The 56,319-nt window shown below is 70.6% G+C and carries 55 protein-coding genes, 2 pseudogenes and 1 riboswitch (2 of these 58 running past the window's edge); of the genes and pseudogenes, 22 read left to right on the top strand and 35 right to left on the bottom strand.

The window, feature by feature from the left end; translation table 11 throughout:
• From DSC45_RS30580 to DSC45_RS30570, 3 genes are all read right to left on the bottom strand, one after another.
• On the bottom strand, nt 1-202 hold the start of the coding sequence (locus DSC45_RS30580; protein ID WP_119295232.1) for an ABC transporter ATP-binding protein. 980 nt of this gene lie to the left of the window's left edge; the window shows 202 of its 1,182 coding nt (coding positions 1-202); it begins with the start codon at nt 200-202; the stop codon falls past the left edge of the window.
• 35 nt (nt 203-237) lie between these two features.
• On the bottom strand, nt 238-1,488 hold the full coding sequence (locus DSC45_RS30575; RefSeq protein WP_119295260.1) for a polyamine ABC transporter substrate-binding protein: 1,251 nt from the start codon (nt 1,486-1,488) through the stop codon (nt 238-240).
• Nucleotides 1,489-1,561: 73 nt separating this feature from the next.
• Nucleotides 1,562-3,121 carry a gamma-aminobutyraldehyde dehydrogenase gene (locus DSC45_RS30570; protein ID WP_119295231.1) on the bottom strand — a complete coding sequence of 520 codons (1,560 nt, stop codon included), beginning with the start codon at nt 3,119-3,121 and terminating at the stop codon, nt 1,562-1,564.
• Nucleotides 3,122-3,408: 287 nt separating this feature from the next.
• Here DSC45_RS30570 and DSC45_RS30565 point away from each other — a divergent pair, with 287 nt between their 5' ends.
• On the top strand, nt 3,409-3,951 hold the full coding sequence (locus DSC45_RS30565) for a riboflavin biosynthesis intermediates N-glycosidase (protein ID WP_119295259.1): 543 nt from the start codon (nt 3,409-3,411) through the stop codon (nt 3,949-3,951).
• Between the two features lie 4 nt (nt 3,952-3,955).
• Here the strand turns inward: DSC45_RS30565 and DSC45_RS36660 are convergent, their stop codons facing one another.
• A complete protein-coding gene (locus tag DSC45_RS36660; protein WP_240434932.1) occupies nt 3,956-5,089 on the bottom strand; it encodes a DUF4190 domain-containing protein in 1,134 nt (377 codons plus the stop codon).
• A 209-nt stretch (nt 5,090-5,298) separates the two neighbouring features.
• Between DSC45_RS36660 and DSC45_RS30555 the strand changes: the two genes are divergently transcribed.
• The 5 genes from DSC45_RS30555 (at nt 5,299) to DSC45_RS30535 (ending at nt 10,381) form a co-directional block, all read left to right on the top strand.
• Nucleotides 5,299-6,318 (top strand): adenosine deaminase, encoded by a 1,020-nt coding sequence (locus DSC45_RS30555; protein ID WP_162929395.1) that lies wholly within the window; start codon nt 5,299-5,301, stop codon nt 6,316-6,318.
• Between the two features lie 55 nt (nt 6,319-6,373).
• Entirely contained in the window at nt 6,374-7,066 is a 693-nt protein-coding gene (locus DSC45_RS30550; protein ID WP_119295229.1) for a glycerophosphodiester phosphodiesterase, read from the top strand.
• Nucleotides 7,067-7,086: 20 nt separating this feature from the next.
• Nucleotides 7,087-8,334: a sensor histidine kinase gene (locus DSC45_RS30545; protein ID WP_240434931.1), complete on the top strand. Its 1,248-nt coding sequence runs from the start codon at nt 7,087-7,089 to the stop codon at nt 8,332-8,334.
• Nucleotides 8,331-8,990: a response regulator gene (locus DSC45_RS30540; protein WP_119295227.1), complete on the top strand. Its 660-nt coding sequence runs from the start codon at nt 8,331-8,333 to the stop codon at nt 8,988-8,990. Before DSC45_RS30545 ends, DSC45_RS30540 begins: the two co-directional genes overlap by 4 nt.
• A gap of 200 nt (nt 8,991-9,190) precedes the next feature.
• Nucleotides 9,191-10,381, top strand: a complete 1,191-nt coding sequence (locus tag DSC45_RS30535) for a serine hydrolase domain-containing protein (protein WP_119295226.1) — start codon at nt 9,191-9,193, stop codon at nt 10,379-10,381.
• A gap of 76 nt (nt 10,382-10,457) precedes the next feature.
• Here DSC45_RS30535 and DSC45_RS30530 read toward each other — a convergent pair whose 3' ends face one another.
• On the bottom strand, nt 10,458-11,171 hold the full coding sequence (locus DSC45_RS30530; protein ID WP_119295225.1) for a TioE family transcriptional regulator: 714 nt from the start codon (nt 11,169-11,171) through the stop codon (nt 10,458-10,460).
• Between the two features lie 68 nt (nt 11,172-11,239).
• Here DSC45_RS30530 and DSC45_RS30525 point away from each other — a divergent pair, with 68 nt between their 5' ends.
• Nucleotides 11,240-12,478 (top strand): erythromycin esterase family protein, encoded by a 1,239-nt coding sequence (locus DSC45_RS30525; RefSeq protein WP_119295224.1) that lies wholly within the window; start codon nt 11,240-11,242, stop codon nt 12,476-12,478.
• A gap of 64 nt (nt 12,479-12,542) precedes the next feature.
• On the opposite strand, the gene DSC45_RS30520 is transcribed toward DSC45_RS30525, so the two are convergent.
• Nucleotides 12,543-13,979 (bottom strand): gamma-aminobutyraldehyde dehydrogenase, encoded by a 1,437-nt coding sequence (locus DSC45_RS30520; protein WP_119295223.1) that lies wholly within the window; start codon nt 13,977-13,979, stop codon nt 12,543-12,545.
• 163 nt (nt 13,980-14,142) lie between these two features.
• Here DSC45_RS30520 and DSC45_RS30515 point away from each other — a divergent pair, with 163 nt between their 5' ends.
• The 5 genes from DSC45_RS30515 to DSC45_RS30495 all read left to right on the top strand — a co-directional run bounded on the left by DSC45_RS30515 (nt 14,143) and on the right by DSC45_RS30495 (nt 18,929).
• Entirely contained in the window at nt 14,143-14,697 is a 555-nt protein-coding gene (locus tag DSC45_RS30515; protein ID WP_119295222.1) for an Lrp/AsnC family transcriptional regulator, read from the top strand.
• Nucleotides 14,682-16,067, top strand: a complete 1,386-nt coding sequence (locus tag DSC45_RS30510; protein ID WP_119295221.1) for an aspartate aminotransferase family protein — start codon at nt 14,682-14,684, stop codon at nt 16,065-16,067. The genes DSC45_RS30515 and DSC45_RS30510 overlap by 16 nt, the downstream gene beginning before the upstream one ends.
• Nucleotides 16,068-16,332: 265 nt before the next feature.
• Complete coding sequence (locus DSC45_RS30505; protein WP_119295257.1) at nt 16,333-17,058, top strand: ABC transporter ATP-binding protein; 726 nt, start codon at nt 16,333-16,335, stop codon at nt 17,056-17,058.
• Nucleotides 17,040-18,416, top strand: a complete 1,377-nt coding sequence (locus DSC45_RS30500; RefSeq protein ID WP_119295220.1) for a hypothetical protein — start codon at nt 17,040-17,042, stop codon at nt 18,414-18,416. Before DSC45_RS30505 ends, DSC45_RS30500 begins: the two co-directional genes overlap by 19 nt.
• An 87-nt stretch (nt 18,417-18,503) precedes the next feature.
• Nucleotides 18,504-18,929 (top strand): VOC family protein, encoded by a 426-nt coding sequence (locus DSC45_RS30495; RefSeq protein WP_119295219.1) that lies wholly within the window; start codon nt 18,504-18,506, stop codon nt 18,927-18,929.
• A gap of 40 nt (nt 18,930-18,969) precedes the next feature.
• On the opposite strand, the gene DSC45_RS30490 is transcribed toward DSC45_RS30495, so the two are convergent.
• From DSC45_RS30490 to rpsB, 10 genes are all read right to left on the bottom strand, one after another.
• Complete coding sequence (locus DSC45_RS30490) at nt 18,970-19,749, bottom strand: siderophore-interacting protein (RefSeq protein ID WP_119295218.1); 780 nt, start codon at nt 19,747-19,749, stop codon at nt 18,970-18,972.
• A 203-nt stretch (nt 19,750-19,952) separates the two neighbouring features.
• Nucleotides 19,953-21,056, bottom strand: coding sequence for an ABC transporter ATP-binding protein (locus DSC45_RS30485; protein WP_119295217.1), 1,104 nt, complete (start codon nt 21,054-21,056; stop codon nt 19,953-19,955).
• On the bottom strand, nt 21,056-22,678 hold the full coding sequence (locus DSC45_RS30480; protein WP_119295256.1) for an ABC transporter permease: 1,623 nt from the start codon (nt 22,676-22,678) through the stop codon (nt 21,056-21,058). Before DSC45_RS30480 ends, DSC45_RS30485 begins: the two co-directional genes overlap by 1 nt.
• An 80-nt stretch (nt 22,679-22,758) precedes the next feature.
• Nucleotides 22,759-23,847 (bottom strand): thiamine ABC transporter substrate-binding protein, encoded by a 1,089-nt coding sequence (locus tag DSC45_RS30475; RefSeq protein WP_240434930.1) that lies wholly within the window; start codon nt 23,845-23,847, stop codon nt 22,759-22,761.
• A 77-nt stretch (nt 23,848-23,924) separates the two neighbouring features.
• Nucleotides 23,925-24,051, bottom strand: a riboswitch (TPP riboswitch).
• Nucleotides 24,052-24,072: 21 nt separating this feature from the next.
• Nucleotides 24,073-25,179: a dual-specificity RNA methyltransferase RlmN gene (rlmN, locus tag DSC45_RS30470; RefSeq protein WP_119295216.1), complete on the bottom strand. Its 1,107-nt coding sequence runs from the start codon at nt 25,177-25,179 to the stop codon at nt 24,073-24,075.
• An 80-nt stretch (nt 25,180-25,259) separates the two neighbouring features.
• Nucleotides 25,260-26,354 (bottom strand): phosphatidate cytidylyltransferase, encoded by a 1,095-nt coding sequence (locus DSC45_RS30465; protein WP_119295215.1) that lies wholly within the window; start codon nt 26,352-26,354, stop codon nt 25,260-25,262.
• Nucleotides 26,354-26,911 (bottom strand): ribosome recycling factor, encoded by a 558-nt coding sequence (gene frr, locus DSC45_RS30460; RefSeq protein WP_119295214.1) that lies wholly within the window; start codon nt 26,909-26,911, stop codon nt 26,354-26,356. Before frr ends, DSC45_RS30465 begins: the two co-directional genes overlap by 1 nt.
• Nucleotides 26,912-27,046: 135 nt before the next feature.
• Nucleotides 27,047-27,802 carry a UMP kinase gene (pyrH, locus tag DSC45_RS30455; RefSeq protein ID WP_119295213.1) on the bottom strand — a complete coding sequence of 252 codons (756 nt, stop codon included), beginning with the start codon at nt 27,800-27,802 and terminating at the stop codon, nt 27,047-27,049.
• A gap of 183 nt (nt 27,803-27,985) precedes the next feature.
• The gene (tsf, locus tag DSC45_RS30450) at nt 27,986-28,822 is read right to left on the bottom strand and encodes a translation elongation factor Ts (RefSeq protein WP_119295212.1); all 837 of its coding nucleotides are present in this window, start codon (nt 28,820-28,822) and stop codon (nt 27,986-27,988) included.
• Nucleotides 28,823-28,969: 147 nt separating this feature from the next.
• Entirely contained in the window at nt 28,970-29,923 is a 954-nt protein-coding gene (gene rpsB, locus DSC45_RS30445) for a 30S ribosomal protein S2 (protein ID WP_119295211.1), read from the bottom strand.
• A 512-nt stretch (nt 29,924-30,435) separates the two neighbouring features.
• On the opposite strand from rpsB, the pseudogene DSC45_RS35920 reads away from it, so the two are divergent.
• Nucleotides 30,436-31,017 (top strand): annotated as a pseudogene (locus tag DSC45_RS35920) (M23 family metallopeptidase); the annotation flags it as partial.
• Nucleotides 31,018-31,083: 66 nt separating this feature from the next.
• Here DSC45_RS35920 and DSC45_RS30435 read toward each other — a convergent pair.
• From DSC45_RS30435 to proS, 18 genes are all read right to left on the bottom strand, one after another.
• Nucleotides 31,084-31,641, bottom strand: a complete 558-nt coding sequence (locus DSC45_RS30435; RefSeq protein WP_119295210.1) for a TetR/AcrR family transcriptional regulator — start codon at nt 31,639-31,641, stop codon at nt 31,084-31,086.
• Between the two features lie 248 nt (nt 31,642-31,889).
• Nucleotides 31,890-32,726: an RNA polymerase sigma factor WhiG gene (gene whiG / locus DSC45_RS30430; RefSeq protein ID WP_119295209.1), complete on the bottom strand. Its 837-nt coding sequence runs from the start codon at nt 32,724-32,726 to the stop codon at nt 31,890-31,892.
• Between the two features lie 208 nt (nt 32,727-32,934).
• Nucleotides 32,935-34,143 (bottom strand): DNA-processing protein DprA, encoded by a 1,209-nt coding sequence (dprA, locus tag DSC45_RS30425; protein WP_240434939.1) that lies wholly within the window; start codon nt 34,141-34,143, stop codon nt 32,935-32,937.
• A gap of 208 nt (nt 34,144-34,351) precedes the next feature.
• Nucleotides 34,352-35,974: a YifB family Mg chelatase-like AAA ATPase gene (locus DSC45_RS30420; protein ID WP_119295207.1), complete on the bottom strand. Its 1,623-nt coding sequence runs from the start codon at nt 35,972-35,974 to the stop codon at nt 34,352-34,354.
• A complete protein-coding gene (locus DSC45_RS30415) occupies nt 35,974-36,369 on the bottom strand; it encodes a YraN family protein (RefSeq protein WP_119295206.1) in 396 nt (131 codons plus the stop codon). Before DSC45_RS30415 ends, DSC45_RS30420 begins: the two co-directional genes overlap by 1 nt.
• 168 nt (nt 36,370-36,537) lie before the next feature.
• Entirely contained in the window at nt 36,538-36,846 is a 309-nt protein-coding gene (locus tag DSC45_RS30410) for a DUF2469 domain-containing protein (protein ID WP_003993268.1), read from the bottom strand.
• Nucleotides 36,847-36,901: 55 nt separating this feature from the next.
• Nucleotides 36,902-37,396, bottom strand: a complete 495-nt coding sequence (locus tag DSC45_RS30405; protein WP_119295205.1) for an NUDIX hydrolase — start codon at nt 37,394-37,396, stop codon at nt 36,902-36,904.
• Nucleotides 37,386-38,135 (bottom strand): signal peptidase I, encoded by a 750-nt coding sequence (gene lepB / locus DSC45_RS30400; protein WP_119295204.1) that lies wholly within the window; start codon nt 38,133-38,135, stop codon nt 37,386-37,388. The genes DSC45_RS30405 and lepB (DSC45_RS30400) overlap by 11 nt, the downstream gene beginning before the upstream one ends.
• 80 nt (nt 38,136-38,215) lie before the next feature.
• Nucleotides 38,216-39,112, bottom strand: a complete 897-nt coding sequence (lepB, locus tag DSC45_RS30395) for a signal peptidase I (protein ID WP_119295254.1) — start codon at nt 39,110-39,112, stop codon at nt 38,216-38,218.
• Nucleotides 39,042-40,163 carry a signal peptidase I gene (gene lepB / locus DSC45_RS30390; RefSeq protein ID WP_119295253.1) on the bottom strand — a complete coding sequence of 374 codons (1,122 nt, stop codon included), beginning with the start codon at nt 40,161-40,163 and terminating at the stop codon, nt 39,042-39,044. The genes lepB (DSC45_RS30395) and lepB (DSC45_RS30390) overlap by 71 nt, the downstream gene beginning before the upstream one ends.
• Nucleotides 40,156-40,842 carry a signal peptidase I gene (lepB, locus tag DSC45_RS30385; RefSeq protein ID WP_119295203.1) on the bottom strand — a complete coding sequence of 229 codons (687 nt, stop codon included), beginning with the start codon at nt 40,840-40,842 and terminating at the stop codon, nt 40,156-40,158. The genes lepB (DSC45_RS30390) and lepB (DSC45_RS30385) overlap by 8 nt, the downstream gene beginning before the upstream one ends.
• Nucleotides 40,843-40,887: 45 nt before the next feature.
• The gene (gene rplS, locus DSC45_RS30380) at nt 40,888-41,238 is read right to left on the bottom strand and encodes a 50S ribosomal protein L19 (RefSeq protein ID WP_119295202.1); all 351 of its coding nucleotides are present in this window, start codon (nt 41,236-41,238) and stop codon (nt 40,888-40,890) included.
• A gap of 129 nt (nt 41,239-41,367) precedes the next feature.
• On the bottom strand, nt 41,368-42,189 hold the full coding sequence (gene trmD / locus DSC45_RS30375) for a tRNA (guanosine(37)-N1)-methyltransferase TrmD (protein ID WP_119295201.1): 822 nt from the start codon (nt 42,187-42,189) through the stop codon (nt 41,368-41,370).
• The gene (gene rimM, locus DSC45_RS30370) at nt 42,189-42,770 is read right to left on the bottom strand and encodes a ribosome maturation factor RimM (protein WP_119295200.1); all 582 of its coding nucleotides are present in this window, start codon (nt 42,768-42,770) and stop codon (nt 42,189-42,191) included. Before rimM ends, trmD begins: the two co-directional genes overlap by 1 nt.
• Before the next feature lie 103 nt (nt 42,771-42,873).
• Nucleotides 42,874-43,113 carry an RNA-binding protein gene (locus DSC45_RS30365; RefSeq protein WP_119295199.1) on the bottom strand — a complete coding sequence of 80 codons (240 nt, stop codon included), beginning with the start codon at nt 43,111-43,113 and terminating at the stop codon, nt 42,874-42,876.
• Nucleotides 43,114-43,115: 2 nt separating this feature from the next.
• Nucleotides 43,116-43,553: a 30S ribosomal protein S16 gene (gene rpsP / locus DSC45_RS30360; protein ID WP_119295198.1), complete on the bottom strand. Its 438-nt coding sequence runs from the start codon at nt 43,551-43,553 to the stop codon at nt 43,116-43,118.
• Nucleotides 43,554-43,836: 283 nt separating this feature from the next.
• Entirely contained in the window at nt 43,837-44,430 is a 594-nt protein-coding gene (locus DSC45_RS30355) for a hypothetical protein (protein WP_119295197.1), read from the bottom strand.
• Between the two features lie 372 nt (nt 44,431-44,802).
• Nucleotides 44,803-46,218, bottom strand: coding sequence for a proline--tRNA ligase (gene proS, locus DSC45_RS30350; RefSeq protein WP_119295196.1), 1,416 nt, complete (start codon nt 46,216-46,218; stop codon nt 44,803-44,805).
• 211 nt (nt 46,219-46,429) lie between these two features.
• On the opposite strand from proS, the gene DSC45_RS30345 reads away from it, so the two are divergent.
• Nucleotides 46,430-47,302 (top strand): methyltransferase domain-containing protein, encoded by an 873-nt coding sequence (locus DSC45_RS30345; protein ID WP_119295195.1) that lies wholly within the window; start codon nt 46,430-46,432, stop codon nt 47,300-47,302.
• A gap of 19 nt (nt 47,303-47,321) precedes the next feature.
• Here DSC45_RS30345 and ftsH read toward each other — a convergent pair.
• A pseudogene (ftsH, locus tag DSC45_RS30340) lies at nt 47,322-49,250 on the bottom strand (ATP-dependent zinc metalloprotease FtsH).
• Nucleotides 49,251-49,384: 134 nt separating this feature from the next.
• On the opposite strand from ftsH, the gene yhfZ reads away from it, so the two are divergent.
• From yhfZ to DSC45_RS30300, 8 genes are all read left to right on the top strand, one after another.
• A complete protein-coding gene (gene yhfZ / locus DSC45_RS30335) occupies nt 49,385-50,326 on the top strand; it encodes a GntR family transcriptional regulator YhfZ (RefSeq protein ID WP_119295194.1) in 942 nt (313 codons plus the stop codon).
• Nucleotides 50,327-50,401: 75 nt separating this feature from the next.
• The gene (locus DSC45_RS30330; protein ID WP_119295193.1) at nt 50,402-50,779 is read left to right on the top strand and encodes a PRD domain-containing protein; all 378 of its coding nucleotides are present in this window, start codon (nt 50,402-50,404) and stop codon (nt 50,777-50,779) included.
• A 49-nt stretch (nt 50,780-50,828) separates the two neighbouring features.
• A complete protein-coding gene (locus DSC45_RS30325; RefSeq protein ID WP_119295192.1) occupies nt 50,829-51,185 on the top strand; it encodes a DUF2620 domain-containing protein in 357 nt (118 codons plus the stop codon).
• A 140-nt stretch (nt 51,186-51,325) separates the two neighbouring features.
• Entirely contained in the window at nt 51,326-52,723 is a 1,398-nt protein-coding gene (locus DSC45_RS30320; protein WP_119295191.1) for a YhfT family protein, read from the top strand.
• Nucleotides 52,724-52,810: 87 nt separating this feature from the next.
• Nucleotides 52,811-53,752, top strand: a complete 942-nt coding sequence (locus tag DSC45_RS30315) for a phosphotriesterase family protein (protein ID WP_119295190.1) — start codon at nt 52,811-52,813, stop codon at nt 53,750-53,752.
• Complete coding sequence (locus DSC45_RS30310; protein ID WP_119295189.1) at nt 53,752-54,888, top strand: aminotransferase class V-fold PLP-dependent enzyme; 1,137 nt, start codon at nt 53,752-53,754, stop codon at nt 54,886-54,888. Before DSC45_RS30315 ends, DSC45_RS30310 begins: the two co-directional genes overlap by 1 nt.
• 8 nt (nt 54,889-54,896) lie before the next feature.
• Nucleotides 54,897-56,069 carry an alanine racemase gene (locus DSC45_RS30305; protein WP_119295188.1) on the top strand — a complete coding sequence of 391 codons (1,173 nt, stop codon included), beginning with the start codon at nt 54,897-54,899 and terminating at the stop codon, nt 56,067-56,069.
• Nucleotides 56,066-56,319 carry the start of a phosphopentomutase gene (locus DSC45_RS30300; RefSeq protein WP_119295187.1) on the top strand. It continues 1,024 nt past the right edge of the window, so 254 of the gene's 1,278 nt are visible here — the first part of the coding sequence; it begins with the start codon at nt 56,066-56,068; its stop codon lies off the right edge, out of view. Before DSC45_RS30305 ends, DSC45_RS30300 begins: the two co-directional genes overlap by 4 nt.

The following is a 56,319-nucleotide window of genomic DNA, read 5'->3' as shown; positions in this document are numbered from 1 at the left end:
TGGTGGGCTCCTCCAGGCCCGCGATCATCCGCAGGGTGGTGGTCTTGCCGCAGCCGGATGCGCCGAGCAGGGCGAAGAACGAGCCCTGGGGGACGGTGAGTTCGAGCGGTTTGACCGCGGTGAACGATCCGTAGGTCTTGCTGATCCCGCTGAGGCGGACGGCGCCGCTCGCCACGGTGTCGTTGATCGACTGGTCTGTCATCGATTCTGGTCCCGACTTCTCGAAGGGAGGGCGACTCAGGCGCCGGTGAGCTGGGCGAACTTGGACTCGTACGCCGTTTCCTGCTTCTCGTCGAGGGAGCGGAAGGCGTGCGACTTGGCGGCCATGGCCTTGTCGGGAACGATCAGCGGGTCGTCCGCGATCTCCTTGTCGATCTTCGCCAGTTCCGGCCGCACGCCCTCGGCGGGGCAGACGAAGTTGATCCAGGCGGCGAGCTCGGCGGCGACCGGGAGCTCGTAGTAGTAGTCGATCAGCTTCTCGGCGTTGAGCTTGTGCCGGGCGTTGTTGGGGACCATCAGGTTGTCCGAGGACGTGATGTAACCGCTGTCCGGGACGTGGAACTTGATGTCCGGGTTGTCCGCCTGCAGTTGCACGATGTCGCCCGCCCAGGCCACGCAGGCGGCGATGTCGCCCTTGGTGAGGTCGGCCGTGTAGTCGTTGCCGGTGAAGCGGCGGATCTGCTTGCTGTCGACGCCCTTCTGCAGTCGGGCGACGGCCGCCGCGTAATCGTCGTCCGTGAAGTCGGCCGGGTCCTTGCCCATGTCGAGCAGCACCATGCCGATCGAGTCGCGCATCTCGGAGAGGAACGACACCCGGCCCTTGAGCTTCGGGTCCTCGAGCAGCTGCTTCACGGAGGTGACCTCGCGGCCGCCGGTGGCCTTGGCGTTGTACGCGATGACCGTGGAGATGCCGGCCCAGGGGTAGGAGTAGGCGCGGCCCGGGTCCCAGTCGGGACTGCGGAACTGGGCGGAGAGGTTCGCGTACGCGTGCGGCAGGTTGGCCGGGTCGAGCTTCTGCACCCAGCCGAAGCGGATGAGGCGGGCGGCGAGCCAGTCGGTGACGCAGATCAGGTCACGCCCGGTGTCCTGGCCGGCCGCGAGCTGCGGCTTGATCTTGCCGAAGAACTCGCTGTTGTCGTTGATGTCCTCGGTGTACTTGACCTTGATGCCGGTGCGCTCGGCGAAGGCCTCGAGGGTGGGACGGCGGTTCTTGTCGTCCTCAGCGACGTCCATGTACTCGGTCCAGTTGGAGAAGTGGAGGCGCTTCTCCTTCTTCGAGTGGTCGTCGGCCGCGGTGCCACCGGAGTCCTTGGTCGCGGCCGGGATGCCGCAGGCGCTCAGTCCCGCGAGGCCGCCTGCTGCCAGCACTCCGCCCGACGAGGCACGGAGCAGGGTGCGGCGGGTCGGGGCCGCACGGCCGTTCTTCATGCTGCGCCGCATGGCCGCGAGTTGAGGCGGGGAGAGGCGGTCGGGCTCGTACAGCTCCATGCGCATGCTGCCCTTTCGGGGACGGGCGGTCGGGGCCCCAGGGGTGGACGTCCGACCGCCCGGTATCGGTCGCTTATCGGGCTCCAAATACCGTCCGGTGCCAGTCCTTCCTGGCCACCGCGGTGTTGTCGTACATCACGTGCTTGATCTGGGTGTACTCCTCGAAGGAGTACGCGGACATGTCCTTGCCGTAGCCGGAGGCCTTGTGGCCGCCGTGCGGCATCTCGCTCAGGATCGGGATGTGGTCGTTGATCCACACACAGCCCGCCTGGATGTCGCGGGTGGCGCGGTTCGCGCGGAAGACGTCCCGGGTCCAGGCGGAGGCGGCCAGTCCGTACGGGGTGTCGTTGGCGAGGCGGATGCCCTCGTCGTCGGAGTCGAAGGGCAGCACCACGAGGACCGGGCCGAAGATCTCGGACTGCACGATCTCGCTGTCCTGCGCCGCGTCCGCGATGAGCGTCGGCAGGTAGTACGCACCGGGGCTCTTCGGTGCCACGCCACCGGTGACCACGCGCGCGTGGCCGCGGGCACGGTCGACGAAACCTGCCACCCGGTCCCGGTGTGGGTGGCTGATCAGCGGTCCGAGGTCGGTGTCGGGGTCGAAGGGGTCACCGACCCGGACCGTGGCCATCAGGTCCGCGACGCCGGCCACGAAGGCGTCGTACAGCGGGCGTTGGACGTACGCGCGCGTGGCGGCCGTGCAGTCCTGGCCGGTGTTGATCAGGGCGCCGGCGACGGCGCCGTGCACGGCCGCCTCCAGGTCCGCGTCGTCGAAGACCACGAACGGGGCCTTGCCGCCGAGCTCCAGATGCAGCCGCTTGACGGTGGCGGTGGCGATCTCGGCGACCCGCTTGCCGACGGCGGTGGAGCCGGTGAAGGAGGTCATGGCCACGTCCGGGTGGCCCACCAGGTGCTCACCGGCGTCGCGGCCCGTTCCGGTGACGATGTTGAGCACACCGTCGGGGATGCCCGCCTCGGTGGCGGCCTCGGCGAACAACAGCGAGGTGAAGGGCGTGAGTTCGGCGGGCTTCAGGACGATGGTGCTGCCCGCGGCGACCGCCGGAAGGACCTTCCAGGCGGCCATCTGGAGCGGGTAGTTCCAGGGCGCGATCGAGCCGACCACACCGATCGGCTCGCGGCGTACGTACGAGGTGTGGTCTCCGCTGTACTCGCCCGCGCTCTGGCCCGCGAGGTGGCGGGCCGCGCCGGCGAAGAAGGCGGCGTTGTCGATCGAGCCGGGGACGTCGAACTCCCGGCTCAGCTTGAGCGGTTTGCCGCACTGCAGCGATTCGGCCTGCGCGAACTCCTCGGCGCGGTCGCCCAGTACGGCGGCGAAGCGGTGCATCGCGTCGGAGCGTTCTCCCGGTGTGGCGCCCGCCCAGCCGGGGAACGCGGCGCGCGCCGAGGCGACCGCGGCGTCGACGTCGGCGGTGGAGGCGAGGCGGTAGGTGTGGATCTCGTCGCCGGTGGCGGGGTCCACCATCGCGTGGTCGCGGTCCGAGGTGCCGGCGCGCAGCGCGCCGTCGATGTACTGGGCGCCTGCCGCGAAACGCGCGCGGGGTGCGAAGCCGGTCCGCTCGGTGGCGGAACTCGCGCGCTCGGCGTCCCGGTCGTTCGTACCGGTGTCACTCATCGGCTCTCCGTAGTTCCAGCTCGATTTGAGTGCCGATCCTGACAGAGGGTCCGGCCCTCAACAAGTGATTCCGTTGTTGCCATTTGGTTACGCGACGGAATCTGTCGACTACGTGTCGAGTGGACACCGGAAACCAGGGACGCGATGTCAGTGGTGGCTGCGAGGGTGCCATGCATCGGGTCGAACGGCAGTGGTGACCATCGGGGGTTGTGGTGACTGAGGGTTCGGGTGTGGCGCGTCGTGACGGGGCGGCGCAGCGGGTGCCGGTCCTGTCGGAGGCGGAGCGTATGCGGCTCCTGTCGCAGCGGGTCGCGGGCGGGGAGCGGGTGCGGTATCTGCATTTCTGGGGGCATGCGCCGCGCCCTGACGGGCGGATCGGGGCGAGCTGCCTGAGCCAGTGGTGGGCGTCGCCGTTCACCGTGGACGACGTCCGTTACGCGACGGCGGAGCACTGGATGATGGCGGCCAAGGCGCGGCTGTTCGGTGACGCGGAGGCAGAGCGTGCGGCGCTCGATGCGCGTTCTCCCGCCGCCGCCAAGAAGGCGGGACGCCTGGTCAGAGGCTTCGACGGGACCGTCTGGGAGCGGGAGCGGTACGGAGTCGTGGTGGCGGGCAGCGTGCACAAGTTCACGGCCGACGACGAGCTGCGGGCGTTTCTGCTCGGCACGGGTGAGCGGGTCTTGGTCGAGGCGAGTCCGCACGACCGGATATGGGGCATCGGCCTGGCGAAGGACGACGACCGGGCCGAGGACCCGTCGCGCTGGCGGGGCCTCAACCTGCTGGGGTTCGCGCTCATGGAGGCGCGGGAGCGGCTGCGCCGGACCGGGTAGCCGGTCAGACCCGGTTGCCGATGACGAGGAACATCAACAGCACGGCGAGAGCCAGTCCCGCCGAGCCGCAGATGATGCCGGCCAGCGCCTGACCGCCGTTGTTCGCCTCTCCTCGGGCTGCCTTCTGGCGGCCGATCGAGCCGAAGATCAGCGACAGGACGCCGAGCACGATCGCCAGTGGCCACAGGACGAAGCCGACGGCGGCGATGATCCCGAGCACCAGCGAGGTCGTCCCGAGACCGTTTCCGGGCGGGGGCGGGATGCTCGGCCAGCCGGGGCCGGGGCGGCCCGGGTGGGCGTAGCCGTACCCGGGCGGTCCTTGATACGGATACCCCGGCTGTCCGTACGGCTGCGGATGTCCTCGGCCGTACGGGTGCGGATGGCCGTACGGCGGAGGGTGTCCTTGCCCGTACGGCGGTGGGCCGGCGGCGTGCGGCGCGTACCCGAACTGCACCGCGCCCGGCCCGTCCGGCGAGACGGGCGGGGGCGGTACGGGAGAGGCCGGGCCCGGGGCACCCGGCGGCGGGGCGGCACCGGGCGCTGGGGCGGACCACCGGGCCGCGGCGGCCGGATCGGGGGCGCTCCACGGGTTCGCCGGAGCCGGGCCCGTACGCGACGCCCGGCCGGAGTCGTCGGCCGGGCCCCGCGAGCCGCCCGCCCCGCGTCCGCCGCCGGCCGGCGGCGCCCACGGGTCCCGCTCGCCGAGGTCCACGTCGCGGGGCGGAGCCGTGCCCGCCGGAGGGGGGTCGGTGGAATCGCCGGCGCCCGGCGCGGCGTCCCGCGGCCCGGGCACGCCACCGTCACCGGGTGTGCCGGAACGGCCCGCACCTGCATCGGCGCGCAGGTCCTCGACGTCGCCGGGTCCGCCCACCAGGGTGTCGTCGAGGGGCGGGACACCGTGCACCAGCGTCCGAGCCAGCGGGTCCCCGAAGTCAGGATCCGTGTCCCGGTCGGGGAGGTCGCCGGTCACCGTGTCGGGCAGCGGCACTTCGCGCTCTCCGGCGGCCGGACCCGACTCGGGCGGCGCCCACACATCGCCGCCGAAGCCGTCGCGCCCCCGCTGCTCCCCGCCCGAATGCGGCGTCCGTCCGCCCCGTACCGGCGTGTCATCGCCCGGTATCGGCGTCTCCTCGGACATGGGCGAAACCCCCCTCTGCTGCACGTCGGGTCATGCTACGGCCCGCAGTCCCGCCCCCAGCGAGTGCCGCCTACGATGAATCCCCGCGCCCGCCTCGCCGCGATCCGACGGAGGAAGCCTTGCCCGAGCAGACCGGCCCCGACGGGACCGAACAGACCGGCCTCACCGACCCGACCGACCCCGCGCTCTCCGCCGAGCACGAGGCCAGGATCGCGTTCATCGCCGGCCTCCCCAAGGCCGAGCTGCACGTCCACCACGTCGGCTCCGCCTCCCCGCGCATCGTCGCCGAACTGGCCGCCCGCCACCCGGACTCCAAGGTCCCCACCGACCCCGAGGCGCTGGCCGACTACTTCACGTTCACCGACTTCGGGCATTTCATCGAGGTCTACCTGTCCGTCGTGGACCTGATCCGCACCCCGTCCGACGTACGCCTGCTGACGTTCGAGATCGCCCGCGACATGGCGCGGCAGAACATCCGCTACGCCGAGCTCACCGTCACCCCGTGGAGCTCCACCCGCCGCGGCATCGACGAACAGGCCTTCATGGAGGCCATCGAGGACGCCCGCCACGCGGCGGAGCAGGAACTCGGTGTCGTATTGCGCTGGAGCTTCGACATCCCCGGCGAAGCAGGCCTGGAGGCGGCCGAGCAGACGCTGCGCCTCGCCGTCACAGACGGTCTGGCGCCCGCGGGCCTGGTGTCGTTCGGCCTCGGCGGTCCCGAAGTCGGCGTCCCGCGGCCGCAGTTCAAGCCGTACTTCGACCGGGCGGTGGCCGAGGGCCTGCACAGCGTCCCGCACGCCGGCGAGACGACCGGCCCCGACACCGTCTGGGACGCGATCCGCGAGCTGCACGCCGAGCGGATCGGCCACGGCACCAGCTCCGCGCAGGACCCCGAACTGCTCAAGTACCTGGCGGAGAACCGCATTCCGCTCGAGGTCTGCCCGACCTCCAACATCGCGACCCGGGCCGTACCGACCCTCGCCGACCACCCCCTCAAGCAGATGGTGGACGCCGGCGTCCTGGTCACCATCAACTCGGACGACCCGCCGATGTTCGGGACCGACCTCAACACCGAGTACGCGGTGGCCGCCCGGCTGCTCGACCTGGACGAGCCGGGCATCGCGGCGCTCGCCAAGAACGCCGTCGAGGCGTCGTTCCTCGACGAGGCCGGCAAGGCGCGGATCGCCGCCGAGATCGACGCGTACACCGCACAGTGGCAGGCCCGTTGAACCGCGGTGCGCGGGCCGCCGGGCACCGGCCGTCGGCCGACGACACAATGGCCGCATGCATGCCGTGACCGCTGTGGGCCACCGGGGCGACCCGTACCAGGCCCGCGAGAACACCCTGGCCTCTCTCCGCTCCGCACTCGCCGCGGGGGCGGACGCCGTCGAGACCGACGTGCGTGCGACCCGCGACGGGGTGCCCGTCCTGCTGCACGACGCGACCCTCGAACGGCTGTGGGGCCACGACCGGCAGCTCGCCCGGCTGACGGCCGACGAAGTACGGGACCTCACGGGCGGCGGCGTACCGACCCTGGCAGAGTCTCTCGCCACCACCGGCACCGCCCGCATGATGATCGACCTCCCCGGCGCGACCGAACGCACCGTGCGCACGATCGTCGGCACCGTGTCCGACTGCGGAGCGACCGACCGGGTCTACTACTGCGGTGCCGCGACGGCGATGCTGGCGGTCCGCGCGGCGGACCCCGACGCCGAGATCGCCCTCACCCGCACCACCCTCGCCCCCGCGCGCCCGGTGCTCCTGGAAGCAGTCCGTCCGCGATGGCTCAACTACCGCTTCGGCCTGGTCGACAAGGATCTCGCCGACCGTGTGCACCGGGACGGACTGCTGGTGTCCTGCTGGACCCCGGACACCGGCCGCTCCATGCGCCGCCTCCTGCGCGCCGGCGTCGACTCCATCACCACGAACCGCGTCGGCCTGCTGCATCACCTACGGATCCGGGCGGCAGGCCGTTGACCGGGACCGGTTCCGGCCCGGTGGACCGAATACGCCGGGCCGGCCCCTGGGCGGTGGACATCTCGGTGGCGCTGCTCGTCCAGGTCGCGGTGACCATCCCGTACGTGGTGCCGCGGCCGGCCGGCAGTTCCCCCGCGGACTGGCTGGACTATCTCGTGACGACCGTGACGGTGCTGCCGCTGGTCGGGCGCCGACGGGCACCGGTCCTCGTGCTCGTCGCGGTGGTGGCGGCCCATCCGCTGCTGCTCCTCACGGACGCCCCGGGCCAGCCGCTGCCGTACACGACACTGCTCGCGCTCTACACCGTGGCTGCCCAGGCCCCGGCCTGCACCCGGCGCATCGCCGGCGCGGGCGTGCTCGCGATCATCTTCCCCTCGGTGTCCCTGAACACGGGCGAGGCGAGGGAGTTGCTGTTCACCCTGTTCGTGCACGCCGCGGCCTATGTGCTCGGCAGACTGACCGACGTACGGCAGGCGTACGCCCGCGCCCTGACCGAACGCGCGGCGCAGCTCGAACGCACCAACCGCATCGAGGCCGAGCAGGCAAGGGACCAGGAACGGGCCCGTATCGCCCGCGAGATGCACGACATCCTGTCGCACGCCGTGACACTGATGCTGGTGCAGGCCGAGTCGGGGCCTGTGGCGGTGCGGGCCGCTCCGGAGCGTGCGGAGGCGGCGTTCGAGGCGATCTCCGCGACCGGCCGGGACGCCATGACCCAGCTGCGGCGGATGCTCGGCGTACTGCGGGACGCCCCGGACGACACCGAGCGGGACCGGTCGCCCCAACCCACGCTCGCCGAACTCCCGGAGCTGGTCGAGAGGTTGGCCGCCGGCGGCCGGAGAGTGTCGTACGAGGTGAGCGGCGCCGCACGCCGGCAGACGCCCGACATCGAGGCGGCGGTCCACCGCATCGTGCAGGAGGCGCTGACCAACACCGTGAAGCACGCGGGAGACTGTGCGGTGTCGATCCGGCTCGTCCACGGGTCGGACTCACTGGAGGTCACCGTGCTCGATGACGGCCCGGGGCCCGGCGGCGAGCCCGGCCAGGGACACGGACTGATCGGTATGCGCGAGCGGGCGGCGGCGCACGGCGGGACGCTGCGCACCGGCCCGGGACCGGACGGCACCGGCTTCGAGGTGACGGCGCATTTCCTGCTGCCTCGCACGGGCGCGTCCGGTACATCCGGCGCACCTGGCGCAGGCGGCCCGTCCGCGGCCTCCGGCGCATCTGGTGAGCCGGGTAATCTCCCTGCGGAGGTGACCAGTTGACGATCCGAGTGGTGGTCGCGGACGACCAGGAACTGGTACGCAGCGGTTTCGCCCTGATCCTGGACCTCGAGGAGGGGACCGAGGTCGTCGCCGAGGTCGCGGACGGCGCGGCGGCAGTGGCCGCGGTCCGCGAGCACCGGGCGGACGTGGCGCTGCTCGACATCCGGATGCCGGGTATGGACGGCATCGAGGCCTGCCGGGCCATCACCGAGGCGGGCGGCTGCCGTTGCGTCATGCTCACCACCTTCGACTCCGACGCCTATGTGTACGACGCGCTGCACGCCGGGGCCAGCGGGTTTCTGCTCAAGGACGTGCGCAGGGACGATCTGGTGCACGCGGTGCGGGTCGTCGCCGCCGGGGATTCGCTGCTCGCACCGTCCGTGGCACGGCGTCTGGTCGCCGAGTACGTGTCCCGCCCCGCCCCTGGACCACCCGCAGCGCGGCTCGACGTACTGACAGCGCGTGAGCGCGAGACGCTCTTCCATCTGGCACACGGCCGGTCCAACGCGGAGATCGCCGCCGAACTCACCGTCAGCGAGCACACGGTGAAGACACACGTGGGGCATGTGCTTGCCAAGCTCGGCCTGCGGGACCGCATCCAGGCGGTGATCTGCGCGTACGAGACCGGGCTGGTCAGCCCTCCGGGGACGCGGTGACCCCTCGCCGGTGCGACCGCCGCGACAGCGGCCGGTCACCAGGCCTCCGCACTCCCCCGCCGGGGCCAGGCACGCGCTCCGCCTCGCCCGCGCGGGGGATGCGTGCCGTCGGCCGAAACCGCTCTCGACGGCGATCCGCCGCCGGCCCGCTCGGCGCAGGATCAAGGGTGTCCACCCACCACTGCCCAGGGACAGACCCCATGCGCACACACACCACCACCCTGATCGCCACTGCTCTGGTACTGGGCGTGGCAGCCGCCTCCCCGGCAGGGCCCGCATCCGCAGGACCGCCCGCCGCCTCCGCGACCCGGACACCCACGGTGTCCGGGTCGGCGACCGACGACGGCCCGGACACCGGACAACTCGCCGCGGCCCTGCAGGGTTTGCCTGATGACGACGCCACCGCTGCACTCGTCCGCACGAGTTGGGCACAAGGCAGGGAGAACTGGCGTGGCAGCGCCGGCGTCCGGGACACCACGACCGGCCGCCAGGCCGTTCCGGACGCCCGGTTCCGCGCCGGCTCCACGACCAAGGCAGTCACTGCGGCGCTCGTCCTGCAGCTCGCCTCAGAAGGGCGTATCGACCTCGACGGGCACGTACAGACGTACCTGCCCGGGCTGCTCGACGAGCGGTTCGAGCCCATCACGGTCCGGCATCTGCTCACGTACACCAGCGGTCTGCAGCCCGGCAGTTCACTCGGCCCGGAGGACGGCGAGGGCTACGCGAACCGGTTCTGCACCATGACACCGGCCGAGGTGGTCGCGGGTTCCGTGCGCAAAGGCCCCTACCGGGGCGACGGCGAGGGGCCGGGACGCAAGCAGCGTTACGGGAACATCGACTACACCGTCCTCGGCCTGCTGGTCGAGAAGGTCACCGGCGACAGCTACGCACACCAGGCGCAGCAGCGAATCCTGCGGCCTGCGGGCATGCGGCACAGCTCGTTCCCGACCGGCCCCGACCCGCGTGTCCACGGGCCGCATCACCGCGGCTACCAGAAGTTGTCGGACGGCAGGGTCGTGGACGCGACCGAGTGGAACATGACGGACCGCAGGGCGGCGGGCGATCTCATCTCGACCACCGAGGATCTGGAGAAGTTCCTCTTCGCCTTGTTCCGGGGCGAGTTGGTACCGAAGGCGCTGCTGAAGAAGGAGATGTTCACGCTGCCGAAGGCCGAGAACGCCACGATGAGCGCCGGACTGCAGCGGGTCGACGTCGGCGGCGGGCTGGTCGTGTGGTGCAAGACCGGGGCTCGGCCCGGGTACAGCACGATGGTCGCGGCGACCGAGGACCTGTCCCGCACCCTGGTCTACTCGGTCAACTCCGTGGAGGCGAAGGCCGAGGAACCGAACCCCGTCGTGGAACGCATCCAGCGGGCGGCGCTCAGCGGCTGAAGGGTTCCACCGCTGGGGACGGAGGGTGGCGGAGAGCGGTCGGCCGGGTATGCGTGCCCCGTCGGGCCCCGACGGCTCACCCGCGCTCGCGCAGATACGCCTCCAGCTCCGCCGCCCCGTTCAGCAGCGCTCGCCCGCGGGCGGACAATCGACTGCGCCAGTCGGTCAGGGCGGCCTCGAGTGGCTCCAGACCGCCGGCCTCCCTCACCTGGGTGATCAGCGGGGCGATCTGCTCCAACAGATATCCGCCGCGCCTGAGTTGGTGGGCGAGCTGGACGTCCCGCACGTCGGCCTCGCCGTACACCCGGTACCCGGTCAGCGGATCGCGGCGCGGTTGCACCAGCCCGGCCCGCTCCCACTTGCGCAGGGTGGCCGGCCGGATGCAGAGCTGCTCCGCCAGCGGCCCGATGAACGTGTCGGCGTGCACGGTGGGCGCGACGGGCTCCAGGTCCCGCAGCGTGCTCTCCACGGCCCGCAAAGTGCGCCTGTCGTCCAGGAGTTGGGCGTGGCTCTCGTCGATGAGCCCGAACGCGTCGTCCGCCGCCCCCGCGTTCACCGCCCGCATGATCGCGGTCGCCGTCCGGTGGCCGTGCCCGGGCAGCAGGGCGAGAAAGGTGCGCAGAGCGCTCGCGTGCAGCGGGGTGTAGGTGCGGTACCCGGTGGCCGTGCGCTCGGCGGCCGGAAGGATGCCGGCCTCCTCGTAGTTGCGGACCGCCTGGGTGGACAGACCCTGCCCGCGCGCCAGATCGACCGGCCTCAGCCGAACCCGCGATTGAAGCTTTTCCACCATGAAGGCGACCCTACCTCTGGCTTGCGGGAAAAAGTTTCCACCGAAAGTTCAGCGATACCGTTGAAGGCATGGCTACCGACATCAAGGACACCACCCACCCGGTCGAGGCCTCCACCGTCCTCGGCCTGCTCCGGACCCGACCCCGGCTGCTCGCCCTGGGCGAGCCGACCCACGGCGAGGACACACTCCTGGAAATGCGCAATCACCTGTTCCGGCAGCTGGTCGAGGAGGAGGGCTACCGGACGATCGCGATCGAGAGCGACTGCCTGCTGGGCCTGACCGTCGACGACTACGTCACCACGGGGACCGGCACACTCGACGAGGTCATGGCACACGGATTCAGCCACGGCTTCGGCGCACACGCGGGCAACCGCGAGCTGGTGCGCTGGATGCGCGCCCACAACGCGTCCCGTCCCGAGTCCGAGCAGGTCGGCTTCGCCGGCTTCGACGGGCCGCTGGAGATCTCCGGCGCCGAGAGCCCCCGCCGGGCCCTCCTCGCGCTGCACGACTACCTCGCCGCCGCCGTTCCCACGGAGCTGCTCCCCTGCACCCGGGACACCCTCGACACCCTGCTCGGCGCCGACGACCGCTGGACGAACCCGGACGCGATGATGAAGCCCGAGCGGTCCGTGGGCCAGTCCTCCGAAGCCCGTCGACTACGCCTGCTCGCCGACGATCTGACGACTCTCCTCGACACCCGGACCCCGCACCTGCTCCGGTCCGCCTCGCGAGAGGCCTGGGACCGGGCCCGCCTGTACGCGCGCACCGCGTCCGGCCTGCTGCGCTACCACCGCTGGATGACCGACACCTCTCCGGAGCGCATGAACCGGCTGTTCGCCCAGCGGGACTCGATGATGGCCGAGAATCTCCTGGCCCTCACCGACCGGAACCCGACTCTGGTGTTCGCCCACAACTCCCATCTGCAGCGGGTGCAGAGCACGATGAGCATGTGGGACCACCCGCTCGTCGAGTGGTGGAGCGCCGGCGCGCTCGTGAGCGCCCGCCTGGAGCAGGAGTACGCCTTCGTGGCCACCGCCCTCGGCACCATCCGCCACCAGGGCGTGGACGCCCCGGATGCGGGCACCCTCGAAGGCCTCCTCCACCGACTCCCCGACGACCGGCGTCTGATCGACCCCGCCCGGCTCACCACCGCTCTCGGCGACCCCTTGCCCGAGCCCCGCGAGTCCCCGTGGTTCGGCTACGCCTCGCTCGCCCCGTCCCACCTGCCGCACATCGACGGCCTGGTGTACGTCAAGGACATGGCGCAGGACGTGTTCGCCCAGAGCCTGTCCCGCGCCCAGGACTGACCCACAACAACACGGCCCCGGACGGAAGTTCCCGTCCGGGGCCGCGCTCGCCTCGTCCGCCGGTTCAGCCCAGCGATGTCATGACGTGCTTGATCCGGGTGTAGTCGTCGAAGCCGTACGACGAGAGGTCCTTGCCGTAGCCGGACTTCTTGAATCCGCCGTGCGGCATCTCGGCGACCAGCGGGATGTGGGTGTTGATCCACACGCAGCCGAAGTCGAGCGCCTTGGAGAGCCGCATCGCACGTGCGTGGTCCTTCGTCCAGACCGAGGAGGCGAGCGCGTACTCGACGTCGTTCGCGTACGAGACCGCCTGGTCCTCGTCCGTGAAGGACTGCACGGTGATGACCGGCCCGAAGACCTCGTTCTGGATGATCTCGTCGTCCTGCTTGAGGCCGGAGACGACGGTCGCGGCATAGAAGTAGCCCTTGTCGCCGACGCGTTGGCCGCCCGCCTCGACCTTGGCGTGGGCGGGAAGGCGGTCGATGAAGCCGGTGACCTGGGCGAGCTGGTTCGCGTTGTTGAGCGGTCCGTAGGCGACGTCCTCGTCGTCCGCCGAGCCGGTCTTCGTGTCGGCGGCGGCCTTGGCGAGCGCGGTGACGAACTCGTCGTGGACGGACTCGTGGACGAGGACGCGGGTGGCGGCCGTACAGTCCTGGCCGGCGTTGAAGAAGCCCGCCTCGGAGATGCCGCCGACGGCCTCGGCGATGTCGGCGTCCTCGAAGACCACGACCGGCGCCTTGCCGCCGAGCTCCAGATGGACCCGCTTGAGATCCTTGGCCGCGGTCTCGGCGACCTGCATTCCGGCCCGGACGGAGCCGGTGATGGATGCCATCGCCGGGGTCTTGTGCTCGACCATCAGGCGGCCGGTGTCGCGGTCGCCGGTGACGACGTTGAAGACGCCCTTCGGGACGATGGAGCCGATGATCTCGGCCATCAGGACGGTGGAGGCGGGGGTGGTGTCCGAGGGCTTGAGCACCACGGTGTTGCCCGCGGCGAGCGCCGGTGCGAACTTCCACACGCCCATCATCATCGGGTAGTTCCAGGGTGCGACCTGGGCACAGACTCCGATCGGCTCGCGCCGCACGAAGGAGGTGAGGCCCTCCATGTACTCGGCGCCCGCGCGCCCTTCGAGCATCCGGGCCGCGCCGGCGAAGAACCGGATCTGGTCGAGCATCATCGGAATCTCTTCGCTGCGGGTCAGGCCGATCGGCTTCCCGCAGTTCTCCGACTCGATCGCGATCAGTTCCTCGGCACGCTCCTCGAAGGCGTCGGCGATCTTGAGCAGTGCCTTCTGGCGTTCGCCGGGCACGAGGTCGCGCCAGGCGGGGAAGGCGGCGGCTGCCGCGGCCATGGCGGCGTCGACGTCGGCCTGTCCGGACAGCGGGGCGGTGGCGTAGGCCTCGCCCGTGGCCGGGTTGACCACCTCGGTGGTCCGCCCGTCCGAGGCGTCCCGGAACTCCCCGTCGATGTAGTTGCGCAGACGACGCAGTTCGGTGGTCACTGGCGGCCCTCCTGGGTGGGTGTCCGATGGGTGAGACATCCACCCTAGACCGTAGACCGACGCTTTCGACACCGCTGGACCACCACATCTGCGGATTCCGTTACATGGAATGCCACGTACAACGAATTTCATCGATCCGGCCTTGCGGAACAGACGAGACCTCGTGCACAGTGGGCGCGTGGTCAGTCGAAGCGCAGATTCCAGCAACGGTCACGGCACATCCCGCGTCCCGGCCCCCGCGGCCGGGAACGACCCGTCCCGGCGCTCCTCAGGCTCGGTCGACGCCGTGTCCCTCGCGATCATCGAGCAGCTCCAGGAGGACGGCCGCCGCCCGTACGCCGCGATCGGCAAGGCCGTCGGACTCTCCGAGGCCGCCGTGCGCCAGCGCGTCCAGAAGCTGCTCGACCAGGGCGTGATGCAGATCGTCGCGGTCACGGACCCGCTCACCGTGGGCTTCCGCCGCCAGGCGATGCTCGGCATCCACGTCGACGGGGACCTCGACCCCGTCGCCGACGCGCTCGAGGCCATGGAGGAAGTCGAGTACATCGTGATCACCGCAGGGTCCTTCGACCTGATGGTGGAAATCGTCTGCGAGGACGACGACCACCTCCTCGAGGTGATCAACAAGCGCGTCCGGACGCTGCCCGGCGTGCGCTCCACCGAGAGCTTCGTTTACCTGAAGCTCAAGAAGCAGACCTACATGTGGGGAACCCGATAGCCGTGAGCAAGGACCTCAGCCGCACCGCGTACGACCACCTGTGGATGCACTTCACCCGCATGTCGGACTACGAGAACTCACCGGTGCCCACCATCGTGCGCGGTGAGGGCACCTACATCTACGACGACAAGGGCAAGCGCTACCTCGACGGCCTCGCCGGCCTGTTCGTCGTGAACGCGGGGCACGGCCGCGTCGAACTCGCCGAGACCGCCTACAAGCAGGCCCAGGAGCTCTCGTTCTTCCCGGTGTGGTCCTACGCCCACCCGAAGGCCGTCGAGCTGGCCGAGCGCCTCGCGCACCACGCCCCCGGCGACCTGAACAAGGTCTTCTTCACCACCGGCGGCGGCGAGGCTGTCGAGACCGCCTGGAAGCTGGCGAAGCAGTACTTCAAGCTCGTCGGCAAGCCCACCAAGCACAAGGTCATCTCGCGCGCCGTCGCCTACCACGGCACCCCGCAGGGCGCCCTGTCCATCACCGGACTGCCCGCCCTGAGGGCCCCGTTCGAGCCGCTGGTCCCCGGCGCCCACAAGGTCCCGAACACCAACATCTACCGCGCCCCGAGCTACGCCCACGCCGACGCCCCGGTGGCCTACGGCCGATGGGCCGCCGACCAGATCGAGCAGCAGATCCTCTTCGAGGGCCCCGACACGGTCGCCGCCGTCTTCCTGGAGCCCGTGCAGAACGCCGGCGGCTGCTTCCCGCCCCCGCCCGGCTACTTCCAGCGGGTCCGCGAGATCTGCGACCAGTACGACGTGCTGCTCGTCTCCGACGAGGTGATCTGCGCCTTCGGCCGGCTCGGCACGACCTTCGCCTGCGACAAGTTCGGCTACGTACCGGACATGATCACCTGCGCCAAGGGCATGACCTCGGGCTACTCGCCGATCGGCGCCTGCGTCATCTCCGACCGCCTGGCCGAGCCGTTCTACCAGGGCGACAACACCTTCCTGCACGGCTACACCTTCGGCGGCCACCCGGTCTCCGCCGCCGTGGCCCTCACCAACCTCGACATCTTCGAGCGCGAAGGCCTCAACCAGCACGTCCTGGACAACGAGGGCACCTTCCGCGCCACCCTGGAGAAGCTGCACGACCTCCCGATCGTCGGCGACGTCCGCGGCAACGGCTTCTTCTACGGCATCGAACTCGTCAAGGACAAGGCCACCAAGGAGACGTTCAACGACGAGGAGACCGAGCGCGTCCTCTACGGCTTCCTCTCCAAGGCGCTGTACGAGAACGGCCTGTACTGCCGGGCCGACGACCGCGGTGACCCCGTGGTGCAGCTCGCGCCGCCGCTGATCGCGGACCGGTCGACGTTCGACGAGATCGAGCAGATCCTGCGCACGGTGCTCACCGAGGCCTGGACGAAGCTCTAGACCGGCCTGCTCCCGTCGCCAGGGAGCCCCACGCGGCCCGACCCTGCCCCGTTCGAGTGAGAACGGGGCAGGGCCGGGCCGCGCGTTGTCCGCTCCCCGCAGCCGTGTCCCTACGGTGCCAGTGACCGAATCGACCCTGTCCTCGTTCCCTCAAACGGGGGAGTCCCCCGCCGGGGCTCGAGGAGACAAGCCCCAACGACAAGCCCCAGGGGCCCACCTGCTCGAGCCGAGTCACCGTCGTCACTGAACCGAGGTGCTGTTCGCCATGGTTGCCCCGCCGGACAACGACGTGCTCTGGGCCCGCGCCCTGCACGTCTCCCGCAATGGATCACCCGCTCTGACCGGGGTGTCGCTCGGTGTCCAGGACGGCGAGATCCTCGCCGTGACCGGCCCCCGCGGCTCCGGAAAGACGACCCTGCTGCAGTGCCTCTCGGGTCAACTCGTCGCCCGCCAGGGCGAGGTGTGGTTCAACTCCACTCCCGTACACACCATGGGCCCGCTGACCCGGGAACGGCTGCGCCGGGACCGCTTCGGCTGGATCGACCCCGAACCGCATCTGGTCCCCGAGCTCAACGCCTGGGAGAACGCGGCCCTGCCGCTCCTGCTGCGCGGCTACGCGAACCGCCCCTCGCGCAAGGTCGCCGTCGAATGGCTGGAACGCCTGGATGTCGGCGCCTGCGCCCGCAAGCGCCCGCACGCGCTGACCCAGGCCGAACGCCAGCGAGTCGCCATCACCCGCGCCCTGGTCACCGAGCCGACCGTGATCTTCGCCGACGAGCCCACCGCACCGCTGCACCGCGCCGACCGCACCCATGTGCTGCGCACGCTCACCACCGCGGCCCGCACCCACGGCATCACGATGGTGCTCGCCACCCACGACGACACCGTCGCGGCCCTCGCCGACCGCGCGGTGTCCCTGCTCGACGGCCGCCGGGTGCACGCCGCCCGTACGCCCGAAGGGGAAGGGGCGGCGTGCTCGCTCTCCGTCTAGCCCGTGGCGCCCACCCGGTCGTCCTGCTGCGCCGCCTTTCGGTCGCGGCCGCATCGGCCGGCACCGGGTTCCTGCTCCTGTGCACACTCGGGCATGCGCTCGGCCACGTGCAGGCCGCGAGCGGCTCACTGCTCCGGCTCGCCTGGTGCGTGGCTCCGGTGGCCGCGACGATCCAGCTGGCTGTGGCCGTGTCACGGACCGACCCGGGGATCCGGCCGCGTGCCGGGCTCTCGGCCGTCGGACTCGGCCCCGCCCGCCTGATGACTCTCGCCGCCGTGTCCACCGCAGTGTCCTGTCTGCTCGGCTCGATGGTCGCGCTGCTGTTCTTCCTGCATCTGCGCGGCGATCTGTCGGGGCTGCCGTTCGACGGCGCGGCACGTGAACTGCTCGCCGCGGACCAGCCGTTGCCGCTCCCCGCGGCCCTGACACTCCTTGCCGTGGTACCGGTGGCCGGCGCCCTGGCGAGTGCCCTCGCGCTCAAGCCGGCGCGGGGCGGAACGGCCGCCACGACCGAGCGGGCATCCACCCCGGAGCCCCTGCCGGCGGCGGACGAGTTGCTGGACGCGGAGCACGACCCGGCCTCACTCGGCGTCGAAGTTCCGGGCGAGCGACGGGAGTTGGCGATGGCGGCCGTCACGGCCGCCGGCGCGGAGGCGGGGCCCGTCCGGGCCGACGACCCCTCCCCCGCCGACGCCCCCTTCCTGTCGGTGCCCGAGCCGCCGGCTCCAGCGCCCGCACCGACCGGGCTGCCGTGGGGCGTTGCTCTGATGGCGGCCGGTGTGGCCCTGGAGATGTACGCGGCGCGCAGCGGACAGAGCGCGCTCCCGCTGCCGGGGCGTCTGGCCGGCGGCACACCCGCCTCCGTGCTCTTCGGACTTGCCGTCACCGCCGTCGGCCTCGCCCTCGCCGGTCCAGGCCTCACCTACCTCTGCGGGAAGGTGCTGGGGGCCCTGCGACCCGGGGCCGCGCGACTGCTCGGCGGCCGGGTACTGCAGGAGGAGGCCCGGCGGATCGGGCGTCCGCTCGGTGTGGTGTGCGCCGTGGCGGCGGTCGCCGTCGCGGTGGCGACGTTGCACGAGAGCAATGCGTCGCTGCGCGAGGGCGCCGCGACGTCCATGGGCCCGCTGACCGTTCTGGGCGCCTGCCTGGTCGCCGGCTGCACCGCGCTGACACTGCTGAGCGCGGCCGTCGAATCGCGCCAGGAGAGGTCGCTCACCACGGCCGCTCTGCTCCGACTCGGCGCTCCCGTATCGCTGTTGAGGGCTGCGGCCGGACTTCGGTTGGCCATTCTGCTTGCCGTGTTCGGGCCGCTGACCTGGGCGATCGGCAGGCTGGCCACTGTCGGCCTGATGTCGTGAAGAATTTTCCCGCGCGGGCGATGAGTTCCGCGCGGCACCCCGGTCTATCTCTGCGAACGCCAGGGCATCGACCGAGGAGCGACAGACATGGCCACCGGCAGCTACCAACAGATGATCTTCATCAATCTGGCCGTCGACGACCTGACGAAATCCCGGAAGTTCTTCGAGGAGATCGGCTACTCCTTCAACCCGTTCTTCAGCGACGAGAACACCGCCTGCCTCGTCATCAGCGACACCATCTACGCCATGCTGATGACGAAGGAACGCCTGGCCGACTTCGCCAAGAAGCCCCTCGCCGACTCCACCCGGTCCACCGCGGTCCTGCTCTGCCTGAGCGCCGAGACCCGCGCTGACGTGGACAGGCTCGCCGACGCAGCACTGGCGGCCGGAGGCACCCCGGCGGCCGAGCCGGTGGACTACGGCTTGATGTACGGCCGTTCGTTCTACGACCCGGACGGCCACCACTGGGAGGTCACGTGGATGGACGCGACCACAGCGGAGGAACCGGTCTGAGGGCACCGCGGACCCGCACCACGAGCACCGGCCCAGGCGCTCAGACGGCAGCCGGTTGTGCGGGAGCCCGGTCGGCGCGCCAGTAACCGCAGAAGTAGATCTGCTCCTTGTCGAGGGACCGCTCATCGACCAGGTAGCGCCGGACCGAGGTGGCCAGCCTCGACTCACCGGCGACCCACACGTACGGCTTGCCCTCCGGGAACGGCGTCTCCCGCAGCGCCTCCAGGACCCGCGAGCCGCGCGGCCCCGACCGGTACAGCCAGGTCGCGGGGGCGGCGAGGCCGAGCGCATCGCGTTCGTCGCCCACTTCGAGCAGTACGCGCGCGGGGGTTCGCAGCCCCTCCAGGATCGAGGCGATCGCCGGCAGCGCCGTCTCGTCCCCGATGATCAGCTGCCAGTCCGCGTCGCCCGGACGGTAGAAGGAACCGTCGCTGAGGATGCCGAGGCGATCGCCCGGCACCGCCGAGCACGCCCACGCCGACGCGGGTCCGCTGTCGCCGTGCAGCACGAAGTCGATGTCCAGCTCTCCGCTAGCCCGGTCGATCCGGCGGACGGTGTAATTGCGCAGAACCGGGCGGCGCTCGTCGGGCATCGCCTGCAGTTCGGGCCACCACCGGTCGGTCTGCGGCAGGCGGAAGTCGGTGCTCACCGGGAAGAAGACGCGTGCCAGCTGATCGGGCCCCGAGTACGCGAAATCGCGCACACTCGGCCCGGCGAGGGTGATCCGCGCCATGCGTGGCGAGAGGCGTCGCACCGCGGTGACGGTCACGAACATCGGCCGCTGGGGCAGTACTTGCACTTCCGCAATCGACTGGGTCATCGAGGGACTTCCACTTCCACCCGGATAGTTAGGTTAGGTTTACCTTAACCTCAGCCGCCACCCTAGCGCGCTGCTCCGCGTACCGGGAAACGGGCCCCTTCAACGGGTGTCGCGCGGACATCCCCCGGCGCACACCAGGAACGCAGCTCGCGCGGCGAGCAGCCCGGTCAGTCCGCTCAATCCACTCAGTCCGCTCAATCGGCTCAGTCCGAGCCGAGCACCACGACTTCCGCCGCGTCGAAGACGACCCCGACCGTCCGCCCCACCTCGGGTGCCTCGCGCAACGCACAGGCCGCCTCGAGCTGCGGCCCCTCCGGCGGCCGCAGCGTCACGGCCACATGCGTACCCCGGAAGGTGCGCGCAACGACCGCACACGGCAGCCCCTCATCCACGGGCACCAGGCGAACTCCCGCCGGGCGCACCAGAATTCGGCACGTCTCACCCGGCACACCGGCCGGCACCGGGACCTTGCCCCAGACGGTGTCGGCCACCTCGCCGGACACGGTCGCCTCCGCGACGTTGTCGAAGCCGAGGAACCGTGCGACGAACGCGTTCGCAGGCTGCTGCCATACCTCGAGCGGCGTGCCCGACTGGGCGATCCTGCCGTCCCGCATCACCACCACACGATCGGCGAGCGCGAAGGCCTCGCCCTGATCGTGCGTCACCGCCAGCACGGTGGTGCCCAACTCGCCGAAGAGCTGGCGCAGTTCGACGACCAGGCGTTCGCGCAGCGAGCGGTCGAGCTGCCCGAGCGGTTCGTCGAGCATCAGGAGCCGCGGATTCGGGGCCAGGGCCCGGGCGAGCGCCACCCGCTGCTGCTCACCTCCGGACAGCGAGGCCACGGCGCGCGCTCCGGCACCGGGAAGGCCGACGAGATCGAGCAACTCGCCGACACGCCGCTCCCGTTCGGGCCGGGACACGTTGTGCATACGCAGGCCGAAGCCGACGTTTCCCGCGACGTCCCGCTGCGGGAAGAGCTGATGGTCCTGGAACATCAGGCCGACGCCCCGGCGATGCGCGGGCACACCCCGCTGGTCACGCCCGTCCAGCAACACCCGTCCGGCATCGGCCTCTTGGAGACCGGCGACGACCCGCAGCAGAGTCGACTTGCCGCTTCCGCTCGGCCCGAGCACACAGACGATCTCCCGCTCGGCGACATCGAGCGAGACACCGGTGAGCGCCCGGTGGCCGCCGAACCGTACGGAGACGTCGTCGAGGCTCAGCGCCTGTCCGACCGCCGGTCCGGCATGCCGTTCGGCCTGTTCGGCCTGTTCGGCCTGTTCGGCCTGTTCGGCCTGTTCGGCCATCAGAATTCCCCTGTCCGGTCGGTACGGGAACGTTCGAGCAGCAGCAGACAGACCGCGCAGGTCACCATCAGCAGCGTGGAAAGGCCCATCGCCTGCCCGTAGTTGAGGTCACCGGGACGGCCGAGCAGGGTCGTGACGGCGACAGGCAGGGTCGGCCGGTCGGGCTGCGCGATGAACACGGTCGCCCCGAACTCGCCGAGCGAGACGGCGAAGGCGAAACCCGCGGCGACGAACAACGCCCGCCGCACCAGGGGGAAGTCGACCTCGCGCCAGACCTGCCAGGGCGACGCCCCGAGCACGGCCGCGGCCTCCCGCAACCGCCCGTCGACCGCCCTCAGTACGGGCAGCATGGTCCGCACCACGAACGGCACTCCGACCAGCGCCTGCGCCAACGGCACCAGAATCCACGACGACCGCAGATCGAGCGGCGGCTTGTCCAGGCTGATCAGGAATCCGAATCCGACGGTGACCGCGGAGACCCCGAGCGGCAGCATCAGCAGCGCGTCGAACCCGCGGACGAGCCGGCCCGGCCGGGAACGCCCCCGGGTGAAGGTGAGCGCAGCGGAGGCGAGCCCTCCGATGACGAGCGCGATGGCGGTGGCAGCGAGGGCGTACTGCAGCGAGTTCCCGATCGCCTCCACCGGCGGTACGAGGAACGCGCCGCCGTCGGTCGAGGTCAACTCACGGTAGTAGCCGAGTCCGTAGCCCTGCGCGGTGTCGAAGGACCGTTCCACGAGCACCGCCAGCGGCACGACCACGAGGAGCAGCACACTGACGAGCACCCCGCCGAGCAGTGCCCACTGGCCCGCCCCGACGGGCCGGCGCGCGGTCGTCGCCGTGTCGACCAGGCGCAGTGCGCTCTCCCTGCGGCGCACGGTCCAGGCGTGCACGGCCAGCACGCCCGCGACCGCGGCGAACTGCACCAGGGTCAGGACCGCCGCAGTGTCCAGGGCGAGTGACTGGGCGGTCTGCCGGTAGATCTCGACCTCGAGCGTGGCGAACGTCGGCCCGCCGAGGATCAGTACGACACCGAAGGAGGTGAAGGTGAACAGGAACACCATCAGCGCGGCCGCCGCCACCGCCGGCCCCAGAGCCGGCAGCGTGACCCGCCGCCAGGCCGTGAACCGGGAAGCGCCGAGCATCCGGGCGGCCTCCTCCTGCCGCGGGTCGAGACCCGCCCAGAGTCCGCCCACGGTGCGGACGACCACCGCGTAGTTGAAGAAGACGTGGGCCAGCAGGATCGACCACACCGTCGAGTCGAGGCGTACGCCCCACAGATCGTCGAGCAGTCCGCCGCGGCCGAGCACGGCGAGGAAGGCGGTGCCGACGACGACCGTGGGCAGCACGAACGGCACGGTGACCACGGCCCGCAGCAGCTGTTTTCCGGGGAACTCGAAGCGCGCGAACACGTACGCGCCGGGGAGCGCGATCAGCAGAGTGAGGGCCGTGGAGGCGAGCGCCTGCCAGCCGGTGAACCACAGGACGTGCAGGATGCCGCTGTCCGTGAGCACCTCGCGGAAGCCCTCGAGGTGCCAGGCGCCGTCGCTCCTCAGCCCGCGCCCGACGATCGCCGCGACCGGGTAGGCGAAGAACACGGCGAAGAAGGCGCAGGGCACCGCCATCAGTGCGAGCCGCACGGCACTCCCCCGTACGTCCCGTACGGGGGAGGACTCCTTGCCCTGGTCCGCGGCCTCGGGGCCGGTTACTTCAGGACCAGTGACTGCCACGACTTGACCCAGTTCTCACGGTTGTCCGCGATCTTGTCGGGGTCGAGGGTGTACGGCTTGTCGACCTTGGTGCCGAACTCGCTGTAGATCTTCGGCAGCCGGGCGTCCTCGAGCACCGGGTCCACGAACATGGTCAGCGGCAGATCCTCCTGGAACTGCTTGGAGATCAGGAAGTCGACGAGCGCCTTGCCTCCCGCCTCGTTCTTCGCGCCCGAGAGCAGCCCGGCGAACTCGGTCTGCCGGAAGCAGGTGCCGGTCGCGACGCCGGTGGGCGCCTCCTTGGGCTTGGGCTTGGCGTACAGCACCTCGACCGGGGGGCTGGAGGCGTAGGAGACGACGAGCGGACGGTCGGCGCCGGCCTTCTTACCGCCCGCGGAGCCGGAGAACTCCTCGTTGTACGCCTGCTCCCAGCCGTCGACGACCTTCAGGCCGTTGGCCTTGAGCTTCTTCCAGTAGTCCGGCCAGCCCTTGTCCCCGTACTCCGCGGCGGTGCCGAGCAGGAAGCCGAGGCCGGGCGAGGAGGTGGCGGCGTTCTCGGCGACGAGCAGGTTCTTGTACGCAGGCTTGGTGAGGTCGTCGAGGGACTTCGGCGGATCGAGCTTCTTGTCGGCGAAGTACTTCTTGTCGTAGTTGACGCAGACGTCGCCGGTGTCGACGGGCGTGACGCGGTGCTTGCCGGCGTCGAGCTGCAGGTCCTTCGGGATCCCGTCGAGACCCTTGGCCTCGTACGGGGTGAACAGGTCGTTGTCGAGGGCGCGGGACAGCAGGGTGTTGTCGACGCCGAAGAAGACGTCACCCTGCGGGGTGTCCTTGGTGAGGATCGCCTTGTTGACGGCCTCGCCGGCGTCGCCGCTCTTGAGGACCTTGACCTTGTACCCGGACTGCTTCTCGAAGTCCTTCAGTACGTCGTCCGATACGGCGAAGGACTGGTGGCTGACCAGCGTCACGGTCTTCGAGTCGGAACCGGAACCCGAATCCGAGTCGCCGCTGCCGCAGGCGGCGAGCGCGACCAGACCGAATCCGGTGGCCAGGGCTATGGCCGTGAACTTCTTGTTGGCGGTCACTGACTTCCTCCTGGGGTTGACCAGGAAGAGACGCGGCCCTGCCCGCAGGCCTGGCGGCGTGCGGGCAGGGCGCAACAGCTTGGAGATGACCGAACTCCCTACCCGGAATGACCCGGGCGAGGTTCAGAGGGTCTGCGGCTGCCGTCCCGGTGACCGGTACCGGTGCCGCACTCTCAGCGCTGTGGCGCTCCCCTGTCGGAATATGCAGATGTGTTTCAGGCCAGGCTACCGCTCGGAGGCCGCCAGCTGTCCGCAGGCCCCGTCGATCTCCTGACCGCGGGTGTCCCGGACGGTGACCGGCACCCCGTGCGCGGCGATGGCCTCGACGAAGCGCTTCTCGTCCTCGGGGCGCGAGGCCGTCCACTTCGAGCCGGGCGTCGGGTTCAGCGGGATGAGGTTGACGTGCACCCGCTTGCCCTTGAGCAGCCGGCCGAGCCGGTCACCGCGCCACGCCTGGTCGTTGATGTCGCGGATGAGCGCGTACTCGATGGAGATACGGCGACCGGACTGGTCCGCGTACGCCCATGCCGCGTCGAGGACCTCGCGGACCTTCCAGCGGGTGTTGACCGGGACCAGGGTGTCGCGCAGCTCGTCGTCCGGAGCATGCAGGGAGACCGCGAGCCGGCACTTGAAGCCCTCGTCGGCGAAGCGGAGCATCGCGGGCACCAGTCCGACGGTGGAGACGGTGATGCCGCGCTGCGAGAGACCGAGGCCGTCCGGCTCGGGGTCGGTGAGCCGGCGGATGGCGCCGACCACGCGGTTGTAGTTCGCCAAGGGCTCGCCCATGCCCATGAAGACGATGTTCGACAGGCGGGCCGGGCCGCCCGGGACCTCGCCGTCCCGCAGGGCCCGCATGCCGTCCACGATCTGGTGCACGATCTCGGCCGTCGACAGGTTCCGGTCGAGGCCGGCCTGGCCGGTGGCGCAGAACGGGCAGTTCATCCCGCAGCCCGCCTGCGAGGAGATGCACATGGTGACCCGCTCCGGGTAACGCATCAGGACGGACTCGACGAGCGTGCCGTCGTGCAGCTTCCACAGGGTCTTACGGGTGGTGTCGTCGTCGCACGAGATGTGCCGCATCACCGACATCAACTCCGGAAGCAGCGCCTCCTGCAGCTTGCCGCGGGCCGCGGCCGGGATGTCCGTCCACTGCTCGGGGTCGTGCGCGTACCGCGCGAAGTAGTGCTGCGAGAGCTGCTTCGCGCGAAACGGCTTCTCGCCGGCCGCAGCGACCGCTTCCTTGCGCTCGGCGGGCGTGAGGTCGGCGAGATGCCGCGGCGGCTTCTTGGCTCCGCGGGGCGCGACGAAAGTGAGTTCTCCGGGCTTGGGCATGATGCTTCAAGTGTCGCAGACAACCGAAGGCGGGCCCGCCGCCCTGTGGACAACGAGCCCGCACCCAGGAAAACGGCAGGTCAGGAGCCTACGAAGAGGACCAGGAGCAGCCAGACCACAGGAGCCGTCGGCAGCAGTGAGTCGAGGCGGTCCATGATCCCGCCGTGCCCGGGCAGCAGCGTCCCCATGTCCTTGATCCCGAGATCGCGCTTGATCATCGACTCGCCCAGGTCACCGAGGGTCGCACTGGCCGCGACCGCGAAACCGAGCAGCAGCCCCTGCCACCAGGTGCCCTCGTCGATCAGGAACTGCATGCACAGCGCGCCGGCCACCATCGCGAAGGACACCGCACCGAGCAGACCTTCGCGGGTCTTGCCGGGGCTGATGCGCGGGGCCAGCTTGTGCTTGCCGAAGCGCCAGCCGATCGCGTACGCCCCGGTGTCGCTGACCACGGTCAGGAGCAGGAAGGTGATGACCCGCTGGGGTCCGTCGTCGGCGGTCAGCATCATGGCGACGAAGGTCGCGAGGAACGGAACGTAGAAGGCCGCGAAGACACCGGCCGTGACGTCCCGCAGGTAGTTCTCGGGGGGCTCGATCATCCGCCAGACGAGCACCGCGAGGGCCGTCAGCGCCATGGTCACCCAGGCCCCCTCGGCCCCGCGCACATAGCCGGCGACGACCATCGCCGCCCCGCCCACGGCCAATGGCACGAGCGGCGCCTTGATGGACTTCTGCTCCTGCAGCCGGGACGTCAGCTCCCACAGCCCGACCACCACGGCGACGACGATGACGCCGACGAAGGCGGCCTTGACGACGAACAACGACGCGATGATCACCGCGCCGAGTCCCACACCGACCCCTATGGCCGCCCGCAGATCGCGGCCCGCGCGCTTCTTCTGAGGCGGCTGCGGGGGCTCGGGCATCGCGGTTGGCATGGGCTCCTGCGGATGTTCGTCGCGGAACAAGGGGCCGCCGGTCACAGCGGCCCCCGCACCACGGTCGTCCTGGTCCGGTCCGGCCTCAGGCGCCTCGGGCACGATCTGCATCGGCCGAGTCTCCTGAACAGCGGGCCCATCGTAGGCAGGACCGGCAGGGGTACGCCCCTGGACGGGCGCCATCTCGGGCGGTCCCCCATAGCCGACCTGCGGCGGAGCCCCCCAGGAAGAGTCGTTCATCAGACCTCGAGGAGCTCGGATTCCTTGTGCTTGAGCAGCTCGTCCACCTGGGCGACGTACTTCGCCGTGGTGTCGTCGAGCTCCTTCTCCGCACGACGGCCCTCGTCCTCGCCGATGTCGCCGTCCTTGATGGCCTTGTCGATCGCTTCCTTGGCCTTGCGGCGGACCGCGCGGATCGAGATCTTGGCGTCCTCGCTCTTGGTCCGCGCGACCTTGATGAACTCCTTGCGGCGCTCCTCGGTGAGGTCGGGGAACACCACCCGGATGAGGTGCCCGTCATTGCTCGGGTTGACGCCGAGGTCCGAGTCCCGGATCGCCTGCTCGATGTTGCGCAGCGCGCTCTTGTCGAACGGGGTGACGACAGCCATCCGCGGCTCGGGCACCGAGAACGACGCCAGCTGGTTGATCGGCGTCAGTGCGCCGTAGTAGTCGGCCACGATCTTGTTGAACATCGCCGGGTGCGCACGACCGGTGCGGATCGCGGCAAAGTCCTCCTTGGCGACCACGACGGCCTTCTCCATCTTCTCCTCGGCCTCGAGGAGGGTCTCTTCGATCACCACTTGCTCCTGCGTGTCTTGAGTGGGCCCGGCGTGCACGGGGCGGCCGGCTGCGTCGCGTCTGGTCTTTCCTGCACGGTGTCCGACCGGCAGGGCTTTGTCCATCCCCCGGGGAGCGGTGCCCGGGTCAGGGGATCAGGCCCGGGTGTGCTGGTCGCTCACGAGCGTGCCGATCTTCTCACCCTTGATCGCGCGCGCGATGTTGCCCTCGGCAAGCAGCTCGAAGACGAGGATCGGCAGCTTGTTGTCGCGGCACAGGGTGATCGCGGTCATGTCGGCGACCTTGAGGTCGCGGGTGATCACCTCGCCGTACTGGAGCGCGTCGAACTTCACCGCGGCGGGGTTCTTCTTGGGGTCCGAGTCGTAGACCCCGTCGACGCCGTTCTTGCCCATCAGCATGACCTCGGCGTCGATCTCGAGAGCACGCTGCGCGGCGGTGGTGTCGGTGGAGAAGTAGGGCATGCCCATGCCCGCGCCGAAGATGACGACGCGGCCCTTCTCCAGGTGCCGTACGGCCCGCAGCGGGATGTACGGCTCGGCGACCTGCCCCATGGTGATCGCGGTCTGTACTCGGGAGTCGATGCCCTCCTTCTCCAGGAAGTCCTGGAGCGCGAGGCAGTTCATGACCGTGCCGAGCATGCCCATGTAGTCGGAGCGTGCCCGGTCCATGCCCCGTTGCTGCAGCTCGGCACCGCGGAAGAAATTGCCACCCCCGATCACGAGGGCGACCTGCGCCCCGTCGCGTACGACTGCCGCGATCTCGCGGGCGACAGCGTGCACCACATCGGGGTCCACGCCCAGTCCGCCGCCCCCGGCGAACGCCTCGCCGGACAGCTTCAGGAGGTAACGGCCGGACGTTTTACCATCGCCGCTCTGGTCGGCCTTGGTCATGGAGTTCTCCTCGTGGTGCACATGCGAAGGAGGCCATTGCCGTGGGTTCGTATGTCCCTGAGCGGCAATGGCCTCCTCGTCAGATCTGCGGTCGTCCGCCGCGTACGAGATGCCGTACGCGATGTCGTACCCGGACGGCTGCTGTCGACCCTAGCGGGGTCTGGAGTCGATCGCGGTACGGACTCAGAGGCCGACCTTGATGCGCGAGAAGCGCTTCAGGGTGACACCGGCCTCCTGCAGGACCTTCTCGACGGACTTCTTGTTGTCGAGCGCGTACGGCTGGCCGAGGAGCGTGGCGTCCTTGAAGAAGCCGTTGACGCGACCCTCGACGATCTTCGGCAGGGCGGCCTCGGGCTTGCCCTCCGCGCGCGTGGTCTCCTCGGCGACGCGGCGCTCGGCCTCGACGACCTCGGCCGGAACGTCCTCACGCGAGAGGTACTTCGGCGCGAAGGCGGCGATGTGCTGGGCGATGCCCTTGGCAACCTCGGCGTCGGCCTTGTCGAGCTCCACCAGGACACCGATCTGCGGCGGCAGGTCGGGCATCGTGCGGTGCATGTACGCGGTGACGTAGCCGTCCGAGAACTGCGCGAAGCGGTCCAGGACGATCTTCTCGCCGAGGTTGGCGTTGGCCTCGTCGACGTACGCCTGCACGGTCTTACCGGCCTCGATCTCGGAGGCCAGCAGCGCCTCGAGGTCGGCCGGGGAGGTGGCGGCGACGTGCGCGGCCAGCGCGTTCGCGACGGACTGGAACTTGTCACCCTTGGCGACGAAGTCCGTCTCGCACTTCAGCTCGACGATGACGCCGGAGGAGTTGTCGTCGGCGATGAGGGAGACCACGGCGCCGTTCTCGGCGGAGCGGCCCTCGCGCTTGGCGACGCCCTTCTGGCCCTTGATGCGGAGCGCCTCGACGGCCTTGTCGACGTTGCCATCGGCCTCGTCGAGCGCCTTCTTGCAGTCCATCATGCCTGCGCCGGTGAGCTCGCGGAGCTTCTTGACGTCGGCGGCGGTGTAGTTCGCCATGATTCTGTGAATCTTTCTCGAAGTCTGAAGATCGAGGATCCGCGCGGACCCTCAAAGGTCTACGGGCGGCGGGTCAGCGGCCACGGGTGAACGGCGGGGGCTTGCGTGCCCCCGCCGTCAACCGTGTACCTCTGGTGCCCGTGCGGGTCAGGCCTGCTCGGCGTCCGTTGCCGGGGCGTCGGCGGGCTTGTCCTCGGCGGGCGCGTCCTCGGCCGGCTTCTCGGCGGCCTCGGCGACGGGCGCCTCCTCGGCCGGCTTCTCGGCCTCGGCCTCGGCGGGCTTCTCGGCCTCGGCGGGCTTCTCGGCGGCAGCCTCGCCCTCGGGCTTCTTCTCACCCTCGAGCAGGTCGCGCTCCCACTCGGCGAGCGGCTCGCCGGCCTGCTTCTCGCCCTTGCCCTCACCGGCGCCACCGGAGCGGGCGATGAGGCCCTCGGCGACGGCGTCGGCGATCACACGGGTGAGCAGCGTGACGGAGCGGATCGCGTCGTCGTTGCCGGGGATCTTGTAGTCGACCTCGTCGGGGTCGCAGTTGGTGTCGAGGATCGCGACGACCGGAATGTTGAGCTTCCGGGCCTCACCAACGGCGATGTGCTCCTTCTTGGTGTCCACGATCCAGACGGCGCTGGGCACCTTCTGCATCTCGCGGATACCGCCGAGGGTCTTCTCCAGCTTGGCCTTCTCGCGCGAGAGGACCAGGAGCTCCTTCTTGGTGAGGCCGGAGGCGGCCACATCCTCGAAGTCGATCTGCTCGAGCTCCTTGAGGCGCTGCAGACGCTTGTAGACGGTCGAGAAGTTGGTGAGCATGCCGCCCAGCCAGCGCTGGTTGACGTAAGGCATGCCGACGCGGGTGGCCTGCTCTGCGATGGCCTCCTGCGCCTGCTTCTTCGTGCCGACGAACATGACCGTGCCGCCGTGGGCGACGGTCTCCTTGACGAACTCGTAGGCGCGGTCGATGTACGACAGCGACTGGAGAAGGTCGATGATGTAGATGCCGTTGCGCTCCGTGAAGATGAAACGCTTCATCTTCGGGTTCCAACGACGGGTCTGGTGACCGAAGTGGACGCCGCTTTCCAGCAGCTCCCGCATCGTGACGACGGCCATGGCCGTACTCCTTGAGTGTTCTCGGTTTGTCCTGACACCCCGGCGCGCGCCATGCCGTGTACGTCTCCGAGGAGGCCGCACAGGGACCGAGGGGCGCTGACACCGGTACTCATGAGACCGGCGTCGGGGCGTGCGAAGTCGATCCGGTGACCCGGATCGCCACATGAAGTGTACGGGACCCGCGGAGCGACGGGTGACGCCGTTGTCCACAACCGGCCAGTACTCCACAGATCCGGCCCGACCCCGTTCTGCCGCCTCGATTCCGGCCACGCTGTTCGGGCGAACCGACAGGTGTGGTGAGGGAGCAGCGGATGCTGATGCGGGTGGGAGTGCCGTCGAGGGCTGCGGGGTGTGTGCGGCCTGCGCCCGGAGCGCGACGGATCCTCGGGGGCCGGTGTGCGGCGAGGGTGCTGGCCTGGATCCTGGCGAGTGTGGTCGCGGGGCTGCTGCTGGGCACAGCGGTGGCGGTTGCCGTGCTGCTCGCCCGGGCGCTGGCTGCCGAGGACGCTGGAATGGAGCGGCCCGCGTCGGTGGCGCGGGTGCGGGGACTGTCGTACGCACCGGTGGCGTTACGGGATGAGGTCGGGCCCGCGCCCGACCGGCCCTCCCCCGCGCCCGGGGTGAGCGAGCAGGCCGCACCGACGCGCGGACGAGCCTGGCCGGTGGGTCGGCGCCCTCCGGTGGTGCGCGCCTTCGAGGCACCCGCCGGTCCTTACGGGCCGGGACACCGCGGCGTCGACCTCGGCGCACCCGCCGGTGCGGTGGTGCGGGCCGCGGCGCCGGGCCGCATCGCCTTCGCCGGCCGGGTCGCGGGCCGCGGGGTCGTGTCGATCGAACTCCCCGGCACCGGCGACCCACCCCTGCGCGTCACCTACGAACCGGTGCGCGCCGTGGCCAAGAAGGGCGCGAAGGTACAGGCCGGGCAGGCGGTGGCTGTACTGGAGCCGGGCGCCTCGCACTGCCGCCCGCGCGACTGCCTGCACTGGGGCCTGCGCCGCGGCCGCCAGTATCTCGATCCCCTGACGCTGCTGCCGCCGTCGATACTGCGCCGAGCGCCGTCGCGCCTGCTGCCGGTCATCGGTGTCCCCGTGCCGGCCTCCGCTAGCAGCCCCGGGAAGGACGGCCCTCCGCCCGTGGTCGCCTCGTCGATCCGAACGGCCTCAGCGGCCGACGCCTCGCAGGGCCATCGACACGGCGGCATCGGTGATCGCTCCCGGATCCTCCGCGGCGCCCAACTCGATCCGTCGCACCGCAGCATCGACCACGCCCTGCAGCAGCATCGCGGCCAGCCGCGGCTGCTCGTGCCCCAGCGCGACCAGCGCCTCCACGATCATCGCCACGAGTCCGCCGTGCGCCGCCCGGATCTTCTCCCGCGCTCCCGCGTCGAGTTCGCTGGACGAGATCGCGACGACGGCGCGGTGCCGCCGGTCCCCCACCAGTGCGAGCTGCGAGCGCACATACGCTGCGACCTTGTCCTCGGGCGTCCCCGCACGCGCCATGGCGCTCTCCACCTCGGCCGCCCAGATCGGGAAGTCGACCTCGCAGAGCTCCTCCACGACCGCGGCGCGCGAACGGAAGTACTCGTAGACGGAGGAACGCGCGAGGCCCGTGCGCTCGGCGAGCGCGGGAAAGGTCAGCGCCTCCGTACCGCCTTCGGACAGCAGGGAACGCGCGGCGTCGAGGAGGGCGCCGCGCTGCATCGACCGGTGCTCGGCCACAGAGGCCGCTCGAATCCTGGGCACGAACTCAGTCTACGGAGCGCGGCCGGATCCCGGGAGACGACCCGACGTACGCAGTTCGCTCCCGGCGGCCGTACGGTCCTCGCCGACCGTTCTCGCCGGCAGCCACCATCGGCCCGGACTAGGCATCGGACCGGCATCCGGCCGCAGGCCGGTAACACGTCCCTACGCAGGCCTGGTTCGGATCCGTGCACGGGACCGGATCGGGTGCGGACGGGAGGACCGATTCAGCGTCCGAAGCTCGCCAGCTTGGCCCGGAGCTGCAGCACCGACTTGGTGTGGATCTGACTGACCCTGCTCTCGGTCACACCCAGCACATTGCCGATCTCGGCGAGCGTGAGCCCTTCGTAGTAGTACAGCGTGACCACGGTCTTCTCGCGGTCGGGCAGGGTGTTGATCGCGCGCGCGAGCAGGCGGCGCAGCTCACGGTCCTCGGCGATCTCCACCGGGTTGTCCGCGGCGGTGTCCTCGAGGGTGTCCATGAGCGACAGCCGGTCCCCGCCCTCGCCGCCGGCGTGCAGCAGTTCCTCGAGCGCCACTACGTTGGCGAGCGACAACTGGCTGAATACAGAGTGCAGATCATCGAGCGCGATGCCCATCTCGGCCGCGACCTCACCCTCGGACGGTGTGCGCCGGTGCTGCGCCTCCAGGGTGGTGTACGCCTGCTCCACGGCTCGTGCCTTCTGGCGCACCGAGCGCGGAATCCAGTCCAGGGCGCGCAGTTCGTCGATCATCGCGCCGCGGATCCGGGTGATCGCATATGTCTCGAACTTGATGGCCCGCTCGATGTCGAACTTCTCGATGGCATCGATCAGCCCGAACACTCCGGAAGAGACGAAGTCCGCCTGCTCCACGTTGGACGGCAGCCCCACACTGACCCGTCCGGCCACGTATTTCACCAACGGTGAGTAGTGCAGGATCAGTTGCTCGCGCAGCCTGTCGTCTCCCGTGGACTTGTACGACCGCCAGAGCTCGTCGAGTGACGACGGTGCGGCTGGCCGCACGCTGCCTCGGGCGGCGGGGGGAACTGCCGCCCGGTCAGACCCGGAGGTGTGCTGGGGCATTCGTTGCCTTGAGCCGTTCTGCTGTGAAGCGCGGTGATTTCGTTGGTCGGAACCGGAAGCTGTGAGCGTAGCGTGACTGAAGCGTCGCAGTGTGCGAAGGGTATGGGATCTCGAGGGCTCGACTCCCCCGCTCCGGAGTGCGCCGGAGGCCGAAACCGGCCACCGTTTCCACCCCCGCCACCCCCTCGGATCCCCGCGTCTGCCAAGGTCACGGCGGATCATCCGGACGGCCGAACATCTCCTGACGCCACCCTGCCCCGGCCTCCGAGATCGACACCATCGCGTGGCGTGTCAACTGCCAGTCGTCGCCGTGTCGTTCGACGAACCCCAGTGACTGCAGTTCGTACAGTCGGGCGACTGCTCCGTCGGACGTGGTCGCGGCCGCGCGTGCGATGTCCTGCACCGAGGCAGCCCGCCCGGCCGGCAGCGTCTCGAGTACATGCGCGGCCGGCCGGGGCAGCAGGTCACGCGGCAGCACCGGTCCGCGCGGCTCGGGAGCCAACTCGCCCATCTCGCCGACGAGTTCGATCACTTCGGCCGCGTCCGTCACCAAGACGGCCTCGCCCCGCAGGAGTTGATGGACGCCCTGCGAGTACCGGCTGGTCGCCGGTCCGGGTACCCCCATCGTGTGACGACCGAGGCGCTGCGCACCGCGCGCGGTGACCAGGGCGCCGCTGCGGTGCGCGGCCTCGACCACCACGGTCCCGCGGGTGAGTGCCGCGATGACACGGTTGCGCTGGATGAACCGGTACGCCGTCGGGTGCTCGCCGGGCGGCAACTCGCCCAGCAGCAGCCCCTGTTCGGCGATCCGCTCGAGCAGTCGCGCGTGACCACGGGGGTAGGGCACATCCACTCCGCTGGCCAGCACTGCGACGGTGGCGCCGCCTGAGGCGAGCGTGCCCCGGTGGGCGGCGCCGTCCACTCCGTAGGCGCCACCGGAGACCACGATCCAGCCGCGCTCGGCGAGGCCGGCCGACAGAGCGGCCGCCATGTGTGCGCCGTACTCGGTACAGGCCCTGGAGCCCACGACGGCGACGGACCTCAGCGCCCACATCCGCAGGTCCGCTTCGCCGCGGACCCACAGACCGACAGGACGCGTCTCGCCCAGGTCGTCCAGCTGGGCGGGCCACTCCCGGTCGCCGGGGCAGACGAACCGGGCGCCGGCAGCGGCGGCGGCCGCCAGGTCCTGTTGCGCCCGGGGACGCTCGGCGGCTCTCAGGCGCAGCCCCTGCAGACGCTGCCTCCCCACGCCGGGCAGCGACTCGTCGCCCTCCGTCAGCCGACGGAGCAGGTCCACCGCGCCGTAGGCGCGCAGCCACGCGCCCGCCCTCGCGTCACCCGGTTCGAGGATCCTTCCGAGCGCGACCCGCGCCAGCCGCTCCTCCTGGCCGACCACGCCAACTTCCTTACGCCGCATGCCACTCGAGCCGACGTGCCCCACGTGCTCACCGTCCGACCGCACACCGTCCGCAGCCGATCCCGCCGCTGCATCGCTCATCGCATCCACACCCGCCACCTCTGCATCCGCCACCGCTGCCCCTCCGCCGTCAGGCCCTCGTCGACAGCCCGCACCCCGCCGTCTCCGCCCCGTTCCGCGCCCGAGCCCCAATCCCGGACGGTCCCGCTCATACGCCGATCTCCAGGGGAACCCCGCGCTGGACGCCCGTGCGCAAGTGCAGTGCCGTAGCCACGTCGAGAGCCTCGGGCCGGTCCCGGCCGGCCAGGTCGGACACCGTCCAGGCGACCCGAAGTACTCGGTCGAGTCCGCGGGCGGTGAGCAGTCCCCGCTCCAGGTCCCGCTCGGCCTCGGCGAGAGCGCCCGGGCCCACCTGCCAGCGGGTACGCAGTTCGTGCCCCGGTACCTCGCTGTTCCGAGTCCAAGGGGTGCCGGACAGTCGTGCCGTGGCCCGCTCCCTCGCCTCCCGCACCCGGTCGGCGACCACCTTGGTGCTCTCCCGTGATCCGGTCGTGCCCACCAGCTCGGCCCGTGTCACCGGCTCCGCCTGCACCTTCAGGTCGACCCGGTCGAGCAGTGGTCCGGAGAGTCGGGCCTGGTAGCGGCGGATGACCGCCGGCGGACAGTCCCCGGACTCGCCGGTGAGGCGACAGCGCCCGCAGGGGCAGGGATTGGCGGCGAGGACCATCAGGAAGCTCGCCGGCAGCCGTACGACACCGGCGGCCCGTGCCACCACCACGTGGCCCGATTCGAGCGGCTGACGCAGCGCTTCCAGCGCCTTGGCACTGAACTCAGGTGCCTCGTCCAGGAACAGCACGCCCCGGTGAGCCAGCGACACGGCCCCGGGCTTCGGCAGCCCGGGCCCACCACCGACGAGCGACTGCATGGTCGACGAGTGGTGCGGGGCGCAGTACGGCGGCGTGTCCACGAGCGGGCGCCCCGAAGGGAGGATCCCGGCCACCGAGTGCACCGCCGTGACCTCGAGGGACTCCCGTCGGGTCAACGGCGGCATGATCGACGGGATCCGCTCGGCGAGCATGGTCTTGCCCGCGCCCGGCGGGCCGTGCAAGAGCAGATGGTGTCCGCCCGCAGCCGCGACCTCGAGTGCGGCGCGCCCCGCGCGCTGCCCCGCCACGTCTGCCAGGTCCCGGTGCAGCGCGTCGTCGTCCAGTGCGCCCGATGGGCCGAGCCCGGCGCCTAGTCCCGCGCCCGGCAGAGCGAGCGAGCCCAGCATGGGATCCGGTCGCCCGGGCTCGTCCGGTTCCTCCTGCGGCACCGGTTCATCGGTGAGCACCGCGATCAGTTGCCGCAGGCTGCGCACGCCGAGCACGGAGATGCCCGGCACGAGCGAGGCCTCGGCGGCTGCCCGCTCCGGTACCACCACCTGCTCGTACCCGGCCTCTGCGGCCGCGAGTACGGAGGGCAGGACGCCGGGCACCGGCCGGACCCGTCCGTCGAGCCCCAGCTCGCCGATCATCACGATGTCCGCGAGGACCCGCGGATCGATCCGCTCGGCGGCCCCGAGCACCGCACTGGCCACGGCGAGATCGAATCCGCTGCCACGCTTCGGCACCGACGCCGGACTGAGGCCCACCGTCAGCTTCTTCTGCGGCCATTCACCACCGGAATTGACGACGGCGGCTCTGACCCGGTCCCGGCTCTCCACCAGGCTCTTGTCGGGCAACCCGACCAGCGTGAAGGCGGCCACCCCGGGCTCGAGATCGGCCTGCACCTCCACCACGACGCCCTCGACACCGACGAGCGCGACCGAACAGGTCCGTGCGAACCCCATCAGGCCACCCCCCGCGCGTGCTCCACGACGGGTGCTCCCCTGGCCGGCAGCAGAACGCCCACAAGGTCGATCCGCACCCCGCCGTCAGGCGGTCCACCGTGCTGCCTGACCCAGTGCCCGGCCAGTTTCCTGAGCCGCTCCGCCTTGGCCTGTGTGACCGCGGCCATCGGATGCTCGAACGTCCCACCGCCCCGGCCACCGGCCGCGGCGGCCCGCGCCGCACTGCGCGTCTTGACCTCGCAGACCACCAGGGCGTCGCCGTCCAGTGCCACGATGTCGATCTCGCCGCTGCGGCCCGGCCGCCAGTTCTGGGCCAGAATCGTCATCCCGGCCTCGGTCAGCCGTCGTGCCGCCAGCTTCTCGCCGTACCGGCCGATCGCCGTCCGTGCGTTCATCCCGCACCACCTCCGCAGACGAAGGTGACGCATCACGGCGAAGCGTGGTGATCTTGGTGGACAACCGAGCGATTGTGGAAAACTCCGCCACTCGTACGGGTGGAAAACCGTCCTCACGGAAACCCCGTGACGCCACCGGCCCTGGTCAGCGACCAGGCTCCCGAGCCCTCAGCCGCTCGGCAGCTCGAGATCGCTCTTGTTGAGCTCCTCGATATTCACGTCCTTGAACGTCAGCACACGCACCTGCTTGACGAACCGGGCCGGCCGATACATGTCCCACACCCATGCATCGGCCATGGACACCTCGAAAAAGACCTCCCCCTGGACCGAGTGCACCTGCATCTCGTAGTCGTTGGTGAGGTAGAAACGCCGCTCGGTCTCGATCACGTATTTGAACAGGCCGACGACGTCGCGGTACTCCCGGTAGAGCTTGAGCTCCATCTCGGTCTCGTACTTCTCGAGATCCTCCGCGCTCATGGCATGTTCCCCTTCAGCCTTGCGTCCCCCTATTGTGCGCCAGTCCCGCGAGCCCCTAGACGATTTCGGTGTCAAGGACCACGGGACTGCTCGGAGGACCCTCGTCGAGCAGCTTCCCGAGCAGCCCGGCGAGCCTGGTCGGATACACAGTCTCACGCGACCCGGCGAGTTCCGGGAAAGTCCACCACCGCGACCCGGCGACACTGCGCCGCTCCAGCTCCGTGAACCCCTCGGTCACCGTCTCGGTCCGCGTCGTGCGGGCGAGGAAGTACCACTCGTCCTGATCCCAGCGCCGGCCGTCGAACGGGAACGAGCAGATCCTGCGCCAGAGCACCGGCCCGAGCTCGACATCCGTGATACCCGTCTCCTCGGCGAGCTCCCGGAGCGCGGCCTCCTCGTGCGTCTCGGCGCCTTCGAGACCGCCGCCGGGCGTGAACCACCAGTTGTCCGCAGGATCGTCCGGCTCGTGGCCGTGCATCAGCAGGATCCGGTCGGCGGGGTCGAGCAGCACGATCCGGGAGACCTTGCGCAGCTCGCGGTCAGCGGACACCGGCCGGCTCCGTCCGACGCGGCGCCGACGCCTTGCGTCGCCTGGCCGCCACCGGCCCGTACGCGGCGCCGCCGAGAATCAGCACAGCTCCGGCGATCACCGCCGCCACCTGCAGCCGCAGCGGCCCGGGCTCGGAGACCCCGCCGGGCAGGCGAGCGAAGCCATCGGGCCGCTGCAGCATGCCGTCCATCGGCCAGGCAATCGCGTCGACCCGGGCATTCACGGCGCTACGCGGCACCGAGCCGTTGTCGGCCTCGTCGAGATGCACGCTGGAGTCGAGCGACGCGGTGCGCTCGTCCCCGAGCAGGAACAGCCGGCCCTTCGGCACCTCCGTGGGCGGTATCGGCTTCGCCTCGAGATCCGAGTCCTTCGGCAGATACGGTTCGTCGACCGCCTTGCCGTTGACCGTGAGCCCACCGCCGCGCGTACAGCAGGCGACCTTGTCGCCGCCGACGCCGACCACGCGCTTGACCATGGGCAGGTCGCCCCAGGACTTCTGCTTGAACACCACCACGTCACCACGACGGACCTCGTCGCCGTCTATCCGCTCTGCCAGCACCCGGTCACCTGCGCCGATGGTCGGCGTCATGGACTCCGTGGGAACCGTGTACGGCTGGTAGACGAACGCGCCCCAGGCGAAGCCGCCCAGGAAGAGCACACAGCCGAGGGCCACGGCACAGCCCGACAGCACGCTGCCGAGCCGTCCGCGACCCTCGCCCGTACGTCCCTCAGAAGTCATCCCAGCGCTCCCGCGTTCGGAGAACCGATCTCCCGTTCGGAAGATCGTCGATCTGGGACGGCACCCTACCCGGCGGTACGTCAGCCAGAAACCCTGCGCCGGCGCCACAGCACGAGAGGCAGCGCGCCCGCGAGCCCGAGAGCACCAGGGGTCGCCGCCGCAGCGGCGGACGAGATCCCGGACTGGCTGAAGGTGTCCGGCACCGGGAGCGTGCCCCAGCGGTTGACCGGCCAGGCCTTGACCACGGCGCGGCCCACGACCTTGTCGGTGGGTACGAAGCCGCCGCCCGGGTCCTGCTGGTGGTAACGCGAGTCCAGCGAGTTCTGCCGGTGGTCGCCCATCACCCAGATCTTGCCGGCGGGAACGGTGACCTTGAACTGGCCGCCCTGGTCGTCCTCACTGCACGGGGTGTTGCCTGCGAAAACGTACGAGTTCTCTTCGAGGGCCTTGCCGTTCACCTTGACCGGGCCGGTGCCCTTGCACTCGATCACGTCGCCCGCGGTGCCGATGACGCGCTTGATCAGGTCCTTGTCCTCGGCGGACGGCATCAGGCCGATCCAACTGAGCGCCCGCTGCATCGCGTTGGGCGTCGGAGTCGGCTCGCCGGCCAGCCAGTTGCCCGGATCGTGGAAGACGACCACCTCGCCGCGCTCCGGCTCCGAACCGAACCACGGGGTGAGCTTGTCGACCAGGACGCGGTCGCCGCGCTGCAGGGTGTTCTGCATGGAGTCCGAGGGGATCGAGAACGCCTGCACCAGGAACGTCTTGATCACCAGCGCCAGGACGAGGGCGATACCGATGAGGAGCGGCAGCTCCTTCCAGAAGGACTTGGCCTTCTTCGGTGCGGACGCCTTCGAGGAGCCGCCCGCATCGGACGAGCCGCCCCCGGATCGCCCGGCGCCGCCGTCATTCCCGGAACCGTCGCCGCCGGAGCCGCCACCCGACGCGCTGCTGCCGTCCGAACCGCCACCACCGATCGCCTCGCGCGCATCGCGATCGTCTTCGGGTCCCTCGTGTCCGGATCGTGCGCCGACGGCCAAATCCCCCACATCCACTCCTCGATACGTACCGCTGCCTGCCCCAGACGTGATGCAGGCCTACCACTCCCATAACGAGCGGGAGTTCCGCAGGGGTCGGGAGGTGGGGTCGTGCGTTCAGATTCTCGCTCGCCAGCCTATGCGACGGACCGTCGGCCGCCGTCCTGACGCCCCCCGCGTTCTGCGGATCGGGGACGGAGGCGTAGGTCTCGCGCTCTTCCAGGGTGCGCCAGTGGTCGAACGGCCAGGCCGTGACCACCGCTCGCCCGACCACCCCGTCCTCGGAGACGGTCCCGTCGTGGCCCTGGTCCATGTGCGCCCTGGAGTCCGCCGAGTTCGACCTGTGGTCGCCCATGACGAAGAGTCTGCCCTTCGGCACGGTCACATCGAACTTGGTCATCGACGGACGATCGCCGGGATTGAGATACGGCTCGCTGATCGGGGTGCCGTTGACCGTGACGCGGCCGTCCTCGCCACAGCACTTGACCCGGTCGCCGCCGACCGCCACCACGCGCTTGATCAGGTCCTGTTCGTCCTCGGACGGCAGCAGGCCGATGAAGCCGAGGCCTTCCTTCAGCTGTTTGACGATCACCGGATCGTCCTTGTCCCTGGTGTTCTGCTCCTTCTGGAGCCAGCCGCCCGGATCCTTGAAGACGACGACGTCGCCGCGCTGCGGCTTGGAGCCGAACCAGGGTGTGAGCTTGTCGACGAGCACACGGTCGCCGATCTTGATGGTCTGTTCCATCGACCCCGAAGGGATCACGAAGGCCTGCACCAGGAACGTCTTCAGGCCGAGCGCGATCAGCAGGGCCACGCCTATGAGGAGGGGTATCTCCTTCACCGCCGAGCGACGGCGACGGCGCTTGACCTTCTTCGCCAGCCGGCGGCGTTCGGCACGGCCCGGCCGTATCGGATCGCTGGTCGGCCTGGTCCCCGTGGGCAGTCGGTTGTCCGCGCGGCGAGCGTTGCGTGGGCGTCCGCGACTACCCATGCGCACCGCCGGGGTCCGGCACGCGTGCGAACGTCCCGGGGCGGTCGATCGAAGTCCAGCGGCCGGCCGGCCATCCGATCCAGTCGGCTCTGCCGATCACCGATTCGACCGGCACCATGCCGCCCCCGGGCGATCCGAGGTGGTCGCGCGAGTCGCTCGACGCACTGCGGTGGTCGCCGAGCACGAAGAGCGATCCTTCGGGTACGACGATGTCGAAAGGCACCGATGAGGGCGCGTCACCCGGGAAGAGATACCGCTCGTCGACCGCCTCGCCGTTCACCTCGAGCCTCCCCTGCTCGCCGCAGCACACCACCCGGTCACCACCGACACCGGCGACGCGCTTGATGTAGTCGTCGTCACCGAAGTACCCAGATCCGTCGAAGACGACGACATCCCCGCGCTGCGGCTCGGAATCGAAACGGTACGCCAACTTGTTCACCAGTACCCGGTCCCCTGATCTCAGGGAGGGCTCCATCGAGCCACTGGGGATGAGGAACGGCTGCATCACGAAGGTGCTGACGAGCAACAGGCAGGCGACGCACAGGAGTCCGAGCAGGCCGGCCTTGTGCCACAGGGACCAGCCGCCCGAACGCGCGGAGCGCGACCCCTCCTCCCCGTCCGCCTCTGCGGCGTCCCGGGAGGAGCGATCGCGCTCCGTGTGCTGTGCTTCGGTGTCCATCGGGGGCAGAGCTTAGCCCGCCCTCCTATGAACGCCTGCACGAGATCAGTTGTCGCGCTTCTCCTTGATCTTCGCGGCCTTGCCGCGCAGGTCGCGCAGGTAGTAGAGCTTCGCGCGGCGGACGGCACCGCGGGTCACGAGCTCGATCTTCTCGACGATCGGGGTGTGCACCGGGAAGGTGCGCTCGACGCCGACGGAGAAGGAGACCTTGCGGACCGTGAAGGTCTCGCGGACGCCGGAGCCCTGCCGGCGGATGACGACGCCCTTGAACTGCTGCACACGGGAGCGGCTGCCCTCGATGACGCGCACGTGGACGTTGACGGTGTCGCCCGGGCGGAAGGCCGGGACGTCGTCGCGCAGCGACGCGGAGTCGACGGAGTCGAGCAGGTTAGCCATGATCGTCTGCTTCCTCGCTGATGCCACAGGTCATCAACGGATTCGTGAGAGGTATGTGGGTGCTGATCGCGTCGGACGGGCGTCGTATCCCCCTGTGGCAGGGGCGCACGCCGGACGTACAGCAGCGGCCTATTCTTCCACGGCGTCGGCCCTGCGCCAAAATCGGCCACCGGGTTCCGGTGCCCAGCCCAGGATGGACAGCATTTCGCGGTCGTACTTGTCGAACGTGCCGGGGTCGAGACGCTCCACCAGGTCGGGACGGTTGGCCGTGGTGCGGCGCAGTGCCTCGTCCCGGCGCCAGCGGGCGATCTTGCCGTGGTGGCCGCTGAGCAGCACCGGCGGGATTCCGCGGTCCCGCCACTGAGGGGGCTTGGTGTACACCGGCCCCTCGAGCAGATTGGCCATCTCGCCCGGGGCGAAGGAGTCGTCGCGATGCGACTCCGCGTTGCCCAGCACTCCCGGGAGCAGCCGGGCCACCGCCTCGGTGATCACCAGGACCGCGGCCTCACCGCCCGCCAGGACGTAGTCCCCGATGGATACCTCGTAGACCGGCATACGGGTCGCGTACTCGTCGACGACCCGGCGGTCGATGCCCTCGTAGCGGGCGGGCGTGAAGATCAGCCAGGGTTGTTCGGACAACTCCTGGGCCATCGCCTGGGTGAAGGGCCGGCCGCTGGGGGTGGGGACGACGAGCGCCGGGCCCGATGCGCCCTGCTCGTAGCCGTCGGCGAGGACGGTGTCGAGGGCGTCACCCCAAGGTTCGGTCTTCATGACCATGCCGGGGCCGCCGCCGTACGGGGTGTCGTCGACGGTGTTGTGCCGGTCGTACGTCCACTCGCGCAGGTCGTGGACCTGGACGTCCAGGCGGCCGCGCGCGCGTGCCTTGCCGACCAGGGAGACATTCAGGGGTTCGAGGTACTCGGGGAAGATCGTGACGACGTCGAGCCGCATCAGCCTGCGTCCTCCGCCGGCCGCCCCGGGTCGCCGTCGTTCTCGGCTTCGCGCGCCGAGGCGATCTCCGCGCGGTCGTCGATGAGCCCGGGCGGCGGGTCGATGACGGCGCGCTGCTCGTCGAGATCGATCTCGGTGACGATCTCCTCGACGAACGGTACGAGGACCTCGCTGCCGTCCGGCCGCTCGATGATGAACAGGTCCTGCGAGGGCAGATGCGAGATCTCGGTGATCCGGCCCACCTCGGCGCCGTCCACGGTCACCACATCGAGGTCGATGAGCTGGTGGTCGTAGAACTCGTCCGGTGCATCGGGCAGTTGCTCCGGGTCGATCTCGGCGATCAGCAGGGTGTTGCGCAGCGCCTCTGCGGCGTTCCGGTCGCGTACGCCCACGAAACGGAGCAGCAGCCGGCCGCTGTGCACCCGGCCCGACTCGATGGTCAGCGGCCCGGTGGACGCCGGGTCCGTCGTCAGGACGGCGCCCGGGGCGAGCCGCAGCTCGGGCTCGTCGGTGCGCACCTCGACGGTGAGCTCCCCCTTGATGCCGTGGGCACGGCCGATGCGTCCCACTACCAACTGCACGTGCCTTCTCCTGTCGTACGACGACGGGCCGGGGCGGGTCCCTTGCGGGTGCCCGCCCCGGCCCGAGCCGGTGCTGCGATGGGTCCGAGAGCCGGAGTACGACTCAGTGGACCTGGTCCACGTCGACGAGGTCGACGCGGACACCACGGCCGCCGATGGCACCCACGACGGTGCGCAGGGCGCGTGCGGTGCGGCCGTTACGACCGATCACCTTGCCGAGGTCTTCGGGGTGGACCCGCACCTCGAGTACACGCCCGCGGCGCAGGTTGCGCGAGGCGACCTGCACGTCGTCGGGGTTGTCGACGATGCCTTTCACGAGGTGCTCGAGAGCCTCCTCGAGCATGCTCAGGCCTCAGTCGACTCGGCGGACGCCGACGCGTCGGCCTTCTCGGCGTCGTCCTTCTTGTCGGACTTCTTCGCCTTCTGGGTGATCGCCTCACCCTTCGGGCCGTCCTCGGCGCTCACGACGTCGAAGGTCGGACGGGCCGCCTTCTCCTCCGGCTGAAGCAGCGGCGGCGGCGCGGGCTCGCCCTTGTGCTTCTGCCAGTCGCCGGTCTTCTTGAGGATGGCCATGACCGGCTCGGTCGGCTGCGCGCCGACACTCAGCCAGTAGGCCACGCGCTCGGCGTCGACCTCGATGCGCGACGGGTTCTGCACCGGGTGGTACAGGCCGATCTCCTCGATGGCCCGGCCGTCACGGCGGGTGCGGGAGTCGGCGACGATGATGCGGTAGTGAGGCGCGCGGATCTTTCCCAGACGCTTCAGCTTGATCTTGACTGCCACTGGAGTGGTGTCTCCTGGTCTTGACGTGGGTGGGCACAACGTGATGCCGCGTGGGGTTGCGGTACTCGCGTGCCCGATGGACGCGTCAGCCGGAGGAGAGAGGGGTCCTGTGCGGCTGTCGAGTACAGCTAGCCATTGTGCCACAGCCCCTCGGGGCCGCCGACCGCGGCCGGAACGGGCCTCGCCGGACCCTCTCGCGGCCCGCACGGGGCGGCCGACCGCAGGTCGTGGGAGGTCGGCGTGGACCCACGATCGGCAGCGGCCGCCCGGACGGCACCGGCGGTCATCCCACCGCGGCCACCACCTCGGGGATGCGGAACGGCTTGCCGCAGCCGCCGCACATGATCGGCGCCTGGGCGAGGACCGAGGGGACCACGCGGACGTTCCGCCCGCAGTCGCAGACGGCCTTGACGCGGACGCCACCGCCGGACGAACCGTGCCGTGCGGCAGGTCCGCGGAACGAGCGTGCGGTGTCCTTGGAGGTCGCGGCGGTGTGGGCGCGCAGCGCGCGCTCGAGCCGCTCGACCGTCGGCCGGTAGCGCCGTCTCGCTTCGGGGTTGAGTGCGACCAGCGAGAAGCCACTGCTGGGATGCGGCTCCTCGGGGTGGTCGAGGCCCAACTCCTCGGCGATCGCCAGGAATCGGCGGTTGTGGTAGCGGCCTGCGCGTGAGGTGTCACGGATGCCGCGTGCGGCGGCGATGCCGTGGACTGCCTCATGCAGCAGTCGCTCGAAGGAGAGCTCGGCGCCACAGGCGGACGAGGACTCTCCGATCAGGGATTCGGGCGCGGCTAGATCCGGCAGCTCGGGGTGGTACCGCTGAATGTCGGCCCACGCCTGCGCCAGCTCTGCGGCGAGAACAGTTGGTGTCGTGCTCACGTCGTGACAACGAGCCGGGGTGGCTCCTTGTTCCTATTCCGGGCCATCCCAAATAATTTGCACGTACCAGTCAGTTGCCGCTGATGCGTCCGGACGAGGGCGGGTGCGCAGATGTACCGAGAAGCCGGGGGATCTCAGCACAAGGCGGTACGTAGTACCAGGTACGCATCCACGCGTAGCGCAGGTCCGCCGGACGTGGCCCTTGATGTCGGGGGCGGCGCAAGGGGTGTTTCGGCCGATTCCGCCCCGGAGGGAGCGGTTCCCGCACTGGAGCCTTCCGGAGTGGTCTCCCGTCCGACGGGCTCCCCGCCCTCGGGGTTCCCTCCGGTCGGAAGGGATCCGCTCCGGCGGGACGTGACCCGGTCAGTACTTTCAGTACGCCCGCGCGACGAGGGCGACGTTACCCGGTGCGTCGTCGCGGTCCGGCACCGCCCCGTCCTCGGCGATCAGGCACCGTACGGAGACCGAGTGTTCGGCCAGGCGGGCCTCGCCCTCCTCGCCGAGGGTGGCCCAGGGAATGCGGGCCACTCCCCCGGCGAGGGCCACGTCCGCGGCCTCCTCGACCGTGGCGGCCTCGGAGGTCAGGGCCTGGCGGCGGATCCGGGACTCGGACAGCAGCCGCTGCTGGTCCTCCTCGAGGAGGTCGGGGACGAGTGCGTCGACGGCGTTCGGAGCGACCGATTCCTTGCTGCCGGGAATGCGGCGGGCCAGCACCACGGTGCCGTTCTCCAGATCACGCGGGCCGACCTCGATGCGTACCGGTACTCCCTTGAGTTCCCAGTCGACCGCGCGGCGTCCGAACGGGGTGTCCGTACGGTCGTCGACGCGCACCCGGACTCCGGCCGCGGTGAGGCGCTCGCCGATCGCGTGGACCTGTTCGAGGACCGCCGGGTCGTCCTTGATGGCGAGCACCACGACCTGCACCGGGGCGAGCCGCGGCGGCACCCTGAGGCCCTGGTCGTCGCCGTGCGCCATGATCAGGCCGCCGACCATGCGGGTCGAGGAGCCCCAGGAGGTCTGCCAGACGAGTTCCTGCTCGCCGCCCTTGGAGAGGTAGCGGGTGCCGAAGGCCTTGGCGAAGTTGGTGCCGAGTTCGTGGCTGGTACCCATCTGCAGGGCCTTGCCGTCCCGCATCACGCCTTCGAGGGTGAGGGTGTTGATGGCGCCGGCGAAGCGTTCGCCCGGGGTCTTGCGGCCGAGGACGACGTCGATGCCGAGGACGTTCACCATGAAGTCGGCGTAGACCTCGCGGTGGATGTGCTCGGCGTACGCGCGGGCCTCCTCGTAGGTGGCGTGGGCGGTGTGGCCCTCCTGCCAGAGGAACTCGGTGGTGCGCAGGAAGACGCGGGGGCGCATTTCCCAACGGACCACGTTCGCCCACTGGTTGATGAGCAGCGGCAGGTCGCGGTAGCTCTGCACCCACTTCGCGAACGAGGCGTTGACCACCGTCTCGGAGGTCGGGCGGACGACGACGGGCTCGTCGAGCTCCTTGCCGCCGCCGTGCGTGACCACGGCGAGTTCGGGGGCGAAGCCCTCGACGTGCTCGGCCTCCTTGGTCAGGTAGGACTGCGGGATGAACAGCGGGAAGTAGGCGTTCTCGGCGCCCGCCCGCTTGATCCGGGCGTCCATCTCCTGCTGCATCCGCTCCCACAGGCTGTAGCCGTACGGCCTGATGACCATGGTGCCGCGCACCGGACCGTTGTCGGCGAGCTCCGCCTTGGTGATCAGGTCCTGGTACCAGCGGGGGAAGTCGTCCGCCTGGGGCGTGAGTACGGGAGCCTTTGCCATGGCGCGCATGGTACGGGGCGAGGCTGTGGATGCGCGTGCCGATTTCTCCCGTACCGCCGGCGCCGGCGCCGGACGCAAGCGGTGCCCGACGCCCTCTGGACGGCACGGCGGATGGGGAGTTCTCTGGCATACGGGGGCGCACGGGCACGGGGACGGACCAACGGGGCACACCGCTGAACTCTCCAGCCGGCTCTCGGCGATTGGGGCTTCCATGACACCTACGCTCGCCCGACGACACGGCCCGCGACCGGCGACCGGCCGGGACCCCGAGGTGCGGTCCCGCGCTCGCGACTGGGCGGAGATCCAGGAGCGGATGCCGGTTCCGCTCTACGAGGCCGTGTACGAGCGCCTGGAGGTCGGGCCCGGCACCCGCCTCCTCGGCCTCGGCTGCGGCTCCGGGCTCGCGCTGCTGCTCGCGGCGCGGCGTGGGGCGGACGTGACGGGAGTGGATTCGGGTGCACCGGAACTGCTCGCACTCGCGGGCGAACGACTGGAGTCTGCGGTTGACGCCGAGGCCGACGAGGGCGGCCGGTCCGCGGATGCGCCGCGGCTGGTGGAGGGCGGGCCCGCGGACGCCGCCCCGCCGGGGGGATCGCCGTACAACCTGGTCACCGCCTTCTCGCCGATCGGTGCGGTGGACGGGGACTTCGACGCGCTGCTCGGGCAGTTGGCCGAGGCGCTGCCGCTCGTCGGACGCGGTGGCACGGTGGTGCTGGCCGGCTGGGGGCCGCCCGAACGCTGCGCGGCGACTTCGGTACTGCGGTTGGCGACCCGCCTCGCCGATCCGCTGCGCGGGAACGGGAGTTGGCGTTCCGCCCGGCGGGACGATCTGGAGGAGGCGGCGGCGCGTGCGGGGTTGGTGCCGGACGGATCCGGACGGGTGGCCTGCCCGTTCGGGTACGCGGATGTGCGCAGTGCGGTGCGCGGCCTGATGTCGACGGGGCTGTTCGACGCGGCGACCCGGAACTCGGAGCGGGAGCAGGTGGCCAAGGAGCTGGCGGAGGCGCTGCATCCGTATGTCCGCCGGGACGGCACGGTCTGGATGCCGCATGTGTTCCGGTACTTGATCGCGCGTACCCGGTGAAGGCGTATCTCCGGCGGGTTCAGTAAGCGGGCTTGGCCAGGCGGGTGATGCCGGCCGCGCGGTAGGCCTCGGCCTCGTCGCGGGTCTCGTTGGCGAGGAGTGCCTCGGAGAGGGCGTCGAGCTTGTCGCGCTGGTCGCGGAGTTGGCGGCAGGCGCTCTCGTAGCACTCGTCGACGATGCGGCGCATCTCGTTGTCGATGGTGTCGAGGGTGACGGGAGCTGCGGCCAGTCCGTACGGCTCCTGGGAGGTGCTCGGCAGGGCGGAGAGCCGGCCGACGCGTTCGCTCATGCCCCCAGCGGGCGACCATGCCGCGGGCGAGATTGGTGACCTGCTCGAGGTCGCTCTCGGCGCCGGTGGTGACGACACCGAAGACCACACTCTCGGCCGCCATCCCGCCGAGGGCACCGATGATCCGGCCGCGCAGATACTCCTCCGTGTACGCGTATCTGTCGGCGTCGGGCGTGGAGAGCGTGACGCCCAGTGCACGGCCGCGCGGCACGATGGTGATCTTGCGGACCGGGTCGGCGCCGGGCTGCAGCATGCCGAGGAGTGCGTGGCCGCTCTCGTGGTACGCCGTGCAGCGGCGTTCCTCTGCGGGCATCACCAGGGGCCGCTCAGCACCGAGTCGGACCTTCTCGAGGGCGTCGGAGAAGTCTGCCGCGGTGACCTGCCGCTGCTTGCGCTTGACGGCGAGGAGAGCCGCCGCGTTGGCGAGATTGGCGAGGTCTGCGCCGGTCATTCCCGGTGTCGTACGGGCCACCTGGGTGAGGTCGACGTCGTCGGCGAGCGGGATGTGGCGGGTGTGGATGTCCACGATGGCGGCGCGCCCGTTCCGGTCGGGCGGGCTGACCATCACCGTGCGGTCGAAGCGGCCAGGGCGGGTCAGGGCGAGGTCGAGGATGTCGGGGCGGTTGGTGGCGGCGATGACGACGACGCCCTCGGAGCCGCTGAAACCGTCCATCTCCGTGAGGATCTGGTTGAGCGTCTGCTCGCGTTCGTCGTGTCCACCCATGCCGGAACCGCCGCCGCGGGCCCGGCCGATGGTGTCGATCTCGTCGATGAAGATGATCGCGGGCGCCACCTTGCGGGCCTCGGCGAACAGTTCCCGCACCCGTGAGGCGCCCACGCCGACGATCATCTCGATGAACTCGGAGGCGGAGGCCGAGAAGAACGGCACTCCGGCCTCGCCGGCCACCGCTCGGGCGAGCAGAGTCTTGCCGGTGCCCGGGGGCCCGCGAGGAGCACACCGCCCGGCATCCTGGCGCCGAGACTGCGGTAGGCGTCGGGGCTCTTGAGGAAGTCGACGACGTCGCTGAGCTCGCCCTCGACCCCGTCGATACCGGCCACGTCGGCGAAGGTGGTGCGCTGGGCCGCCTCGAGTTCCACCGGCTCGGGCGGTGTCTTCCGGCCTAGCATGCCGCCGGCGCCGCCGCCCATGCCCGAGGCCATCCGGCGGGAGATGAAGATCCACAGACCGACCAGGAGGAGGAGCGGGGCGAGCGAGATCAGCAGATTGGTGAAGAGGTTCGGCTCCTTGTACACCGGCTCGGCGGTGACCACCACGTTCTGTTCGGTGAGTTCGCCCCAGAGTTTGTCGTCGGCGAAGCTCGGGCGCCGGGTGGAGAACTTGTCGTAACTGTCGCCGTCGCCCGGGAGTTTGGCGTCCTTCTTGAGGTCGCCCTGGATCTCGTCGCCCTTGGCGTAGATCTTCTCCACGTTGCCCGTGGTGACCTGCTTGCTGAATTCGGTGTACGAGATCGTCTTCGGCTCGTCCTCACCGAACAGTGAGAGCGCCAGGTTGGTCAGCAGGAAGACCGTGAGGGCGGTGAGAATCAGGCTGCGCCAGCCGCCGGGCATCCGCTTGCGCGGGGGCGGGGGCGGGGGCGGGGGGCCTTCGGATCGCCACGGCTGGTCGGTGCGGTCGCGCGGAGGTACGGGGCTGGTCAACGCGCTCGCCACTATTCGAGATGGCGATCTTTCGGGCATTCCGGGTATGAGCGGCTTCACGATCGAGACCGGAGTTGAATATCGACGCAGATGGGCAGTTGCCAGTATCCAGGATCCTGGTTACTGTCCATTGTGTGAACGGTTTCGACGATCGCTTCCTGACGCGCAACGGGCTCACCGCCCGAAGGCTCGCGGTTCTGCTGCTGCACCACGAGCCCGACACCCGGCTGCCCCGGGTCCGTGACCTGGCCCAGGAACTGCACGTCGGGAACGGCACCGTGCAGGCCGGCCTCCGCCTCCTGGAGTCGGCCGGCGCCATCGAGACCCAGGCGCGCGGCCACCTCGGCACCTTCCTGGTGGCCTCGGACCGCGCCATACTCTGGCGGCTCTCCGGACTCGGCACCCTGCTCGCCGCGATGCCGCTGCCCTACTCGCGCCGCTACGAGGGCCTCGCCACCGGACTGCGGGCGGCCTTCGAGCAGGCCGGTGCCCCCTTCGCCATCACCTTCATGCGTGGCGCCACGGCTCGTATCGGCGCGCTGCTCGAGGGCAAGGTCGACCTCGTCGTCCTGTCCCGGCTCGCCGCCGATCAGTTGGTCGAGGAGCACTCCGTCAAGCTGATCGCCGATCTCGGGCCCGCCACCTACGTGGGCGCGCACGGGCTGCTGCTGCGCCGGGGCGCGACCGTGCACGACCACGGGCTGCGGGTGGCCGTGGACCACAGCTCACGGGACCAGGTCCTGCTCGCCGAGAAGGCGTTCGCGGGGCGCTCCGACATCGAGTGGGTCGAGGCCTCGTACATGCAGCTGCGGGATCTGTTCGCCCATGCCAGGGCCGACGCCACCGTCTGGAACGTCGACGAGGTGCAGGGCCGGCTCGGCGAGGAACTGGCCGACGTGCTGCCGCTCGGCGACGAGGTCACCCGCGAACTGGCGCTCAGGAACTCGAGCGCCGCGATCGTCGGGCGCGCCAACAGTGCGGCCGCCTTCCAGGCCGTACGGGAGGCGCTCGACCTGTCCCTGATCACCGCACTGCAGAGCGAGGTGCTGCGCGGCGAGCGCATCCCGTCGTACTGAGACCACGCGCGCGGCCGCCACCCCGGACCGCCCGCCCGACCCACCAGGAACCACCCGCGCCACCGAAGGAAGACCATGGACGACCGACTCGCGCTCCGCATCCAGTTGTTCCGCGACGGCGGTCAGGTCCGCCCCGAGGTCGCCGACTTCGTCACCGCCGAGCTCGAAGCCCTCGCGGCCGAGGGCAAGGACGTCACCGAGGACACCGCGGGCATGCTCACCAGCCACCTGATGATGGCGCTCACCCGGCTCCTCGACGGCGAGCCGATCGAGGAGTTCCGCACCGACGACCAGGTCGCGGCCGAGCTGGCCGACCACCCGGAGGCGGTGGCCAGGGCACGCGAGGTCGCCGCCCGGGCCGCCGGACGGCTCGGCGCCGCCCTCCCCGAGTCCGAGGTCAACTTCCTCGGCCTGCATCTCGCCGTACTGGCCCAGCAGTCGCCCGCCGGCTGACGGACCCCGGCCCCGTACCCAGCAAGACATCCAGAGAGAAGGACCAGCCATGACGAAGATCCTCACCGGCGGCGTGGGCAAGGTCGAGGTCACCCGCACCGTCAACGCGCTCGGCCTCGACGGCGTCGAAGCCGTCGAGTCCAGCGACATGGACGCCGCGATGAAGCTCCGCGCCGGCCAGGCCGACTACTACCTCGGCACCTGCCACACCGGCGCCGGTGCGTCGCTGGGCGTCCTCGTCGGCCTGATGGGCAACGCCGCGTGCCACACCTTCGGCCGCTCCGTGCCCACCGAGGACGACGTCAACTCCCTGTTGGCGGAAGGAAAGAAGGTCTTCGGCTTCGCCATGGACCAGATCGACACCGTCGCCCCCATGCTGGCCCGCGCCATCGCCGCGCGCGCCTGACCCCGCACCACCGTCGCGCACCGGGCCCCACCCCGGCCGGCTCCCCACCGGCGCGCACCTCCCCCGTGCCGAAGCCCTGACGGTCCCGCAGGGCAGCGCAGTAGCCCTGACCGTCCCCGCAGGGCAGCAAGGAGTATCCCGTGAGTAACGCCCCCGCAGATCAGCTCACTTCCGTGCTCGCGGCCGGCACCAGCCTGAATCTCTCGGTCGCCCAGCAGCTGACCGTCATCGCGCTCTGCGCCCTGACCGCCTTCATCTCGCACATGGCGCTCGCCGTCTTCAACGACGGCGTACGCCCGTTCATGCTCGACTTCATCCAGGGCCGCACCACCCGCAGCGCCACCACCGCGGTGTCGTTCGGACTGTCGGCGGGCTTCATCTTCGGGCTCGGCGCACCGATGGCGCTGGCGTCCGGAGTGCTCAACCCCTGGCTGCTGTTCCTGCCCACGGACATCCTCGGCCTGCTCGCGCCGCGGAAGTGGATCGCACCGCTGCTCGGCGCCGGCTGGGGCGCCGTGGTCGTCTTCGGCCTGAACGGTGCGAACGACGTCGCCCACGATCTGCCGGTGGACTTCCTGACCGCCATGCAGGAGATGTCCACGCCGATCCTGTTCCTGTTCACGCTGTTCCCGGTGCTCGCCGTGACCAAGCAGTTCGGACGGCTGCGCGGCGGGATCGTCGGTGTGATCGAACTGGCCCTGGTCGTCATGACGATGAAGCTGTGGCCGGACATGTTCGCCGGCGCACTCGCGATGGCGGTCGGTGTCCTGGCCCTGATCGGCTTCGCCGTGCAGAAGGACCTGAAGGCGCGTCAGGCCGAGCGGGCCGCCTCCGAGAAGGCCGCGGCAGACTCCGGGAAGGACCCGAAGCCGAAGGCCGAAACGGCCGACGCCGACGACCCGATGGCCTCGCTGTTCAGCGCGAGCGCGGCCCGGCTCAGGAAGTATCTGCCGCTGTTCATGGTGCTCGGCGCCGGCGTCTGTGTGCTGGCCCAGATGAAGATCTTCGGCGGCGGTGAGGCGACCAGCTTCCTGATCGCCAAGGGGCAGTACGCGGAGGCCGCACAGGTCGACTTCTACCGGGTGTTCGGCTTCATCCCGCTGATCGCGACCACGGCGCTCGCCTCCGGCGCGTACGGCATCGCGGGCTTCACCCTGGTGTACCCGATCGGCTACCTGCTGCCGAACCCGGTGCTCGCGGCGGTCGTCGGCGCCGCCGTGTTCGCCGTCGAGGTGCTCGCCCTGTCGTACATCGGCAAGGCCCTGGGCAAGCTGCCCAGTGTCCGCGACTCCTCCGAGCACCTGCGCAGTGCGATCACCGAAGCGCTCGGGCTCGCGATCCTCTTCGGTTCGCTGATGGCCGCGAACGCGATGGGCGGCGGGCTCGGCATCCTCATCGTCGGCGGTCTGTATCTGCTGAACGAGGCGATGGGCCGCCCGGTCGTGAAGATGGCCGCCGCACCCGCCGCCGTCATCGTCGGCGGAGTACTCCTCAACATCCTGTACTGGCTCGACCTCTTCACCCCGATCAAGAGCTGACCCGGCACGGCCCACGGCCCGGGTCACCCCCGAGCCGGCCACGGAACCGGCCGCCCACTCCGCGTCCGGCCGACGTAAGGCACCGTCATGAACACACTGCAGACCGTTCTCGGCCCGCTCCCGGCCGACGACATCGACGGCCCGGCACTCGCACACGAGCACCTCGTCCTCGACCTCGATCGCACCGGCGACGGTGCCGCCGTCCTCGACCCGGCCCTGCACGCCCCGGCCGTCACCAAGGAACTCGCCGCCCTGCGCGCCGAGTTCGGCCTGAGCCTGGTGCTCGAACTGACCTGCCGCGGCATGGGCCGCGACCCCCGGGCCCTCGTCCGGATCGCGGCCGAGACCGGGATCGCCGTGGTGGCGGCGACCGGCTGGTACTACGAGCCGTTCCACCCCGCGGAGATCGCCGGCAGCTCGGTCGCGGACCTGGCCACCACGCTGGTCCGGGAGATCGCCGACGGCATCGACGACACCGGCGTACATCCCGGCGTGATCGGCGAGGTGGGCAGCCACGGCGACCGGCCGAGCGAACCGGAGACGCGTTCGCTGCTCGCCGCGGCCCAGGCCGCCGTCGCGACCGGCCTCTCCGTCGCCACGCACGCCCAGCTCGGCCGCGGCGGACTCGCCCAGCTCGACCTGCTCACCGGCGCGGGCCTGGCCCCGGAGCGGATCTCGATCGGCCACCAGGACCTCCTGGACGATCCGGCCGTACACCGCGAGCTCGCCGCGGCCGGGGCGTACGTCGCCTTCGACACCGTCGGCAAGTCGGCGTACCGGAGCGATGCCGAGCGGCTGCGTCTGCTGCTCGCGCTCCTCGACGCGGGGCACGCCGATCGGGTGCTGCTGAGCTGCGACATCTCGCGGCACGGCTATCTGGAGTCGGAAGGCGGTCAGGGTTACGGGCATCTGTTCCGGTCGTTCCTCGCCGAGGCGCGGGCCGCCGGGGTGGACGAGGACCTGATCGACCTCATGACCCGGCGCAATCCCCTGCGCTTCCTGACCGGCGCGAGCAGCGAGGAGTTCTGATGCCGCACGACACGACGGGAGCGCCCACCGTCGGGCCCGGCCTGCCCGAGACGTTCCCGCTGGACACGGTCCCGCTGGCGGACGCGCTCACCCGCCAGTTCCGGCTCCTGGAGTGCATCGCCGCGCGCTTCGAGGGCGAGCAGCTGTTCACCGCCGACGCGGGCGTCGTCCCCGGGCTCGGCCGCCCGCGGACCACCGCGCGCGTGGAGTCCGTACTGGCCGACTTCTTTGGCGCCGAGGACGCCGCGCTCGTCCAGGGCGCGGGCACCGGGGCGATCCGCGCGGCGCTCGCCGCCGCCGTCGGCCCCGGCGACCCGCTGCTCCTCCATCGCGCGCCGGTCTACCGGAGCACCGCCGTCACCCTGCGCGGACTCGGCGTCGACCAGGTCGAAGTCGACCTCAATGACCCCGGGGCCCTCCGGCAGGCCCTGGCGAGCGGCCGGTTCGCGTGGGCGTACGTCCAGCACACCCGTCAGCGGCTCGGCGACTCCTACGACCCGGGCGAGGTACTCGCGGCCTGCCGCGCCGCCGGCGTACGCACCCTCGTCGACGACAACTACGCGGTCTGCCGGGTGCCCCGCTCCGGGGTCGAACTCGGCGCCGACGCCTCCTGCTTCTCGCTGTTCAAGCTGCACGGACCGGAGGGAGTCGGCGCGGTCGTCGGCGCCCGCGACCTGGTCGAGAAGGTCCGCACGGACAACTACTCGGGCGGCGGGCAGGTCCAGGGCCACCAGGCCCTCGACGCGCTGCGCGCCCTCACCCACGTACCGGTGATGTGGGCCGTGCAGTCGCAGGTCGGCGCGGAGGTCGCCGAGCGGCTCGCGGCCGGTGAGGTCGACGGCGTCGCCGAGGTACGCCTCGCCAACGCCCAGGACCGCTGCCTCCTGGTCCGCCTGGAGCGCCCGGTGGCGCGCCGGCTCCCGGACGTCGCGGCCCGGCTGGGCGCCGCGCCCTATCCGGTCGGCTCCAACTCCCGCTACGAGGTGGCGCCGCTCTTCTACCGGATGTCCAGCTCGTCCCTCGACGACGCCCCGGACCTCGCCGACTGGACCGTACGCATCAACCCGATGCGGGCCGGCGCGGACCTCGTACTCGACATCCTCCGCCGCTCCCTGCACGAACTGCGCAACTCCTAGGAAGCCCCGTGTTCCTGAACACCCTGCTCGCCCGCAACCCGGGACTCGCCGACGCGGCGGCCGCCCTGCACGCCTCCGGAGCCATCCCGCCCGACACGTACGTGATCGACCTGGACGCGGTCGAGGAGAACGCCCGCCTGCTCGCCGAGACGGCCGAACGGCTGGGCCTCGGCCTGTGGTTCGTGGTCAAGCAGGTCGGCCGCAACCCCGAGCTGATCAAGGCCGTCGCCCGGCACATCCCGCGGTACGCGGCCATCGACGTCCCCGAGGCCCGCACCCTGCACGCGGCCGGCGCGGAACCCGGCAACCTCGGCCACCTGGTCCAGATCCCCCGCCGCGCCCTGCCCGAACTGCTCGCCACCCGCCCCGAGACGGTCACCGTCTTCGACACGGCCAACGCCCGTGCCGTGTCGGAGGCCGCGCGCGCACTCGGCTTCGTACAGGACATCCTGATCCGTGTCGAGGGCGCCGCCGGCTCGGTCTACCCCGGCCAGGAAGGCGGCGTCCCGCTCGCCGACATCGACGCGTTCGCCGCGGCCGCCGAGCAGTTGGAGGGCGTACGGATCGGCGGAGTGACCGCGTTCCCGTGTGTGCTCTGCGACGCGGAGACCGGCGTTCCGCGGCCGACGCGCACCTTCGAGCTGGCCCGCGAGGCCCACGCGAGGCTCGCCGCCCGCGGACACACCGGCCTGCGCCTGAGCGCCCCGAGCGCCACCTCCGTCTCCTCGCTCCCGCTGCTCGCCCAACTCGGCGCCACCCACGGCGAACCCGGCCACGCGCTGACCGGCACCACCCCGCAGCACGCGATCGACCCGCACCAGCCGGAGAAGCCCGGCTACGTCTACGTCACCGAGGTCGCCCACACCCTCGCCGACGGCCGCCCGGCCGTGTTCGGCGGCGGCTTCTACCCGCGGGCCGGCATCAAGGACGCGCTGCTGCCGCGCACCGGGGAGCGCCTGCGGGTGGAGGACGCGCCTGCGGGCAACATCGACTACTACCGGCTGCTCGCCCGCCCGTCCGCCGGCGTCGAGCCCGGCGACACCGCGCTGCTGGCCTTCCGTACGCAGATATTCGTCACGCGCAGCACGGTCGCCGTCGTCGCCGGGCTCTCGGCCGGAGCCCCCCGCCTGGTCGGCCGCTACGACGCACTCGGCCGCCCGTACCAGGAGGCAGCACGATGAGCAGGACACCCGGCCCGAACGAGACGAACGGGGCGACCGGGACCGGCCGGCCCTCCGGCAGGACCGTGATCGTGGTGCTCGACGGCTTCGGTGTCGGCGCCATGCCCGACGCCGGGGCACTGCGACCGGGCGACCGGCACGCGGACACCTGCGGGCATGTCCTCGACCACTGCCGCGAGCAACTCGGCCGGCCGCTGCGGCTGCGCGCCCTCGGCGCGCTCGGTCTCGGCCTGGTGCACCCGCACCCGGA

The sequence above is a fragment of the Streptomyces sp. YIM 130001 genome, from assembly GCF_003574445.1.
GTDB lineage: Bacteria > Actinomycetota > Actinomycetes > Streptomycetales > Streptomycetaceae > Streptomyces.
Note: the sequence above shows the minus strand (reverse complement) of the source record. Positions and strands in the feature narration are given on the sequence as shown.

Excerpts from the sequence above, each read along its gene's own strand:
- DSC45_RS30575 (WP_119295260.1), bottom strand. The coding sequence starts at position 1,488 with ATGGAGCTGTACGAGCCCGACCGCCTCTCCCCGCCTCAACTCGCGGCC.
- DSC45_RS30570 (WP_119295231.1), bottom strand. The coding sequence starts at position 3,121 with ATGAGTGACACCGGTACGAACGACCGGGACGCCGAGCGCGCGAGTTCC.
- DSC45_RS30565 (WP_119295259.1), top strand. The coding sequence starts at position 3,409 with ATGCGGCTCCTGTCGCAGCGGGTCGCGGGCGGGGAGCGGGTGCGGTAT.
- DSC45_RS36660 (WP_240434932.1), bottom strand. The coding sequence starts at position 5,089 with ATGTCCGAGGAGACGCCGATACCGGGCGATGACACGCCGGTACGGGGC.
- DSC45_RS30550 (WP_119295229.1), top strand. The coding sequence starts at position 6,374 with ATGCATGCCGTGACCGCTGTGGGCCACCGGGGCGACCCGTACCAGGCC.
- DSC45_RS30535 (WP_119295226.1), top strand. The coding sequence starts at position 9,191 with ATGCGCACACACACCACCACCCTGATCGCCACTGCTCTGGTACTGGGC.
- DSC45_RS30530 (WP_119295225.1), bottom strand. The coding sequence starts at position 11,171 with ATGGTGGAAAAGCTTCAATCGCGGGTTCGGCTGAGGCCGGTCGATCTG.
- DSC45_RS30525 (WP_119295224.1), top strand. The coding sequence starts at position 11,240 with ATGGCTACCGACATCAAGGACACCACCCACCCGGTCGAGGCCTCCACC.
- DSC45_RS30505 (WP_119295257.1), top strand. The coding sequence starts at position 16,333 with ATGGTTGCCCCGCCGGACAACGACGTGCTCTGGGCCCGCGCCCTGCAC.
- DSC45_RS30495 (WP_119295219.1), top strand. The coding sequence starts at position 18,504 with ATGGCCACCGGCAGCTACCAACAGATGATCTTCATCAATCTGGCCGTC.
- DSC45_RS30490 (WP_119295218.1), bottom strand. The coding sequence starts at position 19,749 with ATGACCCAGTCGATTGCGGAAGTGCAAGTACTGCCCCAGCGGCCGATG.
- DSC45_RS30485 (WP_119295217.1), bottom strand. The coding sequence starts at position 21,056 with ATGGCCGAACAGGCCGAACAGGCCGAACAGGCCGAACAGGCCGAACAG.
- DSC45_RS30480 (WP_119295256.1), bottom strand. The coding sequence starts at position 22,678 with ATGGCGGTGCCCTGCGCCTTCTTCGCCGTGTTCTTCGCCTACCCGGTC.
- rlmN (WP_119295216.1), bottom strand. The coding sequence starts at position 25,179 with ATGCCCAAGCCCGGAGAACTCACTTTCGTCGCGCCCCGCGGAGCCAAG.
- DSC45_RS30465 (WP_119295215.1), bottom strand. The coding sequence starts at position 26,354 with ATGAACGACTCTTCCTGGGGGGCTCCGCCGCAGGTCGGCTATGGGGGA.
- pyrH (WP_119295213.1), bottom strand. The coding sequence starts at position 27,802 with ATGACCAAGGCCGACCAGAGCGGCGATGGTAAAACGTCCGGCCGTTAC.
- tsf (WP_119295212.1), bottom strand. The coding sequence starts at position 28,822 with ATGGCGAACTACACCGCCGCCGACGTCAAGAAGCTCCGCGAGCTCACC.
- rpsB (WP_119295211.1), bottom strand. The coding sequence starts at position 29,923 with ATGGCCGTCGTCACGATGCGGGAGCTGCTGGAAAGCGGCGTCCACTTC.
- whiG (WP_119295209.1), bottom strand. The coding sequence starts at position 32,726 with ATGCCCCAGCACACCTCCGGGTCTGACCGGGCGGCAGTTCCCCCCGCC.
- dprA (WP_240434939.1), bottom strand. The coding sequence starts at position 34,143 with ATGCGGCGTAAGGAAGTTGGCGTGGTCGGCCAGGAGGAGCGGCTGGCG.
- DSC45_RS30420 (WP_119295207.1), bottom strand. The coding sequence starts at position 35,974 with ATGGGGTTCGCACGGACCTGTTCGGTCGCGCTCGTCGGTGTCGAGGGC.
- DSC45_RS30415 (WP_119295206.1), bottom strand. The coding sequence starts at position 36,369 with ATGAACGCACGGACGGCGATCGGCCGGTACGGCGAGAAGCTGGCGGCA.
- DSC45_RS30410 (WP_003993268.1), bottom strand. The coding sequence starts at position 36,846 with ATGAGCGCGGAGGATCTCGAGAAGTACGAGACCGAGATGGAGCTCAAG.
- lepB (WP_119295204.1), bottom strand. The coding sequence starts at position 38,135 with ATGACTTCTGAGGGACGTACGGGCGAGGGTCGCGGACGGCTCGGCAGC.
- lepB (WP_119295253.1), bottom strand. The coding sequence starts at position 40,163 with ATGGGTAGTCGCGGACGCCCACGCAACGCTCGCCGCGCGGACAACCGA.
- lepB (WP_119295203.1), bottom strand. The coding sequence starts at position 40,842 with ATGGACACCGAAGCACAGCACACGGAGCGCGATCGCTCCTCCCGGGAC.
- rplS (WP_119295202.1), bottom strand. The coding sequence starts at position 41,238 with ATGGCTAACCTGCTCGACTCCGTCGACTCCGCGTCGCTGCGCGACGAC.
- trmD (WP_119295201.1), bottom strand. The coding sequence starts at position 42,189 with ATGCGGCTCGACGTCGTCACGATCTTCCCCGAGTACCTCGAACCCCTG.
- DSC45_RS30365 (WP_119295199.1), bottom strand. The coding sequence starts at position 43,113 with ATGCTCGAGGAGGCTCTCGAGCACCTCGTGAAAGGCATCGTCGACAAC.
- proS (WP_119295196.1), bottom strand. The coding sequence starts at position 46,218 with ATGGCAAAGGCTCCCGTACTCACGCCCCAGGCGGACGACTTCCCCCGC.
- DSC45_RS30345 (WP_119295195.1), top strand. The coding sequence starts at position 46,430 with ATGACACCTACGCTCGCCCGACGACACGGCCCGCGACCGGCGACCGGC.
- DSC45_RS30330 (WP_119295193.1), top strand. The coding sequence starts at position 50,402 with ATGGACGACCGACTCGCGCTCCGCATCCAGTTGTTCCGCGACGGCGGT.
- DSC45_RS30325 (WP_119295192.1), top strand. The coding sequence starts at position 50,829 with ATGACGAAGATCCTCACCGGCGGCGTGGGCAAGGTCGAGGTCACCCGC.
- DSC45_RS30315 (WP_119295190.1), top strand. The coding sequence starts at position 52,811 with ATGAACACACTGCAGACCGTTCTCGGCCCGCTCCCGGCCGACGACATC.
- DSC45_RS30310 (WP_119295189.1), top strand. The coding sequence starts at position 53,752 with ATGCCGCACGACACGACGGGAGCGCCCACCGTCGGGCCCGGCCTGCCC.